Source organism: Armatimonadota bacterium, from assembly GCA_031081585.1.
In the GTDB taxonomy this organism is placed as follows: Bacteria; Sysuimicrobiota; Sysuimicrobiia; order Sysuimicrobiales; family Humicultoraceae; genus Geohabitans; species Geohabitans tengchongensis.
In genome coordinates this window covers 1-54,884 of sequence record JAVHLY010000017.1, presented here as the reverse complement: position 1 = coordinate 54,884, position 54,884 = coordinate 1, and the positions used below count along the sequence as shown (strand labels likewise).

Annotated in this window: 66 protein-coding genes and 2 pseudogenes (1 of these 68 running past the window's edge); 52 read left to right on the top strand and 16 right to left on the bottom strand. The window is 73.6% G+C overall.

Features of this window, described 5'->3' with window-relative positions:
- From RB146_08480 to RB146_08455, 6 genes are all read left to right on the top strand, one after another.
- A protein-coding gene (locus RB146_08480; GenBank protein MDQ7829017.1) for a YebC/PmpR family DNA-binding transcriptional regulator crosses the window boundary here: on the top strand, positions 1-729 show its 3' portion. It extends 18 nt beyond the left edge of the window; the window shows 729 of its 747 coding nt (coding positions 19-747); its start codon lies beyond the left edge, outside the window; its stop codon occupies positions 727-729.
- A gap of 230 nt (positions 730-959) precedes the next feature.
- A complete protein-coding gene (locus RB146_08475) occupies positions 960-1,532 on the top strand; it encodes a crossover junction endodeoxyribonuclease RuvC (GenBank protein MDQ7829016.1) in 573 nt (190 codons plus the stop codon).
- Positions 1,529-2,161 carry a Holliday junction branch migration protein RuvA gene (gene ruvA / locus RB146_08470; GenBank protein MDQ7829015.1) on the top strand — a complete coding sequence of 211 codons (633 nt, stop codon included), beginning with the start codon at positions 1,529-1,531 and terminating at the stop codon, positions 2,159-2,161. The genes RB146_08475 and ruvA overlap by 4 nt, the downstream gene beginning before the upstream one ends.
- Positions 2,162-2,239: 78 nt before the next feature.
- The gene (ruvB, locus tag RB146_08465) at positions 2,240-3,289 is read left to right on the top strand and encodes a Holliday junction branch migration DNA helicase RuvB (GenBank protein ID MDQ7829014.1); all 1,050 of its coding nucleotides are present in this window, start codon (positions 2,240-2,242) and stop codon (positions 3,287-3,289) included.
- Positions 3,283-3,504 (top strand): DUF2905 family protein, encoded by a 222-nt coding sequence (locus RB146_08460; protein MDQ7829013.1) that lies wholly within the window; start codon positions 3,283-3,285, stop codon positions 3,502-3,504. The genes ruvB and RB146_08460 overlap by 7 nt, the downstream gene beginning before the upstream one ends.
- A 1-nt stretch (position 3,505) precedes the next feature.
- Positions 3,506-4,660: a SpoIID/LytB domain-containing protein gene (locus tag RB146_08455; GenBank protein ID MDQ7829012.1), complete on the top strand. Its 1,155-nt coding sequence runs from the start codon at positions 3,506-3,508 to the stop codon at positions 4,658-4,660.
- On the opposite strand, the gene RB146_08450 is transcribed toward RB146_08455, so the two are convergent.
- Positions 4,657-5,328, bottom strand: a complete 672-nt coding sequence (locus RB146_08450) for a deaminase (protein ID MDQ7829011.1) — start codon at positions 5,326-5,328, stop codon at positions 4,657-4,659. The genes RB146_08455 and RB146_08450 overlap by 4 nt on opposite strands.
- Before the next feature lie 38 nt (positions 5,329-5,366).
- Here RB146_08450 and RB146_08445 point away from each other — a divergent pair.
- Positions 5,367-5,810 (top strand): annotated as a pseudogene (locus RB146_08445) (DUF488 domain-containing protein).
- 110 nt (positions 5,811-5,920) lie between these two features.
- Here the strand turns inward: RB146_08445 and RB146_08440 are convergent.
- The 3 genes from RB146_08440 to RB146_08430 form a co-directional block, all read right to left on the bottom strand.
- Positions 5,921-6,826: a DNA-3-methyladenine glycosylase 2 family protein gene (locus RB146_08440; protein ID MDQ7829010.1), complete on the bottom strand. Its 906-nt coding sequence runs from the start codon at positions 6,824-6,826 to the stop codon at positions 5,921-5,923.
- A gap of 83 nt (positions 6,827-6,909) precedes the next feature.
- Positions 6,910-8,190: a Glu/Leu/Phe/Val dehydrogenase gene (locus RB146_08435; GenBank protein MDQ7829009.1), complete on the bottom strand. Its 1,281-nt coding sequence runs from the start codon at positions 8,188-8,190 to the stop codon at positions 6,910-6,912.
- A gap of 48 nt (positions 8,191-8,238) precedes the next feature.
- Positions 8,239-8,706, bottom strand: a complete 468-nt coding sequence (locus RB146_08430; protein ID MDQ7829008.1) for a hypothetical protein — start codon at positions 8,704-8,706, stop codon at positions 8,239-8,241.
- Between the two features lie 144 nt (positions 8,707-8,850).
- On the opposite strand from RB146_08430, the gene yajC reads away from it, so the two are divergent.
- Together yajC and RB146_08420 are read left to right on the top strand one after the other, a co-directional pair.
- The gene (gene yajC / locus RB146_08425; GenBank protein ID MDQ7829007.1) at positions 8,851-9,156 is read left to right on the top strand and encodes a preprotein translocase subunit YajC; all 306 of its coding nucleotides are present in this window, start codon (positions 8,851-8,853) and stop codon (positions 9,154-9,156) included.
- 74 nt (positions 9,157-9,230) lie between these two features.
- Positions 9,231-9,923 carry an HD domain-containing protein gene (locus RB146_08420; protein MDQ7829006.1) on the top strand — a complete coding sequence of 231 codons (693 nt, stop codon included), beginning with the start codon at positions 9,231-9,233 and terminating at the stop codon, positions 9,921-9,923.
- A 15-nt stretch (positions 9,924-9,938) separates the two neighbouring features.
- Here RB146_08420 and RB146_08415 read toward each other — a convergent pair whose 3' ends face one another.
- From RB146_08415 to RB146_08380, 8 genes and pseudogenes are all read right to left on the bottom strand, one after another.
- Positions 9,939-10,760, bottom strand: coding sequence for a DUF2182 domain-containing protein (locus tag RB146_08415; protein MDQ7829005.1), 822 nt, complete (start codon positions 10,758-10,760; stop codon positions 9,939-9,941).
- A 7-nt stretch (positions 10,761-10,767) separates the two neighbouring features.
- Positions 10,768-11,370: a DUF1326 domain-containing protein gene (locus tag RB146_08410; protein MDQ7829004.1), complete on the bottom strand. Its 603-nt coding sequence runs from the start codon at positions 11,368-11,370 to the stop codon at positions 10,768-10,770.
- Positions 11,371-11,403: 33 nt separating this feature from the next.
- Positions 11,404-11,559 carry a hypothetical protein gene (locus RB146_08405; protein ID MDQ7829003.1) on the bottom strand — a complete coding sequence of 52 codons (156 nt, stop codon included), beginning with the start codon at positions 11,557-11,559 and terminating at the stop codon, positions 11,404-11,406.
- Between the two features lie 72 nt (positions 11,560-11,631).
- Complete coding sequence (locus RB146_08400; protein ID MDQ7829002.1) at positions 11,632-12,237, bottom strand: methyltransferase domain-containing protein; 606 nt, start codon at positions 12,235-12,237, stop codon at positions 11,632-11,634.
- A complete protein-coding gene (locus tag RB146_08395; protein MDQ7829001.1) occupies positions 12,238-12,474 on the bottom strand; it encodes a zf-HC2 domain-containing protein in 237 nt (78 codons plus the stop codon). It lies immediately after the preceding gene.
- A 22-nt stretch (positions 12,475-12,496) separates the two neighbouring features.
- A complete protein-coding gene (locus tag RB146_08390; protein ID MDQ7829000.1) occupies positions 12,497-12,976 on the bottom strand; it encodes an RNA polymerase sigma factor in 480 nt (159 codons plus the stop codon).
- A 131-nt stretch (positions 12,977-13,107) separates the two neighbouring features.
- Complete coding sequence (gene argH / locus RB146_08385; GenBank protein ID MDQ7828999.1) at positions 13,108-14,454, bottom strand: argininosuccinate lyase; 1,347 nt, start codon at positions 14,452-14,454, stop codon at positions 13,108-13,110.
- A 92-nt stretch (positions 14,455-14,546) separates the two neighbouring features.
- Positions 14,547-15,784: pseudogene (locus RB146_08380) on the bottom strand (argininosuccinate synthase).
- A 220-nt stretch (positions 15,785-16,004) separates the two neighbouring features.
- On the opposite strand from RB146_08380, the gene RB146_08375 reads away from it, so the two are divergent.
- From RB146_08375 to RB146_08185, 39 genes are all read left to right on the top strand, one after another.
- Complete coding sequence (locus tag RB146_08375; GenBank protein MDQ7828998.1) at positions 16,005-16,748, top strand: glycosyltransferase family 2 protein; 744 nt, start codon at positions 16,005-16,007, stop codon at positions 16,746-16,748.
- Positions 16,748-17,461: a bacillithiol biosynthesis deacetylase BshB1 gene (gene bshB1 / locus RB146_08370; GenBank protein MDQ7828997.1), complete on the top strand. Its 714-nt coding sequence runs from the start codon at positions 16,748-16,750 to the stop codon at positions 17,459-17,461. Before RB146_08375 ends, bshB1 begins: the two co-directional genes overlap by 1 nt.
- Positions 17,458-19,080 (top strand): hypothetical protein, encoded by a 1,623-nt coding sequence (locus RB146_08365; protein ID MDQ7828996.1) that lies wholly within the window; start codon positions 17,458-17,460, stop codon positions 19,078-19,080. Before bshB1 ends, RB146_08365 begins: the two co-directional genes overlap by 4 nt.
- Positions 19,081-19,127: 47 nt before the next feature.
- Positions 19,128-19,592, top strand: a complete 465-nt coding sequence (bcp, locus tag RB146_08360) for a thioredoxin-dependent thiol peroxidase (GenBank protein ID MDQ7828995.1) — start codon at positions 19,128-19,130, stop codon at positions 19,590-19,592.
- Between the two features lie 110 nt (positions 19,593-19,702).
- Positions 19,703-20,614 (top strand): c-type cytochrome, encoded by a 912-nt coding sequence (locus RB146_08355; protein MDQ7828994.1) that lies wholly within the window; start codon positions 19,703-19,705, stop codon positions 20,612-20,614.
- Positions 20,615-20,653: 39 nt separating this feature from the next.
- Positions 20,654-21,322 carry a Rieske 2Fe-2S domain-containing protein gene (locus RB146_08350; protein MDQ7828993.1) on the top strand — a complete coding sequence of 223 codons (669 nt, stop codon included), beginning with the start codon at positions 20,654-20,656 and terminating at the stop codon, positions 21,320-21,322.
- A gap of 1 nt (position 21,323) precedes the next feature.
- Positions 21,324-22,532: a cytochrome b N-terminal domain-containing protein gene (locus tag RB146_08345; protein ID MDQ7828992.1), complete on the top strand. Its 1,209-nt coding sequence runs from the start codon at positions 21,324-21,326 to the stop codon at positions 22,530-22,532.
- Positions 22,532-22,855: a hypothetical protein gene (locus tag RB146_08340; GenBank protein ID MDQ7828991.1), complete on the top strand. Its 324-nt coding sequence runs from the start codon at positions 22,532-22,534 to the stop codon at positions 22,853-22,855. The genes RB146_08345 and RB146_08340 overlap by 1 nt, the downstream gene beginning before the upstream one ends.
- The gene (locus tag RB146_08335; GenBank protein ID MDQ7828990.1) at positions 22,852-23,058 is read left to right on the top strand and encodes a hypothetical protein; all 207 of its coding nucleotides are present in this window, start codon (positions 22,852-22,854) and stop codon (positions 23,056-23,058) included. Before RB146_08340 ends, RB146_08335 begins: the two co-directional genes overlap by 4 nt.
- Positions 23,055-24,227 carry a cytochrome b N-terminal domain-containing protein gene (locus tag RB146_08330; GenBank protein ID MDQ7828989.1) on the top strand — a complete coding sequence of 391 codons (1,173 nt, stop codon included), beginning with the start codon at positions 23,055-23,057 and terminating at the stop codon, positions 24,225-24,227. Before RB146_08335 ends, RB146_08330 begins: the two co-directional genes overlap by 4 nt.
- A 35-nt stretch (positions 24,228-24,262) precedes the next feature.
- Positions 24,263-24,820: a hydrogenase iron-sulfur subunit gene (locus RB146_08325; protein ID MDQ7828988.1), complete on the top strand. Its 558-nt coding sequence runs from the start codon at positions 24,263-24,265 to the stop codon at positions 24,818-24,820.
- A gap of 293 nt (positions 24,821-25,113) precedes the next feature.
- Positions 25,114-25,569 carry a cupredoxin domain-containing protein gene (locus RB146_08320; GenBank protein ID MDQ7828987.1) on the top strand — a complete coding sequence of 152 codons (456 nt, stop codon included), beginning with the start codon at positions 25,114-25,116 and terminating at the stop codon, positions 25,567-25,569.
- Positions 25,570-25,690: 121 nt separating this feature from the next.
- Positions 25,691-26,758: a polyprenyl synthetase family protein gene (locus tag RB146_08315; protein MDQ7828986.1), complete on the top strand. Its 1,068-nt coding sequence runs from the start codon at positions 25,691-25,693 to the stop codon at positions 26,756-26,758.
- A 360-nt stretch (positions 26,759-27,118) separates the two neighbouring features.
- Complete coding sequence (locus RB146_08310) at positions 27,119-28,702, top strand: PIG-L family deacetylase (GenBank protein ID MDQ7828985.1); 1,584 nt, start codon at positions 27,119-27,121, stop codon at positions 28,700-28,702.
- Between the two features lie 69 nt (positions 28,703-28,771).
- The gene (locus RB146_08305; protein ID MDQ7828984.1) at positions 28,772-29,176 is read left to right on the top strand and encodes a phage holin family protein; all 405 of its coding nucleotides are present in this window, start codon (positions 28,772-28,774) and stop codon (positions 29,174-29,176) included.
- Positions 29,143-29,343 carry a hypothetical protein gene (locus RB146_08300; GenBank protein ID MDQ7828983.1) on the top strand — a complete coding sequence of 67 codons (201 nt, stop codon included), beginning with the start codon at positions 29,143-29,145 and terminating at the stop codon, positions 29,341-29,343. Before RB146_08305 ends, RB146_08300 begins: the two co-directional genes overlap by 34 nt.
- A gap of 87 nt (positions 29,344-29,430) precedes the next feature.
- Positions 29,431-29,628: a twin-arginine translocase TatA/TatE family subunit gene (tatA, locus tag RB146_08295; protein ID MDQ7828982.1), complete on the top strand. Its 198-nt coding sequence runs from the start codon at positions 29,431-29,433 to the stop codon at positions 29,626-29,628.
- Positions 29,629-29,715: 87 nt separating this feature from the next.
- Positions 29,716-30,447 carry a twin-arginine translocase subunit TatC gene (tatC, locus tag RB146_08290; protein ID MDQ7828981.1) on the top strand — a complete coding sequence of 244 codons (732 nt, stop codon included), beginning with the start codon at positions 29,716-29,718 and terminating at the stop codon, positions 30,445-30,447.
- 17 nt (positions 30,448-30,464) lie between these two features.
- The gene (locus RB146_08285) at positions 30,465-30,734 is read left to right on the top strand and encodes a DUF4321 domain-containing protein (protein MDQ7828980.1); all 270 of its coding nucleotides are present in this window, start codon (positions 30,465-30,467) and stop codon (positions 30,732-30,734) included.
- A gap of 72 nt (positions 30,735-30,806) precedes the next feature.
- A complete protein-coding gene (locus tag RB146_08280) occupies positions 30,807-31,469 on the top strand; it encodes a Maf family protein (protein ID MDQ7828979.1) in 663 nt (220 codons plus the stop codon).
- The gene (radC, locus tag RB146_08275; GenBank protein MDQ7828978.1) at positions 31,466-32,143 is read left to right on the top strand and encodes a DNA repair protein RadC; all 678 of its coding nucleotides are present in this window, start codon (positions 31,466-31,468) and stop codon (positions 32,141-32,143) included. The genes RB146_08280 and radC overlap by 4 nt, the downstream gene beginning before the upstream one ends.
- 79 nt (positions 32,144-32,222) lie before the next feature.
- Entirely contained in the window at positions 32,223-33,260 is a 1,038-nt protein-coding gene (locus tag RB146_08270; protein ID MDQ7828977.1) for a rod shape-determining protein, read from the top strand.
- 6 nt (positions 33,261-33,266) lie between these two features.
- Entirely contained in the window at positions 33,267-34,097 is an 831-nt protein-coding gene (mreC, locus tag RB146_08265) for a rod shape-determining protein MreC (GenBank protein MDQ7828976.1), read from the top strand.
- A gap of 7 nt (positions 34,098-34,104) precedes the next feature.
- Complete coding sequence (locus RB146_08260; protein MDQ7828975.1) at positions 34,105-34,722, top strand: hypothetical protein; 618 nt, start codon at positions 34,105-34,107, stop codon at positions 34,720-34,722.
- Positions 34,712-36,541, top strand: a complete 1,830-nt coding sequence (mrdA, locus tag RB146_08255; GenBank protein MDQ7828974.1) for a penicillin-binding protein 2 — start codon at positions 34,712-34,714, stop codon at positions 36,539-36,541. Before RB146_08260 ends, mrdA begins: the two co-directional genes overlap by 11 nt.
- Positions 36,538-37,716 (top strand): rod shape-determining protein RodA, encoded by a 1,179-nt coding sequence (gene rodA, locus RB146_08250; protein MDQ7828973.1) that lies wholly within the window; start codon positions 36,538-36,540, stop codon positions 37,714-37,716. Before mrdA ends, rodA begins: the two co-directional genes overlap by 4 nt.
- A gap of 15 nt (positions 37,717-37,731) precedes the next feature.
- Entirely contained in the window at positions 37,732-39,411 is a 1,680-nt protein-coding gene (locus RB146_08245; protein MDQ7828972.1) for an Rne/Rng family ribonuclease, read from the top strand.
- Positions 39,412-39,414: 3 nt separating this feature from the next.
- On the top strand, positions 39,415-40,362 hold the full coding sequence (locus RB146_08240; GenBank protein ID MDQ7828971.1) for a DMT family transporter: 948 nt from the start codon (positions 39,415-39,417) through the stop codon (positions 40,360-40,362).
- Positions 40,363-40,425: 63 nt separating this feature from the next.
- On the top strand, positions 40,426-40,740 hold the full coding sequence (rplU, locus tag RB146_08235; protein ID MDQ7828970.1) for a 50S ribosomal protein L21: 315 nt from the start codon (positions 40,426-40,428) through the stop codon (positions 40,738-40,740).
- A 101-nt stretch (positions 40,741-40,841) separates the two neighbouring features.
- Entirely contained in the window at positions 40,842-41,099 is a 258-nt protein-coding gene (gene rpmA / locus RB146_08230; GenBank protein ID MDQ7828969.1) for a 50S ribosomal protein L27, read from the top strand.
- A 104-nt stretch (positions 41,100-41,203) separates the two neighbouring features.
- Complete coding sequence (gene obgE / locus RB146_08225; protein MDQ7828968.1) at positions 41,204-42,316, top strand: GTPase ObgE; 1,113 nt, start codon at positions 41,204-41,206, stop codon at positions 42,314-42,316.
- A complete protein-coding gene (nadD, locus tag RB146_08220) occupies positions 42,313-42,972 on the top strand; it encodes a nicotinate-nucleotide adenylyltransferase (GenBank protein ID MDQ7828967.1) in 660 nt (219 codons plus the stop codon). Before obgE ends, nadD begins: the two co-directional genes overlap by 4 nt.
- The gene (rsfS, locus tag RB146_08215) at positions 42,969-43,337 is read left to right on the top strand and encodes a ribosome silencing factor (protein ID MDQ7828966.1); all 369 of its coding nucleotides are present in this window, start codon (positions 42,969-42,971) and stop codon (positions 43,335-43,337) included. Before nadD ends, rsfS begins: the two co-directional genes overlap by 4 nt.
- A 10-nt stretch (positions 43,338-43,347) precedes the next feature.
- A complete protein-coding gene (locus RB146_08210) occupies positions 43,348-43,785 on the top strand; it encodes a PaaI family thioesterase (GenBank protein MDQ7828965.1) in 438 nt (145 codons plus the stop codon).
- Positions 43,786-43,805: 20 nt separating this feature from the next.
- Complete coding sequence (gene smpB / locus RB146_08205; GenBank protein ID MDQ7828964.1) at positions 43,806-44,270, top strand: SsrA-binding protein SmpB; 465 nt, start codon at positions 43,806-43,808, stop codon at positions 44,268-44,270.
- Between the two features lie 20 nt (positions 44,271-44,290).
- Positions 44,291-45,205: an ABC transporter permease gene (locus tag RB146_08200; protein ID MDQ7828963.1), complete on the top strand. Its 915-nt coding sequence runs from the start codon at positions 44,291-44,293 to the stop codon at positions 45,203-45,205.
- A gap of 44 nt (positions 45,206-45,249) precedes the next feature.
- On the top strand, positions 45,250-46,080 hold the full coding sequence (locus tag RB146_08195) for an ABC transporter permease (GenBank protein MDQ7828962.1): 831 nt from the start codon (positions 45,250-45,252) through the stop codon (positions 46,078-46,080).
- A gap of 60 nt (positions 46,081-46,140) precedes the next feature.
- A complete protein-coding gene (locus RB146_08190) occupies positions 46,141-47,718 on the top strand; it encodes an ABC transporter substrate-binding protein (GenBank protein ID MDQ7828961.1) in 1,578 nt (525 codons plus the stop codon).
- The gene (locus tag RB146_08185; protein ID MDQ7828960.1) at positions 47,718-48,962 is read left to right on the top strand and encodes a M20/M25/M40 family metallo-hydrolase; all 1,245 of its coding nucleotides are present in this window, start codon (positions 47,718-47,720) and stop codon (positions 48,960-48,962) included. Before RB146_08190 ends, RB146_08185 begins: the two co-directional genes overlap by 1 nt.
- Positions 48,963-48,990: 28 nt before the next feature.
- Here RB146_08185 and RB146_08180 read toward each other — a convergent pair whose 3' ends face one another.
- Positions 48,991-49,311 (bottom strand): DUF421 domain-containing protein, encoded by a 321-nt coding sequence (locus tag RB146_08180; protein MDQ7828959.1) that lies wholly within the window; start codon positions 49,309-49,311, stop codon positions 48,991-48,993.
- A gap of 217 nt (positions 49,312-49,528) precedes the next feature.
- On the opposite strand from RB146_08180, the gene RB146_08175 reads away from it, so the two are divergent.
- The 4 genes from RB146_08175 to RB146_08160 are packed head-to-tail and all read left to right on the top strand — an operon-like array spanning position 49,529 to position 52,952.
- Positions 49,529-50,614: a substrate-binding domain-containing protein gene (locus tag RB146_08175; GenBank protein MDQ7828958.1), complete on the top strand. Its 1,086-nt coding sequence runs from the start codon at positions 49,529-49,531 to the stop codon at positions 50,612-50,614.
- Positions 50,611-51,414, top strand: coding sequence for a molybdate ABC transporter substrate-binding protein (modA, locus tag RB146_08170; GenBank protein MDQ7828957.1), 804 nt, complete (start codon positions 50,611-50,613; stop codon positions 51,412-51,414). The genes RB146_08175 and modA overlap by 4 nt, the downstream gene beginning before the upstream one ends.
- Positions 51,415-52,071, top strand: a complete 657-nt coding sequence (gene modB / locus RB146_08165; protein ID MDQ7828956.1) for a molybdate ABC transporter permease subunit — start codon at positions 51,415-51,417, stop codon at positions 52,069-52,071.
- A gap of 2 nt (positions 52,072-52,073) precedes the next feature.
- Positions 52,074-52,952, top strand: coding sequence for a sulfite exporter TauE/SafE family protein (locus RB146_08160; GenBank protein ID MDQ7828955.1), 879 nt, complete (start codon positions 52,074-52,076; stop codon positions 52,950-52,952).
- Between the two features lie 3 nt (positions 52,953-52,955).
- On the opposite strand, the gene RB146_08155 is transcribed toward RB146_08160, so the two are convergent.
- The 3 genes from RB146_08155 to RB146_08145 all read right to left on the bottom strand — a co-directional run.
- Entirely contained in the window at positions 52,956-53,960 is a 1,005-nt protein-coding gene (locus tag RB146_08155) for a BMP family protein (protein MDQ7828954.1), read from the bottom strand.
- Between the two features lie 26 nt (positions 53,961-53,986).
- The gene (locus RB146_08150) at positions 53,987-54,322 is read right to left on the bottom strand and encodes a hypothetical protein (GenBank protein MDQ7828953.1); all 336 of its coding nucleotides are present in this window, start codon (positions 54,320-54,322) and stop codon (positions 53,987-53,989) included.
- A partial coding sequence (locus RB146_08145) for a hypothetical protein (GenBank protein MDQ7828952.1) occupies positions 54,315-54,884 on the bottom strand: 570 nt, incomplete at its 5' end. The genes RB146_08150 and RB146_08145, both read right to left, overlap by 8 nt.

Here is a 54,884-nt window from a genome sequence, read left to right as displayed (position 1 = left end):
TGGCACAACATCCGCATCAAGAAGCAGAAGATGGACCAGGTCCGCGGCCGCCTCTTCAGCCGCCTGTCGCGGGAGATCACCGTGGCGGCCAAGGAGGGCGGCGGCAACCCCGAGGCCAACCTGCGGCTGCGCGCCGCCATCGAGCGGGCCCGTGACGCCGGCATGCCCAACGAGAACATCCAGCGGGCCATCCAGCGCGGCACGGGGGAGGGCGGGGGCGCGGCGCTGGAGGTGGTGGTGTACGAGGGGTACGGGCCGGGCGGCGTGGCCGTGCTGGTGGAGGCGCTCACCGACAACCGCAACCGCACCGCCAGCGAGATCCGCGCCATCTTCCGCGACCATGGGGGGCGGATGAGCGAGGTGGGCTCGGTGGCGTGGATGTTCGACCGGAAGGGGTCGATCGTCGTCGACCGGACGGCGGCCGACGAGGACGCGGTGATCACCGCAGCGCTGGAGGGCGGGGCGGAGGACGTCCGGACCACCGAGGACAGCTACGAGATCGTCACGGCCCCGGAGGACCTCTACCGGGTGAAGCAGGCCCTCGAGGCCCGCGCCATCCCGGTGACGACGGCGGAGATCAGCATGGTCCCGAAGAGCCTGGTCCACCTGGAGGGCCGGGAGGCCCAGCAGGTGCTGCGCCTGCTGGAGGCCCTGGAAGAGCACGACGACGTGCAGCGCGCCTACGCCAACTTCGACATCCCGGAGGAGATCCTGCAGCAGGTCGGCTAGCTGAACCCGTATACGGCCTCCCTCCTGCCGATGGGAGGGATTGACGAGCGCGATCGGCGTGGAGGGAGGCGGATGGCGGCCGCATCGACTGGTTCCTCGGCGGGATCCTGCTGGCCATCCTGGTGCCTGCCCTCATGCGCCTCTTCTTCCCCTGGGTCTGACGGGCCGGAATTCCCCTGGTCGGACGGGCCAAAAGGGGAGCGGTGACGCAACGGCGAACATCCGTGCGGATGACCGTCGTACTCGGCATCGATCCCGGTCTTCGCGCCACCGGCTACAGCATCATCCAGGGCGATCCCTCGGGCGTGCGGCTGGCCTCGGGGGGCGTCGTCCGAGCCGCCTCGTCCGACCTCGGCGGCACGCTCCGCGCCCTGCACCACGCGCTCCGCCGACTGCTGGCCGATTGCCGGCCCGACCTCGTGGCCCTGGAGGACCTCTTCGCCCACCCGGCCTTTCCCCGCGCCGCGCTGGCGGTGGCCCACGCCCGCGGGGTGGTGTGGCTGGCCGCGGAGGAGGCAGGGGTCGGCGTCCTCTCCCTGGCCCCGGCCGAGGTCAAGCGCGTGCTGACCGGCTCGGGCCGGGCCGCCAAGGGACAGATGGCGCGAGCGGTGAGCCGGCTGCTGGCCTGCACGGTGGACGACGCCCACGTGGCGGACGCGGCGGCGCTGGCCCTCACCGCCCTCTCCCGCCGCGGCGTGCCGTTGCAGCCTTCGTCGCGATCGCATTCGGCGGCGCCGTCGAGGTCGGTCGCGCGGGTCGCCGCCAGGACGGTTGCCGCCCCTGTGCCCCGAGGTGGCGGATGATCGCCTTCCTGCGCGGCCGGGTCCTGCGGCGCGCTGAGGACCGGGTCGTCGTCGAGGCGGGCGGTGTGGGGTACGAGGTCCACCTGCCGGCGGTGGTGGCGCGCGGGCTGCAGGCGGCCGGGGAGGGGGAAGAGGTGGCCCTCTTCATCTCGTACCACGTCACGCCCAACCAGCCGCGGCCGCTGCTGGTGGGGTTCCGCCGCGAGGTGGAGCAGGAGTTCTTCGAGCGCTTCATCACCGTGGACGGCGTGGGGCCGGCCAGGGCGGTCCGGGCCATCACCCACCCCGTGGCGGCCATCGCCGAGGCCATCGAGCGCAAGGACGTGGCCTTCCTGCGCCGCCTGCCGGGGATCGGGCAGCGCACGGCGGAGAAGATCGTCGCCGCCCTGCACGGCAAGATGGGGAAGTACGCCCTCCTGCAGGAGGCGGCCCCGGCAGAGGCGGCACCGCCCGCCGAGGACTTCCGGGCCGAGGTGGTGGAGGTCCTCACGCGCCAGCTGGGGCACCGGCCCGCCGAGGCGCGGCGGATGGTCGAGGAGGCGCTGCGGCGCAACCCGGCCATCGCCGACGCCGAGGCCCTCTTCCAGGAGGTCTACCGGGTGCGGCAGGCGGCGGAGGCCCCGGCGTGACGGGTCATGGGCGCGGAGCGGCCCGGGCCGGGAAGCGTGGCCGCCGGCCCGGGGAGCGCGGCCACCGGAGGGAGGACGATGGCGCCTGAGGGCGCGCGCGACCGGCGCGGTGCGGCGGCCGGCGGGGCGGTGGCGGCGGACGAGGAGGTCCTCATCCGCAGCCTGCGACCGCAGCGGCTCGACGAGTGCATCGGGCAGGCCCGGGTCATCGAGGGACTGCGCATCAGCCTGCAGGCCGCCCGCGAGCGCGGCGAGCCCGTGGACCACATCCTGCTGCACGGCCCCCCCGGGCTGGGGAAGACGACCATCGCCGGCGTGGTGGCCAACGAGATGGGCGGCCACTTCGTCCAGACCTCCGGCCCGGCCCTGGAGCGCGGCGGCGACCTCATGGGGATCCTGACGAACCTGGAGCGCGGGGACGTCCTCTTCATCGACGAGATCCACCGCCTGCCGCGGGCGGTGGAGGAACTCCTCTACCCGGCCATGGAGGACTTCTGCGTCCACTTCGTCATCGACAAGGGCGCGCACGCCCGCACGCTGCGCTACCGGCTGAAGCCCTTCACCCTGGTGGGCGCCACGACCCGCGCCGGGCTGCTCTCCTCGCCGCTGCGCGAGCGGTTCGGCATCGTCCACCACCTCGACTTCTTCCCGGTGGAGGACCTGGAGCGCGTCGTCCTGCGCTCGGCGGCCATCCTGGGGGTGGAGGTCACCCCCGATGGCGCCCACGAGATCGCCCGCCGCGCCCGCGGCACCCCCCGCATCGCCAACCGCCTGCTGCGGCGGGTGCGCGACTTCGCCCAGGTGCGGGGGGACGGGCGCATCACGGGGCCGCTGGCGCGGGAGGCGCTAGACTTTGAAGGGGTGGACGACGCCGGGCTCGACGAGCTGGACCGCCGCCTGCTGCGGGGGGTCATCGAGGTCTACCGGGGTGGCCCGGTAGGGATCGAGGCGCTGGCGGCGACGCTGAACGAGGAGGTGCAGACGCTGGAGGAGGTGGTGGAGCCCTTCCTGCTCACGCGCGGCTTCCTCTCGCGGACGCCGGCCGGCCGCCGGGCCACCCCCGCGGCCTACCGCCACCTCGGCCTGACCCCGCCGGAGGGGGGACGCGACCAGGGGCAGCTATGGTGAACGACCTCGCGCCCATCGGCCGGGTGCTCATCCTCCTGGGCGTGGTCCTGGTCGCGGTCGGCGTGCTGGTCACGGTGCTGGGGCGGATCCCGCGCCTGCCCGGGGACATCGTCATCCGACGGGACGGGTTCATCTTCTACTTCCCCATCGTCACGAGCCTGGTGCTCAGCCTGCTCCTCACCATCCTCCTGACGGTCGTGTTGAGCCGCCGCTGACATGGGCTCCCCGGCGCGCCTCGCCTTCCTGCTGGCGGCGCTGGCCGTCGCGCTCGCCGGCGGGCTCGTGCCAGCACGGCACACCCGCGCCTCCGCCGGACAGCTCGTACGGGTGGGGATCCTCCTGGCGCAGCCGTCGGTGACCGTCTCGACACCGGCGCCCGCCACCCTCGGCGATCCGGCGAGCCAGCAGGCGGAGGCCCTCCCGGCGGGGACCTACGAGTTCCGGCCGGTGCCGGGCGGCATCACCGCAGCCGGGCGGACCTATGGCCCCGTCGTCCGGCTCCAGCCGACCTCAGCCCCCCTGGCCGTCGGCTCGCGCGCCTACCGCGGCGTGATCGAGCTGCGGCGCGCCGGTCAGGGGATCACGGTGGTGAACGAGCTCGACGTCGAAGAGTACCTCTACGGCGTCCTGAAGATGGAGGTCGACCCACGGTGGCCGGCGGAGACGCTGAAGGCGCAGGCGGTGGCGGCGCGCACCCTGGCCTTCGCCTCCCTGGGGCGGTTCGCCGCCGAGGGGTACGACCTGCGGGCCACCACCGACTCGCAGGTCTACGGCGGGGTGAACGCCGAGGACCCGCGGGCCACGGCGGCGGTGGACGCCACCCGGGGAATGGTGGCCACATATGGCGGCAGGCCCATCTTCGCCGCCTACCACGCCGACTCGGGAGGGATGACCGAGGCCAGCGAGCTGGTGTGGGGCGTGGCCTATCCCTACCTGCGCTCGGTGCCGGATCCCTGGGTGGAGGGCTCCCCGGTAGGCCAGTGGCTCACCCGCGTCGACCTCCCGGAACTGGAGGCGCGGCTGCGCCGGGCCGGCCGGCCGGTGAGCGGCGTGACGGGGGTCGAGGTGGCCGCTCTCTCGCCGTCGGGGCGCGTCCTGGCCGTGCGCGTCACCGGCGGCCACGGGACGCTCGAGCTGAAAGGGACCGAGTTGCGGACGCTGGTGGGGGTGAGCGTCCTGCGCAGCACGCTCTTCACCCTGCGCCTCGTCCCCAACGACGAGGTGGCGGCCGCCGAGTTCCAGGGGCGCGGCTCGGGGCACGGCGTGGGGCTGAGCCAGTGGGGCGCGCGCGGCATGGGGCTGGCGGGACGCTCCTACGTGGAGATCCTGCAGCACTACTACCGGGGGGTGCAGGTGGAGCGACGCTCTTAGGGCGGAGGGGCGGGGACGGCGAGACGGGCGCGCGCGACCGTGACCATCTCGCCGAGCCAGGTCCAGACCCGCGCGGCCGCGATCCCCTGGTCGCGCCAGCGGCGCAGGTCGCCGGAGGCGAAGAGCTGCCAGCCCACCTCCACACCGACCGGCGTCACCTGACGGTACGCCTCCACGATGCGCCCCTCCCGGGTCGGGTGGCCGTGGAGGAAGGACTCCACCGTCGCCGCTACGATGGCTTCCTCCAGGTCGGGGTCCTCCGGTCCCTGGACGGCGATCCCCTTGCCGGCCAGGTAGGGCGTGAGCCGCAGCAGCGCCACCCCGCCGGCCCAGGGCTCGCGGCTGGCGTAGTGCAGGCGGCGGATGTGGGCCACGGCCAGGGCGCCGACGCACAGCGGGCAGGGTTCGCTCGTGGCGTAGAGCGTGCAGGCGCGCGGGTCGACGGCGGGGCTCAGGACGAGCAGCGCGTTCAACTCGGCATGGGCCAGGCGCACCCCGGCCAGGGGCAGCACGCCGGTGTGCGCGTCCCGGCGGCGGTTCCGCCCGCGGCTCTGGATGCGCCCCTCGCCGTCCACCACCACGGCCCCGGCGGGGACCGAGCCGGCGCAGTACGCCGCCCAGGCTTCCTCCAGGCACGCCTGCCAGGGGGCGGCCAGACGCTCCCACATGGCAAGTCTCGCCTCCTTCCCGCCTCCTCCCTGCCCAGGTGGTGAGCGCGACAGACCTTTCCGCCGCCCCGGGGAGCCCGGCGTGCCTGGGGCCCCGCACCGTGCACACGGTCGGCCACTCGACCCGCACGCTGGAGACCCTGCTCGCCCTCCTCGACGCCCACCGCATCGAGCACCTCGTCGACGTGCGGCGCTGGCCCTCCTCGCGCCGCTTCCCGCACTTCCACCGGGAGCCGCTGGCCGCGGCCCTGGCCGACCGCGGGATCGCCTACACCTGGCGCGAGGACCTCGGCGGCTACCGGCGGCCCGAGGCCGCCTCGCTCAACACCGGCTGGCGTGTCGGCGCGTTCCGCGCCTACGCCGACTTCATGCTCACGGAGGCCTTCGAGCGGATCATGGAAGAGCTGGAAGCGCTAGCCGCCGGCCGGCGGGTGGCCCTCATGTGCGCCGAGGCGGTGCCGTGGCGGTGCCACCGGCAGCTGCTGGCCGATGCCTTCCTCGTGCGCGGGTGGGGGGTGCGCCACATCCTCGAGGACCGCTGCGAGGCCCACCGCCTGCCGCCTTTTGCCCGCGTGGAGGGCCGGCGCCTCCTCTACCCGGGACCGCCGCCCGCCGCGCCACGGCTCTCTTCAGGTCCCGCGCCGGCCTCGGGTGCCTCCCCGCCATCGTCTGCGCCGCCGCCGAGCACCAGGCCCCGCCGCGCCAGGCCGTCCAGCAAGAGGTGGAAGTAGACCAGCCCCGCGTAGGGCTGCCAGGGGGCGAGCAGGCGCTGGACCTCGTCGCGGTCCGGCCGGTGCGGGAGGCCGAACCAGCGCTGCAGGCTGGCCTGTGCCCCCAGGTCGTCGGCCGGGAAGACGTGCAGCCGCCCCAGCCCGCGCAGGAGCACGTACTCGGCGCTCCACCGGCCGATGCCGCGCAGGGCCAGCAGCCGCCCCATCGCCGCCGCGTCGCTCAGGCGGCGCAGCCCTTCCAGGTCGAGCCCCGCCCGCACCGCGCGGGCCAGCTCGACGATGGCCTCCGCCTTCGCCCGGCTGAAGCCGAGGCGGTGGAGCGCCGCCGGGGGGACGCGCGCCAGGTCCTCGGGGGCCGGGAAGGCCCACCCGCCGCCCCGAGCGGGCCGGCGGCCGAAGGCCAGCGCCAGGCGGTTGAGGAGCGTGAGCCCCAGCGCGAGCGAGACCTGCTGGCAGGCGATGGCGTTCACGACCGCCTCGAAGACGCTGGGGAACTGGGGCGGCCGCAGGCCGCGGAAGCGGTGGGCCAGCGGCCCCAGGCGCGGGTCGAACGCGGCCATGCGGTAGAAGGGGGCCAGGTCCACCCGGAGCCCGAGCACGCGCTCGAGCCACCGGCGGATGGCCGGCGTGGCCGTCGCCGGCGTCCCGGCGGCCTCGACCAGGAGGCGTGGCGCCGCGGGCGGGCCGGTCTGGGTGACGCGCACCGTCACCGCCTGCCCGTCGAGGAGGAGGACGCGGCGGTAGGCATCCTCCTCCAGGCAGTCCACAGTGTAGAGGGGGCGGCGGCGCAGCAGCCAGACGGTCAGGTCGAGCCGGAAGGGCGGGGCGGGGCGGAGGCGCAGGACCAGGGCTACGGGTAGATGCCGCGGCGCATCAGTGCCGCGGCGACGCGCTGGACGCCCAGGACCAGAGCGGCGGTGCGCAGGCTGACCCGCTCCGCCTCCGCCAGCGCCCAGATGCGCTGGAAGCCGCGCACCATGATGGCCTCGAGGCGCCGGGTGATCTCCTCCTCCGACCAGAAGAAGGACTGCAGGTCCTGCACCCACTCGAAGTAGGAGACGACGACGCCGCCGGCGTTGGCCAGGATGTCCGGGACGACGGTCACGCCGCGGCGGGCCAGGATCTCGTCCGCCTCGGGCGTCGTCGGGCCGTTCGCCCCTTCCACGATCACCCGCGCGCGGATGCGCCCGGCGTTCTGCCAGGTGATCTGGCCCTCCAGCGCCGCCGGCACGAGGACGGTGCAGGGCAGCTCCAGCAGCTCGGCGTTCGTCACCGGCTCCGCTCCCGGGAAGGCGACGACGCTGCCCGTGGCGCGGACGTGGCGCTCCACGGCCGGGATGTCCAGCCCGCCCGGCTGGTAGATGCCGCCGTGCACGTCGCTCACCGCCACGACCCGGCACCCGGCCTCGTGGAGGAGGCGGGCCGCCACCGAGCCGACATTGCCGAAGCCCTGCACGACGACCGGTTCGCCCGCCAGCGGCAGCCGGAGGGCCCGCGCCGCCTCCCGCACGATGATGGACACCCCGCGTCCGGTGGCCTCGCGCCGGCCGGCCGAGCCGCCGATGGCCAGCGGCTTGCCGGTGACGACGGCGGGGACCGAGTAGCCGCGGTGCATGGAGTAGGTGTCCATCATCCAGGCCATGACCTGCTCGTTCGTCCCCACGTCCGGCGCCGGGATGTCGCTCTTCGGGCCCATGATGATGGCGATCTCGGTGGCGTACCGGCGGGTCAGGGCCTCCAGCTCGCGCGGGGAGAGGCGGTGGGGGTCGCAGGCCACGCCGCCCTTGGCCCCGCCGTAGGGGAGGTGCATCAGGGCGCACTTCCACGTCATCCACATGGCCAGCGCCCGCACCTCGTCCAGGTCCACCCGCGGGTTGTAGCGGATGCCCCCCTTCGTGGGACCGAGCACGGTGCTGTGCATGACGCGGTACCCGGTGAAGACGCGCACGGTGCCGTCGTCCATCTTCACCGGGAAGTGCACGGTGAACTCCCACTCGGGGACGCGCAGGTACTCCCGCAGGCCGCGCTTGAGGGCGAGGCGCTCGGCCGCCTGGTCGAACTGGCGCTGGGCCATCGCCCACGGGTTGTCGCTGACATGCGGTGCGGTCGGGGTGAGGACGTCGCGGTCCATGGCCGTCAGGACGCGGTCAGGTCGTGGGCGGCCCCGGTGCCCGGGGCGTCACTCCACCCGCGTCCAGCCGCGCCGCTCGGGCGTCCATTCGCTGAGGGGCCGCCCGAGGTAGTCCCGCTCCTCGACGCGGTAGCCGGCCGCCTCCAGCCGCCGTCGGGCCTCGCGGTAGTACCGGTAGTCCACCTGGATCGCGTTGCGGCGCAGCGGGTTGGGATAGCCGCTGATCCCGCCGAGGAGCTTCTTCAGGTTCTCCTGGTCCTCCGGCCCGCCGACGATGTCCACGGCCTGGTTCACGGTGCCGTAGGCCACCACGGTGCGCCCCTCGATCTTGTCCACGGGCCGCCCGCCCGGGTTCACGGAGGAGACGGGGACCTCCAGCGTCCGCGCCGCCGCGGCCTGGGGCGCCGCCGCGGCCTGCCCGGCCTGCGCAGCCGCCCGCTGCCGCTTGATCGCCTCCACCTTGGCGCGCGCGGCGGCGATCTTCTCCTCCCGGGAGAGCTCCCGTTCCTCGGCCATCCGTCCTCCTCCCCGCAGACGTGCTATGGTAGCGGTGCTATTGTAGCGGGCGCGTCGGCAGCCCGGCGAGGGGCCCGGGCGGTCGGGAGCGGTCGGGACGCCGTCCGCCGGCGGCGCTGCGGCGCCCGGAGAGGAGTCGTGTCGATGACCAGCCAGCAGCTGGCGGGGCTCATCCCGCTGCTCGTCTTCTTCGTGCTGATGTACCTGCTCTTCTGGCGGCCGCAGATGGTGCAGATGCGGCGGCGCCGGGAGATGCTGGCGGCGCTGCGGCCGGGCGACCGCGTCGTCACCATCGGCGGCCTGCACGCCACCATCCTCGAGGTGAAGGACGACGTCCTGGTGCTGGAGCTGGCCCCCAACGTGCGCGTGCGGGCCGACCGCGCCGCCGTCCAGAGCGTGCGCGGCCGGGTGGCGGCGATGCCGGAGCGCGCCGCCGGGGGGCGGCGGTGAGGGTGGCGCGGGCGCGGGCCCGCCGGCGGGTCGTCCCGCCGGCCCCGCCGGCGCCGGAGGAGGCGGCGGGGGCCCTGGTCGAGACCACCCCGCCGCCGCAGCGGCCGGGGGTCTCGCTGGAGGAGGTCAAGCGCGACCCCGAGGTGGCCGCCTACATCGAGAAGGCCAACGAGTACACCGGCGCCATCGGCTACACGGAGCACGGCTTCCGCCACGCCAACCTGACGGCCAACATCGCCTACAACATCCTCAAGCGACTGGGCTACGACGACCGCCAGGCCCAGCTCGCCGCCGTGGCCGGCTACCTGCACGACATCGGCAACCTGGTGGGTCGGGTGAACCACGAGCACACCGGGGCGGTGCTGGCCGGTGGGATCCTGGCCCGCCTGGGGATGGCCCCGGACGAGCGGGCGGTGGTCATGGGGGCCATCGGCAACCACGAGGAACCGCACGGCGAGCCGGTGAGCGCGGTGGGCGCCGCCGTCATCCTCTCCGACAAGTCGGACGTCCACCGCACCCGGGTGCGCAACCCCGACCCGACCACCTTTGACATCCACGACCGGGTGAACTACGCGGTGGAGCACTCCTTCCTGCGCGTGGACGAGAAGAGCCGCACCATCACCCTCGAACTGGTCATCGACACCGAGAGCTCGCCGGTGATGGAGTACTTCGAGATCTTCCTCACGCGCATGGTGATGTGCCGGCGGGCCGCCGAGTTCCTGGGGTGCTCCTTCAAGCTGACCATCAACGGGGTGAAGCTGCTCTAGCCGTCGCGCCGGCCACTACGCCCCGCGCACCAGGCGGCCCAGGGCCCAGAGCACCAGCAGCACGCCCACGGGACGGGTGAGGGCCCGTCCCCAGGGCGCGGCGCGTTCGGTGCCCATGACCGCGCCCAGCACCAGCATCCAGGTCAGGTGCCCCACCCCCACGGCGAACATCAGGAGCATCAGCGTCCAGCAACACCCCACGCAGAAGAGCCCGTGGTCCACCCCCAGCCGGAAGGCCTCGAGCGCGGGCCGCCGGCCGCGCCACCGTTCGGCTACGAACAGGTAGGGGGACCGGCAGGCCTGCAGGCAGCGGTCCTTCAAGCCGGTGAACTGGTAGAGCCCGGCGGCCAGCAGGACCGTGGGGAGGAGCAGCGCGGCCGCCGCCGCCCCGGCGCCCGCGCGGTCGACGACGACGTGGACCACCCGGTCGCCGGTGTAGGCCCCCAGGCCGAAGAGGCCCCACACGCCTAGGTACCCCGCACTCAGGGCGACGAGCAGCCCCCCGCGACGGCGGCGGTGGTGCACCATCCGCCGGAAGAGGGTGAGGAGCGGCAGGCTGGCGGGGAGCATCATCGCCACCGTCATGAGCACCCACCCGCCGACGAAGAGGCCGAGGCGGAGCGCCGGGGAGGATCCCGCTGGCGGAGGGAACACCTCCCCGGCGTCGCCGTGGCCCAGGAAGACCGCGTAGGGGGACCGCCCCCAGGCCGCCAGGGTCAGCCAGGCGAAGAGGACCACCGCGGCTACCGCCAGAGTGTACCAGCGGCGGTCGTCGGACGTGCGCAGCGCGTCGATCATAGACGGTGCGGACCCGTCGCCCAGCGGCCCGGTGCGCACGGGCGCCTCAGGCGGCGAAGCGGAACGAGCCCAGGACGGCGTTCCGGCCTTCGAAGGCCCAGGCGATCCCGTGGGCGGGGATCGTCGCCCGCAGCGAGGGCGCCGTGCCCACAAACGCCGGCGAGCCCGGGATCGTGCTGAAGACGCTGTCCACCAGCGTCGTCGGCCGCCCCTGCAGGTCGGTCAGGGGCTCCATCTCCCCGCTGATCTCGTCGCCCACGCGGACCGTCCCCCGGCCCTCGGCCATGTGGAAGTCGATGGGCACGTCCTGCACGCCCAGCACCTCGCCGATGAGCGGCGCCAGGTCGGCCAGCGGCCCACCGAGCCGGCCGGTGTGGGCTGCCAGGATCGCCTCCTTCTGCCGCGGCGTGGCCCGCCGGTCGACGTAGGCCACGACCTTCCACCCGCCCTGGAGGACGTTGCCGGGGATGTGGACCGCCAGGGCCAGGGTGAGGCCGGAGACGTCCACCCCGTCGATCTCCCCCCGGTCGTAGTGGTAGGCGATGAGCCCGTCGCACTGGCCCCCGTCGGGGTCGCGGCCGACCCAGCAGGGGCAGATGGCTGCGCACGAGCAGGCTTCCAGCAACTTGCCCTCGATGGCGTATCCCATGTCTCCCTCACCTCCCGGTGATGATGGTGGCGGTCAGGGAGCGGCGGGCTTCCGCGCCCGGAAGGTCACCGAGCGGGTCACCGTCGCCTGTCGCTCCGGCGGGATGAGCCGTCGCACCAGGTCTAGCAGGTCCGGAGTGAGCAGCGGGTAGGCGCCCCACTGCTCCGGCCCGAAGGGCCGCTCCTCCACCCGCTCGACCGCCTCGAAGCCGGCCTTGCGCAGTTTGGCGGCGAAGGTCCCCTCCGCCAGCGCTCCCGAGATTCACCCCGCCCAGGCGGCCGGGTGAGTCCGGATCTCCGGCGGCAGGTCCTCGTCCACCACGATGTCGGCGGCCACGAAGCGCCCGCCCGGGCGCAGGATCCGGAAGACCTCGGCGAAGACCCGCGACTTGCGCGGCGAGAGGTTCACGGTGCCGTTGGCGATGGCCACATCCGCCACGCCGTCGGGCAGGGGGATGGCCTCGAGCTCCCCCTGGACCCACTCCACGTTCGTCGCGCCCGCCGCCTGGGCGTGGCGCGCCGCCGCCTCGAGCATCTCCGGGAGGATGTCGAGCCCGATGGCCCGCCCCTGGGGCCCCACAGCCCGGGCCGCCAGGATCGTGTCGATCCCCCCGCCACAGCCCAGGTCCACCACCACCTCGCCCGGCCGGAGGTCGGCGTGGCGGATCGGGTTGCCGACCCCCAGCGCCTGGGCGACGGCGCCGGCGGGGAGCGCCGCCAGCTGCTCCGGATCGTAGAGGGCGGCGGCCGCTCCCGTCTCCTGGCCGATGATCTCCCGGTAGGCGGCACGGACCGACGCCTTGATGGCGTCCTGGCCCAGCAGGTCGCCCGACTCCACTGCGCCGAGGTGACGGTGCGGATCCGCCATCTACTCAACCTCCCCGATGCCCCTGACGAAGGCTTCCAGCCGCTGGCGCGTCGCCTCGTCCACCGCCGAGTCTCCGGAGGCACGCAGACGCTCGCGCAGGTGTTGGGCGAAGCGCAGCTCGCCGCAGCAGTGGAGGCACAGCCCCAGGTGCTCCTCCAGCTCCGCCTCCTCCACCCGCCCGAGATGGCGGTCTAGGTACGCCCACAGGCGGGCCACCGCTTCGCGACACGTGATCATGTCCGACCGTCCCGGTGCGTGATCATCCCCGAGCCTCCCGGTGCAGCAGTCCGTTGGTGGTGGCGAACTGCCAGAGCTCGCGTTCCAGCCGCCGGCGGCCCCTCGAGAGCATGGACAGCACGGTGCCCAGGGGGACGCGCATGCTCTCGGCCACCTCGCGGGCCTTGAAGCCGTACACGTACGCCAGGATCAGGGCGGTGCGGTACCCGGGCGGGAGCGCGGCCAGCACGGCGATGACCTTCTCGCTGTCGAAGAGGTCGAGGAAGTCCAAGTGCAACCGGTCGTAGTAGGCCCGGGTGGTGATGCGGGTGAGCCACAGCCGGCCCCGCTCGTGGTGACGCAGCCGGGGGAAGCCGCGGAAGGCCCGCAGCAGCGCGTCCTGGACGAGGTCCTCGGCCCCCTCGCGCTGGCCGAGCAGCCTGACCGCCAGGCCGTACAGGTAGCCGAGATGGGGGAGGACGAACGCTTCGAAGTCGCGCTCGACGGCAGCAGGCCGACTCACCGGTTCCACCCTCATCGCGTCCCTACTAAGAGACGCACCGACGGGCCCGTTCTATTGCAGGGGGACGGTGGGATCCTCGTCGGCTGCGGGGGAGGCCGTGGTTGCCCTCCCCGGGGCAGCGGCGGCCGGGCTCAGGCCAGGGCGGCCAGCGCGCCCTCGAAGCGCTCCCGCTCCTCCCCGACCCGCGCCCGCTCCGCCTGCCATCGGGCCCGGGCGCCCTCCAGGCCCAGGTTGCCCGGGGCCCCCTCGGAGGAGCGCCGGGCCAGGGCCGCGGCCAGGTCGGCGGGCCGCTCCACCGGTACGACGCCTGTGGCCACCTGGCGGTAGGCGTCCCGGAAGGGGACCCCCGCGGCGACGAGCTGCAGCGCTGCGTCCGTGGCGAAGAGCTCCGGCGTGCAGGCGGCGGCCAGCCGCTCCGGGTCGGGGGTGGTGTGGGCCACCGTGAGGGCCATGACGCGCAGGCAGGCCGTCACGGTGTCGAGCCCCTCCATGAGCGGGCGCTTCGTCTCCTGCAGGTCGCCGTTGTAGCCCGAGGGGCAGCCGGCGACGATGGTCCCCACCTGCGCCTGCAGGCCGATCACCCAGCGGCAGCGCGCCCGCACCAGCTCCACGGCGTCCAGGTTGCGCTTCTGGGGCATGATCGAGGAGCCCGTGGCCAGCTCCTCGGCCACGCGGAAGAAGCCGAACTCGCTGGTGGTGAAGAGCAGCAGGTCCTCGGCCAGCTTCGCCAGGTCCACGGCCACCTGGGCCGCGGCCTGCAGCGCCGCCAGCTCGAACTTCCCCCGGCTGTTCTGCACGTAGAGGACGTTGGGCTGCACCCGGGCGAAGCCCAGCAACTGCGCCGTGTAGGCGCGGTCGAGAGGGAGGGGGACCCCGTAGCCGGCCGCCGAGCCGAGCGGGGACTGGTCGTTCAGCCGGTAGGCGGTCTCGCACAGCGTCAGGTCGTCCAGCAGGGCCTCGACGAAGGCGCCGGCCCACAGCCCCACCGAGGAGAGCATGGCCCGCTGCAGGTGGGTGTAGCCGGGCATGGGCAGGTCGCGGTGGCGGGCGGCGAAGTCGAGGAGCGCCTCGGCGCAGGCCAGGACCGCCTCCTGCAGGTCGAGGAGCGCCCGCTTGGTGTACAGCCGCAGGTCGACCAGCACTTGGTCGTTGCGGGAGCGCCCGGTGTGGAGCTTCTTGCCCAGGTCGCCCAGGCGCTCCACCAGCAGCCCTTCCACCTTCGTGTGGATGTCCTCGTCCTGCACCGTCAGGGTGAGGCGTCCCTGGCGCGCCTCGGCCAGCAGCTCACGCAGCGCCGCCTCCAGGCGCGCCACCTCCTCGGCGGTGAGGATGCCGATGCGGCCGAGCATGCGGGCGTGGGCGATGGAGCCCAGCAGGTCGGCCCAGGCCAGGCGCTGGTCCAGCCAGACGTCGTCCCCCACCTCGAAGCGCTCGATCGCCTCGTGCAGCCGGTAGCCCTTCTCCCAGAGCTTGCTCACGCCACCGCCTCCTCGGGCCGTCGCGGTCCCCCCGGCCTCCCGCCGTCGTCGTTGACGGCGCCGGGGCGCCGTCGGCGCCGGTCACCGGGACCTCACCCTGGCGTTCGGGCCCGGCGCAGGGCCAGCACCTGGTAGGGCAGGCCGCGGATCTGCGCCGCCGGGCCGCACAGGCGCTGGTCGAAGCCGCCCGAGGCGATCGAGCGCAGCTGGGGGGCAAAGAGCGCCTGGGGGGAGGTGCGCCCCGTGATCTCCACGCTGCCCTTATACAGCCGCAGCGTCACCATCCCCTCCACGACCTCCTGGGAGCGGGCGATGAAGGCGTCCAGGTCCTCGCGCAGCGGGTGGAACCAGTCCCCGTGGTAGACCAGCGCCGCCCAGGCCTGGTCCACCCCGCGCTTGAACTGCACCTCCTCCTTGGTCAGGGTGAGCTGCTCCAGGTCCCGGTGGGCCCGCAGGATGACGGTCGCCGCCGGCGCCTCGTAGACCTCCCGCGACTTGAGGCCCATGATGCCGTCCTCCAGGATGTCGATGCGCCCGACGCCGCACTGCCCGGCCCGGACGTTGAGCGCCTCCACCAGGTCGGCCAGCGCCAGCGGCTCGCCGTCGAGCGCCACGGGGACGCCCCGGGCGAACGTCAGGGTGACGGTGACGGGCCGGTCCGGGGCGCGCTGGGGGGGACGTACCACCGCCAGACCGCGTCCGGGATCTCGGTCTCCAGGCCCAGGCCGCCGCTGGCGATGGAGCGGCACCACAGGGTCTTGTCGTCCCCGCCGGGGATGGGCTCGTCCACGGGGATCCCGAAGTGGGCGCACAGCGCCTGCTCCTCGGTGCGGGTCAGGTCGAGGTCGCGCACGGGGACGAGGACGGGCAGGCCGGGGGCGAACAGCGTGAAGACGTTGTGCATGCGGTACTGGTCGTTGCCCTTGCCGCTGGACCCCTCGGCCAGCGCGTCGCACCCCAGGGCCAGTGCCTGCTCCGCCACGATGCGGGCGATGAGCTGGCGGGTCATGGCCGTGGCCACCGGGTAGCCCAGGTAGTCGGCGTTGGCCCGGATGGCCGGGGCCAGCCAGTCTCGGGCGAACGCCTCGCGCGCGTCGACGACGTGCGGGGTGATCCCCAGCCCGGCGGCCTTGCGGGCGGCGGCGGCCAGCTCCTCGGCGCCCTGGCCGACGTCCACGGTGATGGGGACGACCTCCTCGACACGGTAGACCTCGCGCAGGAGGGCGACGCACAGCGAGGAGTCCAACCCGCCGGAGTAGGCCAGGGCGACCCGCCGCACCCCCGGTGGGCGCACGGCCGTCAGCTTCCACAGCGGTGGACTCGTCGTCATGCGCTGCCCCTCCCGTCGCACGCTGATGTGAATCATCATGCACGATATCGAATAAATATGCAAGCCCGCCGCGAGCCCGGCCACGCAGGTGCGGTCCCCGGATCCGCTCCGCCTCGCCCCGCACCGACGGGCTCGAGCCCGCCCACAGCGCGGCGGGTTCCGGGACTGGCAGCACGGCGGGTCCGGGGGCTGGAGCGCGTGCGCTATACTGGCTGGAGGCATGGAGAACCGCGCGCTCGTGGTCGTCCCGCTCTACAACGAAGAGGCCACCCTGCGGGAGGTGCTGTCGGAGGTGCGCAGTGCCGTCCCCGCCGCCGACGTCCTGGTGGTGGACGACGGCTCCACCGACTGCTCGCCGGCGATCCTGGCCGAGGCCGCCGCCCGTGACCCGCAGGTGCGCGTGCTGACCCACCCGGACAACCTGGGGTACGGGCAGGCGCTCATCGACGGCTTCACCTGGGCTGTCCAGCGCGGCTACCGCCGGGTGGTCACCATCGACTGCGATGCCCAGCACGAGCCCGCCCGCATCCCCGCCTTCCTGGCGGCGCTCGCCGACGCCGACATCGTCTCGGGCAGCCGCTACCTCGACCCGGCGCTGCGAGGCGACCCGCCGCCCCCTGACCGCCTGGCCCTCAACCGCGAGACGACGGCGCTCCTGCGGCGCCTCACCGGGTACCCCCTCACCGACGCCTGGTGCGGGTTCAAGGCCTACCGGGGCGAGGCGCTGGCGCGGCTGCGGCTGGACGAGCCGGGCTACGGCCTCCCCCTCCAGGTGTGGATCCAGGCCTGGCGGCTGAGGCTGCGCGTGGTGGAGCTGCCGGTCGCCCGGGTCTACAAGAACCCGGCGCGGCGCTTCTGGGGCGGGCTCGACGATCCCGAGACGCGGCGGCGCTACTACCGCTCGGTGCTGGAGCGGGAGCTGGCGCGGGCCGGGCTCTCCCTGGCGCTCGCCTCGGCCGAGTGATGCGCATCCTGGCCATCGGGCCCCACCCCGACGACGTGGAGATCGGCATGGGCGGGACGGTGGCCGCCCTGGTCCGCCAGGGCCACAGCGTGGTCCTCTGCGACCTCACCAACGGCGAACCCACGCCGCGCGGCAGCCCGGAGCGCCGGGCGGTGGAGGCCGCCGAGGCGGCCCGGGTGCTGGGGGTGGAGTGGCGCATCACCCTGCCGCTGCCCAACCGTGAGGTCGCCGACACCGTGGAGGCCCGTCGCCAGGTCGCCGAGGTCATCCGGGAGGTGCGCCCCGACGTGCTCTTCGTCCCGTACTGGGTGGACGCCCACCCCGACCACGTCGCCGGGGCGGCGCTGGGCGAAGCCGCCCGCTTCTACGCCAAGCTCACCCGGACGACCATGCGCGGCGACCCCACCTACCCGTCCCGGGTCGTCCACTTCATCACCTCCCACTACCGCCTGCACGTGACGCCCACGTTCCTCTTCGACATCAGCGCCACGATGGAGCAGAAGCTGCGGGCCGTTGCCGCCTACCCCTCCCAGTTCGCCGACGAGGAGGGCGGCATGCCGATCCTGGAGATGCTGCGCGAGGTGGCCCGCTACTGGGGCCACCTCATCGGGTGTCGCTACGCCGAGCCCTTCGTCACCCGGGAGCCCGTGGGGCTGTCCAGCCTGGAGGGCTTCGTCCTCGGCGCGCGATTGGACACCAAGTCCCGCCTGTGAACGGCGCGCCCGACCGGGTCCTCGTCCCCGACCAGGAGCTGGAGGTTCCCGCCGCCTCCGGCGAGGTGCTCCTCCGGCCGTCCGGGGACCTCCGGGCGGTGGCGCGGGCCAACGCCGCGCGCCTGGACGCCGCCCGGCTGGCGCCGCTGGACCTGGACCTGGGCCCGCTCCGCCGCGAGGCCCGCACGGAGGCCCTCCTGCTGGCGCGGCGGTACACGGCCGCGCTCGGCCTCGCCGTCCCCGGGGGGACCGACGCGGAGGCACCGGACCTCCTCTTCGTCACCGGCCACCAGCCGGTCTTCCCCCACCCGGGGATCTGGGTGAAGTACCTCCTCCTCGATCGCCTGGCCCGACCCGGCGCCCCCGGGCTGGTGGTCGTCGTGGACAGCGACGCCATGGACGACCTCGCCGTGGAGGTCCCGGCGCTCGCCGTCGAGACCGCACCCGGCCTGCCCCGCCTGGTGGAGCGGCGCCGCGAGGTCCTCCGGCACGGCAGCCCGGACCGGCCCTACGAGGGGCAACCCCCACCGGACGAGGCGGAGTGGGCCGGCTTCCTGGAGCGGGTCGGTCGCCACCTGGCTACCCTCCCCGACCCCGAGCTGCACCGCCGCTGGGCCGCCTTCACGGCGCTGGGCCGGCCGCAGGCGGACTCCCTGGCGGCCTTCCTCACCGTGCTGCGCCGGCGCTACGAGGGACCGCGCCGATTGCTGGACCTGCCGGTCTCACTGCTGGCCGGCACCGCCGCCTTCAGGCGGTTCGTCCTGGCCGTGGCCCGGGACGCCCGCCGCTTCGCCGAGATTCACAACCGCCACCTGGAGGCCTACCGGGCCCGCCACCGCATCCGCACCACTGCGCAGCCCTTCTCAAACCTGGAGGTGGCGGGCGACCGGGTGGAGCTGCCCTTCTGGTGTCTGGTGGAGGGCCGCCGGGCCCGTCTCGTGGCCGACCTGGCCCGGCGCCGGTGGGGGCCGGACGGTGAAGCGCTGGTGCCCATCCCGTCCGGGCCGCACGCGCCGGAGTTCGACGCGCTGCCCGTCCGCCCCCGGGCGCTCACCCTCACCGCCTTCGTCCGGCTCTGCCTGGCCGACCTCTTCGTGCACGGGGTGAGCGGGGGGCGCTACGATCGGGTGACGGACGCGGTGGTGCAGGCGTACTTCGCGGTGGCGCCCCCGACCTACGCGGTGGCGAGCGCCACCCTGCACCTGCCGCTTCGAGGGGCGACGGATCCGGCGGCGGCGCGGCAGGCGGTGCAGCGGGCCCTCCAGGACGCGCGGCACAACCCGGAGCGCCTCCTGGCCGCCCCCACCCCGGCGCAGCGGGCCCTCATCGAGGAGAAGTGGCGGCTGATCGCCCGGCTGCGCGAGTCCCCGCTTACCCGACGGGAACGGCGGGCGGCCACGCAGGCGATCCGGCGGATCAACGCGCAGCTGGCCGAGGGGACGCGGGCGCACGCGGCGGTGCTGGAGGCGGCGCTGGCCCGGCTCGAGGCGCCGGGGGCCCAGGACGCGGTGACCTACCGCGGCTACCCGTTCTTCCTCTTCCCGGTGGAGGAGGTCGACGCCCTGGTGGACCGGATGGTCGAGAGCAGCGAACGTGGGCCGGGCGGGCGAGAGCCGTGAATCGGGTCGAGCGGAGTCAGGGCGAGGGTGAGGAGGTGAGCAAGGCGATGGCCGCGCTGAGCGTGGGCATGGAGGCTCCCGACTTCACGCTGCCGGACGCGGAGGGGCGTCCGGTGCGGTTGCGCGACTTCCGCGGGCGTACCGTCGTTCTGTACTTCTACCCCAAGGACGACACCCCGGGCTGCACCGTCGAGGCGTGCGGCTTCCGCGACGCCTACGACCGCTACGTGGAGGCCGGGGCGGTGGTGATCGGCATCAGCCCCGACGACGTCGCCTCCCACGCGCGCTTCGCCCGCAAGTACGGGCTCCCCTTCCTGCTGCTCGCCGATCCCGATCACCGGGTGGCGGAGGCGTACGGGGTGTGGAAGGAGAAGCACCAGTACGGCCGGACCTTCTGGGGGATCGAGCGGACCACCTTCGTCATCGACGAGGAGGGGAGGATCAGCCGGGTGTTCGAGCGCGTGCGGCCGCAGGGCCACAGCGACGAGGTGCTGGAGGCGCTGCGCCGGTGAGCGGCCCGGTGCCGGTGAGCAGCCGGGCAGCGGTGAGCGGCCCGGCGCCGGCGAGGGGACCGGGCCGGACCGGGCGCGCCCCCAGGTGGGGCTCGTGCGGGCGGGCCGCCGTGACCCTGGCCGCGGTCCTGCTCCTCGCCGCCTGCCAGCCCACGGTGCGCCTCCAGACCCCGCCGCTCCCGGAGGTCCCGCTGGAGGCGCACCCCATCGTCCCTGTCGTCCCCTCGGCGGAGGCGGGGCGGGTGGTCTTCGAGCGCAACTGCGCCTTCTGCCACGGGACGGCCGGACGGGGAGACGGGCCAGCGGCGCGGGGACTGCGGGCCCCGCGGAAGAACCCCTTCACCGACACGATGCGCCTGCTGGGGATCCGGGTGCGCGGCGAGGACCTCCCCTCGCGCCCGGCCAACTTCACCAACCTCGTGCAGATGCGGCTGAACAGCCCGGCCGCGATGTACGAGACCGTCACCCTGGGGCGGCCGCACACGGCGATGCCCGCCTTCGGCCCCGATCCGGCCTACGGCGCCAACGACGGGTTGCCCGACCGCCGGGACGGGACGAAGCGCTTCCTCCCGGACGCCGACCGGTGGCACGTGGTCTTCTACGAGTGGACCTTCGCCACCTCGCCCCAGCAGATCGCCCGCGGCCAGGCCCTCTACCAGGCACGCCCCTTCGACCTGGAGGTGGCCGGGGCGGGGCGCGGCCCGGTGACGTGCGCGGGGTGCCACGGCCCCAACGGCGACGGGCGGGGCGGGCGGCTCAGCGGGCTGATGGCCCGCACCCGGTGGGGGTGGATGCTGGGGCGCGGTCCCGGGATCTTCACCGACCGGGACTTCATGGTGAAGCGCAAGCCCACCGAGCTCTTCGCCGGCATCACCGACCGTCACCCCTTCGTCCGGATCCCCGGCCGGCCGCAGGTGCCGGCCTACAAGCGCCTCCTGCGCGAGGACGAGCTCTGGGCCCTGGTCGACTACCTGTGGACCTTCGTCTACCGCTACGCCCCGCCAGCCGCGGGCGCGCCTTGATTCACCCGTAGCGGCATCGCTACACTGCATCGGGGAGCGATGGTGGAGCGTCCGGAGCGGCTCGCACGCCGCGGCTTCTTGCGCCTGGTGACCGCCGTGCCCATCGTGGCCGCGGCGGCGGCCTTCCTCTCGCCGCTGCTGCGCCTGCTCAAGCCCAACACGCGCCCCTTTGAAGTGCTCTACGAGCCCACGGTCCACGACGTCCCGGTGGGGGAGGTGACCGTGGCCGCCACCCTGGACGAGGTGGCCCGGCCGTGGGACTTCAAGTACTTCGTCTTCACCCAGCGCTACCCGCAGTACACCCCGGAGGGGCTGCGGGCGGCCAACGTCCCCGCCGTGGTCATCCGGCTCCCCTACAAGATCCGGCTGCCCTGGGACTGGGCCCGGACCATCGGCAAGACCCCGCAGCTGCAGGAGAGCGACATCATCGTCTTCTCGCGCATCTGCCCGCACCTCGGGTGCATCTACAACTACGTGCCGAACTGGCAGGAGGTCACCGCCGGGTACGGCGGCTACGTGCCGCCCCCGCCGCGCCGTCACGCGCTGATGGCTTGCCCGTGCCACCTCTCCATCTACGACCCCGCGGACCCGCAGCAGCCCGGGCGTGTGCTCTCCGGGCCGGCCCCGCGGCCGCCGCGTACCTTCCTCTACGAGATCCGGGGCCACCAGATCGTCGTGACGGACGTGGAGCCGGGGGGCATTGCCTGAGATGGGCCTGGTCGCCGACTGGCTCCGCGAGCGCAAGGAGCACCTGGACCTCTTCGACGAGACCCGCACCGCCCAGCAGGGCAACCCCCTCTACCTGCTGGGCCCGATGATCTACTTCTTCTGGCTCGTCACCGTCATCAGCGGGGTCATCCTGATGCTCTGGTACGAGCCCACCACCACCGGGGCCTACGACTCGGTGCGGCGGATTCAGGAGGAGATCCCGCTGGGGTGGCTGGTGCGCGGCGTCCACAAGTACGCCGCCGACGGGATCTTCCTCGGGATCATCCTGCGCATCTACCGCATGTACTTCGCCGGGGAGTACAAGCGCCCGGGGGAGCTGGGGTGGATGCTCTTCTTCCTGGGGCTCGTGCTCATGATGATCTCCGGCGTCACCGGCTACCTCCTCATCTGGAACCAGCGCTCCTTCTGGGCCGCCAAGACCATCCTCACCGTGCCGGTCTACCTGGACGAGCTCACGGCCCCGCTCTCCCGGTGGCTGGGCTACAACCTGAACTTCGGCTCGATGATCGCCTACGTCTTCCTCGGCGGGTCGGCCATCGGGCAGGCTACCATCACGCGCTTCTACGCCCTCCACTTCGGCATCTCGCTGGTCCTGCTGGTGCTCATCGAGTTCTACTTCTACCGCACCCGGCGGAAGCGGCTGAACATGTCGCTCTTCCCCATGGCGCTCTTCCTGGCCATGCTGGTCTTCATCAGCCACCCGGACGTCCTGCCCGCCGAGCTGGGGCGGCGCGCCGACCCGAACCGCACGCCGCTGCCGATCCTCTCGGACTGGTACTTCCTGGCGCTCTACCAGTACGTGAAGTACACTCCGCCGCTGTGGGCGGGGCTGGGGCCGGGGCTGCTCATCGGTATCGGCATGCTCGTGCCCTTCCTCGACCGCAGCCGCTCGCGCCACCCGCTGGACCGGCCCTTCTTCCTGGTCCTGGGGATCTGGGCGCTCTTCCTCTTCCTGGCCTTCACGACGCTGATCCTGTGGAACATCGCCGTCATCGAGCGCGAGCCGCCGCTCGTGCTGCTCACCACCGCCATCGTCATGGGGCTGGGCTTCCTCTGGCACCTGCTGCGACGGCGCCGGCAGCTGCGGGCCGCCGCCGTCCCGCCGGCCGCCCGCCCCACGACGCGGGCGCCTGAGCGCCCGGCACCCGCGCCCTCGGTCCTGGCCGGACAGTCGGGGGAGCCCGCCTGATGCGCCTGCGTCGCGCGCCGGCCGGGGGCGCGGCCCGCCTGGGCCGCCTGGCGGGGAGCCTCGTCACCTGGGGAGCCTTCGCCGTGGCCGTCTACTCCTTCTCGGAGCTGTGGGGGGCGCTGCGCGGCGCCTGGGAAGGTCACCCCACCCTGCCGCCGGGACCGTTCCTCCTGCTGGTCGGCCTCTTCCTGGCCAGCCTGGGCTACCTGGCGGTGGCGCTCTACGCCGCCGAGGCACGGGCCGGGCGGGTGCGCCGCCGCATCGGCCTATTCGACCGCCTGCTGACCTGGTTGGGCGGAGCGCCGGAGGTCTCGGGCCGGTGAACCGACCGGTCTACCTGAGGGGCATTGTGGTCCTGGCCGGGGCGAGCGTCGGGCTGGCCGGGCTCATCCTCCTGGCCGAGTGGCGCGACGTGGAGCGGCTCGGCATCGCCGCCCTCGGCCTCATCCTCATGGGCTACGGCCTGATCGTCCTGCTCATGCGCAAGGCGGGGCTCATCGGGCCGCGGAAGGCGGAGGGGCGATGAGGACGACCCCCTACCGGCGGCTGGTGGCCTGGTTCCTCCGCCAGACCCTCCGGCTGGACGTGGCCATCAACCGCCTCTACCCGACCGACTTCAACCCGCTCTACTACACGGGGGGGCTGGCGAACTTCTTCCTGATCGTCCTGGTCGTCTCCGGCATCCTGCTCCTCTTCTACTACGTGGCCGACCTGGAGGGGGCGCACCGCTCCGTCGCCTTCATCACCGAGCAGGTCCCCTACGGCGACCTCCTGCGCGGCGTCCACCGCTACGCTGGCGACGCCTTCATCCTGGCCGCCCTCCTCCACCTGCTGCGCAACTGGTTCACGGAGCGCTACCTGTACGCGCGGGACAACCCCTGGATCTCGGGGATGTTCCTCCTCCTCCTGGGGTGGTTCATCGGCGTGAACGGCTACCAGCTGGTCTGGGACGACCGGGCCCAGGCCGTCACCGTCCTCTTGGTGCGGATGCTGCAGGCGGTGCCGCTGGTGGGGGAGACGCTGGTGCGGCTCCTCCTCGGCGATGTGGGCGTCACCCGGGCGACCCTGCCGCGGCTGCTCTTCCTGCACGTCGGGACGGCGTCGTTCCTCTACATCCTCCTGTGGTGGCACTACGTGCGGGTGCGCCACCCCAAGGTCTGGCCGCCCGCCACCTGGGTGCTCACGCTGCTGGGCGTCCTCGTCCTCCTCTCCGCACTCATCCCGCCGGCGGCGGGGCAGCCGGCGCTGCCGGGGCAGGGGACGACCGCCGTCCCCCTCGACCTCTTCTTCCTCCTCCCGTTCTGGCTGGCCGGGTTCGTCCCGCCGGGGCTGGTGCTGGCCGGCCTGCTCCTCCTCTTCCTGCTCGGCTTCGTCATCCCCTACGTGGGGGAGGAGCCGCGGACCGACCCGGTCCGCCACGCCGGGGTGGCCCAGGTGGTGGACGGCAACTGCACCGGCTGCGAGCTCTGCTACTACGACTGCCCGTACAATGCCATCGTCATGGTCCCCTCGCCCTACCCGGGGGTGACCAAGGCGGCGGCCAACCGCAAGCTGCTGGCGGTGGTGATCGACTCGCGCTGCGTGGAGTGTGGGATCTGCATCGGCGCCTGCCCCTTCGAGGCGCTCGAGCTGCCGAAGGTCCTGGAGGCCGACGTGCGCCGGCGCATGGCCGAGGCCGTGGCGGTGACGGCCTGACGCCGGCGGGGGGAGCGGCCGCGGGAGGAGGAGTGGTGGACCAGGAGACGCTGACCGCTGAGGCTCGACCCCGCACCGGCGCGCAAGGGCCCGTGGTGGTGGGCTTCGTGTGCGTCTGGTCGGTCGGGCTGGACGGGCTCGTCGACGAGCGGGGGTGCCTGCGCGCCTTCCCGTCGGTGCAGGTGATCTCCGTGCCCTGCTCGGGGTTCGTCCGGCCGAACTGGCTGGAGGAGGCGCTGCGCCTGGGTGCGGCCGGCGCCTTCGTCACCGGCTGCCCCTACGGCGACTGCCTCAACCGCGAGGGGAACTACCTGATGCGGGACCGGGTTGAACAGCTGGAGCGCCGGCTGCAGCGCCGCCGGGTGGAGCCGGCGCGCGTGGCCATGCTGGCCCACGGGCTCCACGACCAGACGGGGTTCCTGGAGGCGGTGGGGGCCTTCCTGCGCCGGCTGGAGGCGCTGGGCCCGGCCGTGCCGGCGGCGCGCCCGGGAGGGGCGGGGGCTGCGCCGGCTGTGCGGCCGCGTCCGGGCGGGGCCGCGCCGCCCGCCCGCCCCGCCACGGCGTCGGAGCGAGCCGAGGAGGAGACGCCGTGATCACCGTCCGCCGGCTGCCGCTGCGCGTGGTGGTGCTGTACATCCTCTTCTACATCGCCTTCTTCCTGCTGCTGCTCTTCGTGGCGTCGTTCGGCCTGATCGCCGAAGCCTGAGGGGCTGGCGCGGAGGCTCGGAGGCCGGGGGAGGCCAGGCGCGGGTGCGGGGCCGCGGCGGGCACCGCCCGGCAGGGAATGCGGGATACTGGAGACGAGCACGGTGTCAGCGCGTCGCGCGCCGTCACGACGGGACGGGCGCGAGGCGCTGTCCATCAGGACGAGACGAGGAGGGAGCGCATGGAGCGAAGGGTCGGAGTCATGGTCGTGCTGCTGGTCGCCGTGCTGGTCCTGGGGGCCTGTGGACGGCGCGGTGGAGCCCCGACGGGTCAGGCCACCCCTCCCCCCGAGGCGACGGCGCCGGGGGCCACGCCCGGGGCCGGGGCGACGGTGACGGTAGAGGAGAAGGAGTTCGCCTTCTCCCCCGCTCCGATCACCGTGCCAGCCGCCGGACCGGTGACCTTCCGCATCGAGAACAAGGGGTCCGTCGAGCACAACTTCCTGGTGTGCCAGGGTCCGCCTCAGGAAGGGCAGCCGGGCTGCCCCCAGGGGACCCACGTCGACCTCGAGGCCATCCCGCCGGGAGAGAGCGAGACGGTGACCGTGACCCTTCCGGCGGGGACCTACAAGGTCGTCTGCACGGTGCCCGGGCACGAGGAAGCCGGGATGATGACGACCCTGCGCGTCGGCCAGTGACGGTGGACCGGTCAGTGGACCGGGGGCAGCCGACGCCGTCGCGGAGGGCCGGCAGCCCGTCGTGAGCATGGGGGCCGCGGCGCTGCCGCGGCCCCTGCCATCATCTCAGAGGACTGGGGGCGTGGAGACGTTCGAAGCCCGGGGTCTGCACGAGGTGCCTGCCGACCAGAACGCGGCGTCCGCCGACCAGGCGGTCGCGCTGGACCGGCTCTACGCGCCCGTTCGGCCGGACCTGGAGCGGCTCGACGACCTCCTGCGCGCCGAACTGGTGGAAGAGGACCCGTTCATCGGCGAGCTGGTGGCCTACGTGCTGGCCACCCGCGGCAAGCTGCTCCGCCCGGCCCTGGCCTGTCTGGCCGCCCGGGCGGTGGGCGATGCCGACCACGGGCAGGACCGGCTCTACGTGGCCGCCACTGTCGAGCTCATCCACATCGCCTCGCTGATCCACGACGACATCATCGACCAGGCCGACCGCCGGCGCGGCAACCCCAGCGTGAACGTGCAGTGGGGCAACCAGATCGCCGTGCTGCTGGGGGACCTCCTCTTCGCGCGGGCCTTCGACCTGATCAGCCGGGTGCGCCACCCCGCCGTGGCCCCGGCGGTGGCCGAGGCCGCCGTGCGCATGAGCCAGGCCGAGATCAAGCAGCTCAAGTACAGCGGCGAGCCGCACGCTCGCGAGGAGGTCTACCTGGAGATCATCGAGGGGAAGACAGCGGCGCTGCTGGCCGCGGCCTGCCGCGCCGGGGCCCTGGCCGGCGGCGCGACGGCCGGGCAGGCCGACGCCCTGGGCGCGTTCGGGCTGCGCTTCGGCATGGCCTTTCAGATCACCGACGACACGCTGGACGTGGCGGGGGCCCCGGAGGCCCTTGGCAAGCCCATCGGCTCCGACATCGAGGGCGGGCGCGTGACGCTGCCGGTCATCCACGCGCTCCGGAGCGCCTCGGAGGCGGACCGCATGGCGCTGGAGCGGCTCCTGCGCGCCTCGGCGGATGGCGAGGGTCGCGCGGGGTCCGGGCAGGCCGCCGCGGCCCGGGCCATCCTCGACCGGTACGAGGCCATCCCCTACGCGCTCGGGCTGGCCCGGCGCTATGCCGCCGCCGCGGGGGAGGCGCTGTCGGCCCTGCCGCCCTCGGAGGCCAGGGAGAGCCTGCGGGGGCTGGCGGAGTTCGTCGTCGTCCGCGCGCGATGACCGCGTCCGGCGGCGCCCTGCTCGCCACGGTGGTGGCCACCACGCGCACCGACCCCGCCGCCTGGTAGGAAGCGGAGAGGCTACGGCTGGCCACCAGCACCCCGCCCACCCGTTGCGGGACCAGGCTGCGCAGCGAGCCGGTATACCCCCTGCGCGGGCCGCGTCTCGCGGACGTACAGCTCCGGCGCGACCTCCACCACCGCTGCCGCCCACCCTGCCGCGGCCTGCGGCCTCGGACGCAGCGAACCGGGGTCCGAGGCGACCTGACCGGTGAGCGCAGCGAGGCGGGGGACGGGGGGAGGGGGGGCCGCGGCAGAGAATCCTCCCTGTGCCGCGGGGGCAAGGCGCGGCCGTTCCCACATGAGGGTCTCGTGCATCATCCCGGCCTACAACGAGGCCGCGACGATCTCCGCGGTCGTCCGCGCGGCGCGGGCCTGTCCCGAGGTGGACGAGGTGATCGTCGTGTCGGACGGCTCCACGGACGAGACCGCCCGGCGGGCGGCGGACGCGGGCGCCGACCGGGTGATCGTCCTGCGCCGCAACCAGGGCAAGGGGAACGCCGTGGCCCGCGCCGCCCGGGAGGCGCGCGGCGAGGTCCTCCTGCTGCTGGACGCCGACCTCCGCGGCTTGCGCCCCGCCCACCTCACCCGCCTGCTCGCCCCGGTGCTGCACGGCCAGGCCGACATGACCGTGGCGCTCTTCACGGAGGACCGCCTCCACCGCTGGCTCAGCCGGCTCTCCGGCCAGCGCGCCCTGCGCCGTCACCTGCTGCGGCCCGAGGTCCTCAGCGGGACGGGCTTCGGGCTGGAGGTCGCGCTCGACCGGTGGGCGCGGCGCGCGGGCGCCCGGATGGTGCGGGTGCGCATGAGCGGGGTGACGCACCGGCGCAAGCGCGACAAGTACGGGACGATGAAGGGGCTGCGCCTGCAGGTGCGGGCTTCCTCCGACCTGCTGCGCCAGGCCCGCAAGGCCGTGCCGCGGCCCGACCCGCGGCGGTGGATCACGCGCCGGAGGTCGCCGCCTATGGCGCCGTTGCTGCTCGTGGTGCTGATCGCCCTGGCCCTGGCCACACCGCTGCTGGCCTCCCGTCCGCCCCGCGCGGCGGCCGGGCGCTTCCCGACGCTGGAGCCGGCCGGGCCCCAGGACCGCATCCTCGCCGTCGTGGCCCACCCCGACGACGAGGTGCTGGGGGCGGGAGGCTTCCTGCACGAGGCGCACCGTGCCGGGGCACAGGTCACCGTGCTGGTCCTCACGCTGGGAGACGCCAACCGGGTGAGCGCGGCGGTGCGCGGGCGCCGCGTCCGTCCCACGCCCCAGGACTTCCGGGCCGTGGGGACGCAGCGCCAGGTCGAGACGCGGCGCGCTCTCCAGACGCTGGGCCTGCCGCCCGATGCCGCCCGCTTCCTGGGCTTCCCCGACCGGGCGCTCGCCCTCGTGGCCGATGGGGTGGGTGCGGCGGACGCGCCGGCCGTCCGGTCGCGCTACACCGCCCTCGACCGCGCCGCCTACCCGGCGGTGCTGGAGCCGGAGGCGCCGTACACCGCGGCCGCGCTCGACCGTCTGGTGGCCCGCGTGGTCCGGGAGGTCCGGCCCACGCTGGTGGTGACGCACGCGCCGCTCGACCGCCACCCCGACCACCGCGCCGCCTTTGCCCTGGCCGTCCGCCACCGGGGCACGGCCCCCGTGATCACCTTCGTCGTCCACGTGCCGGGCTTTCCCCGGCCGCTGTGGGCCTTGCCCGGACAGCCGCTCCTGCCGCCGTCCGGAGAGGTCCTGCCGGCGGGCTGGACGTGGGCCCAGTTTCCCCTCGGCGCCGAGGCGCGCCGCCGCAAGGCGGCGGCGCTGCGGGTATACCAGAGCCAGCGGGTCTCGCCCTACCTCCGGCTGCTGCTGGCCGGCTTCGTCCGCAGCACGGAGCTCTTCGCGCTACCGCCGGCGGAGTGATCGTCCCCGGCCCGCGGGCGGAGTGAGGAGTGATCGTCCCCCGCCCGCGGGCGGAGCGAAAGGAGCGGGATGATGGCGCAGCGGACACCGACCGAGGCTGAAGGGGCGGGGGAGGTGGCGCGCCGGCTGGCGACGAACCTCGCCGCCTTCCTCCAGACCTACGGGGCCCTGGCGGGGGAGGAAGCGCGCGCGAAGGCGCGCGACCTGGCCGTGGGGGCCGTGCTGCTCGGCGGCGCGGCCGTCGGCATGGTGATCGGCCTGGTGTTGGCGGTGACCACGGTGGTGCTGGCGCTGGCCACCGTGCTGCCGGCCTGGCTGGCGGCGCTTGTCGTCGCCGCCGCGGTGGTCGGGGGCGCCGCCATCCTGGTCCTGGTCGCGCTGCGGCGCCTGCGCCGGCCGCGGCTGCAGCAGGTAGTGCAGGCCTTCAGGGAGGACGTCCGGTGGCTGAGGAGCGAGCTCTTCGGGAGAGGCTAGCCGAGCTGCGCACGGCCATCCGCCGCGACGCCACCGAGCTGCGGGGACGCTGGGAGGCGTGGCGCGGCCGGGTGCGGCGCGACTGGCGCGAGGTCGGGCGCTCGGGCCGCGAAGTGGTCGACGTCCTCGCCCTCGTCCTGCGGCGGCTGGGGCGGGACGGCTCCTGACGGCGGACCGCAGCGGGGCCGGACGGCCCGGGCGGCCAGGGCGCCACGGCCCTGGCCGGCTGATATACTGACGGCGGAGGTGCCACCATGCCCTTCGTCGGGAACGTTGGGATGCCCGAGCTCCTGGTGATCTTCCTCATCCTGCTCCTCCTCTTCGGGGCGAGCCGGCTGGCCGGCATCGGCCAGGCGCTGGGGCGGACGATCCGGGAGTTCAAGCGGGAGCTGCGCGACGTCGAGGACGACCTGCGCGACGAGCCGCGTTCCCAGCGGGCCAAGGAGACCTAGCCGGGGCCGGGCGCGGTCGCCCTCGGGGCAGCGGCGTCCGCCGCACCTGTTGCGCATCCCGTCCCCCTCATGGCCGAAGACCGGCCGATGACCATCGTCGAGCACCTGGAGGAGCTGCGCCGGCGGCTCCTCATCGGGCTGGCCGCGCTCGCCGTGGCCAGCGTGCTGAGCTTCCTCTTCGTCGAGCCCCTGCTGACCTGGCTCCTGCGGCCGGTGGTGGCCGCCGGGAGCCGCGTCGTCTTCCTGGCCCCCACCGAGGCGTTCTTCGTGCGCGTGAAGGTGGCCCTGCTCGCCGGGGTCTTCCTCAGCCTGCCGGTGATGCTCTACCAGCTGTGGCTCTTCGTCTCGGTCGGCCTGACGGAGACGGAGCGGCGCTACGCCCTGTGGCTGATCCCGCCGGCGATGGCCCTCTTCGTGGCCGGGGCGGCCTTCGCGCTCATAGTCGTCGTCCCGGTGGGGGTGCGCTTCCTCCTGGGTTACCAGGTGCAGGGGGTGCTGGAGCCAATGATCAGCATCGGCGCGTACACCTCGTTCCTCACCTGGTTCGTGCTGGCGTTCGGACTGGTCTTCGAGATGCCCATCGTCATCGTCTTCCTGACGAAGATCGGGCTCGTCACCCCGCAGGCGCTGGCCGCCTGGCGCCGCTACGCCCTCGGTGCCATCCTGGTGGCCGCAGCCCCGCTCAGTCCGGGCGGAGACATCTTCTCCATGCTCATGCTGGCGGTCCCGGCCTACCTGCTCTACGAAGTCTCCATCTGGATCGCCCGCCTGGTGGCCTCCCGCCCGGCGGCGGCGGTCGAGCAGGTCGAGGGCCGCTGAGCCCGAAGCCTTCGTCCATGGCCCGCGGCCGCCGTGCGCGGAACCCCTGGGGGATCCTGGTGCTGGTGATCCTCCTCGGCGGGCTGCTCGGCAGCGTGATCGCCGAGGCGCTGGTGGCCTACCCGGCCCTGGCCTTCCTGGGACGGGACATCCGGGCGGGCATCGACCCGCCCTTCACCGTGGACCTGCGGCTGCTGACCGTGACCTTCGGGGCCACGGTGCGCCTGAACCTGGCCATGGTGGCCGGCGTCTTCCTGGCGGTCTGGCTCTTCCGCCTGATCGTGTGACCCCGCGCCCGCCTCCAGGCCGCCCGCTGAGGGACCCCCGGTGAAACCCTGCCTCCTGCCGATCTAATCGACGTGAGCGCCGTGACCTCCTCGCCGCTGGTCCTCGCCTCCTCCTCGCCGCGCCGGGCGGAACTCCTGCGCCTGCTCGGCCTGGCCTTCACCGTCCACCCCGTGGGGGACGAGGCGGCCTCCCCGGCGGCCGAGGCGCCCGATGCCCCGGTCGGGCCTGCGGAGGCAGGCGGCCGCGAGGCCGGATCCTGCCGCGACGCCCCGGGCGCCGCCGCCCTCCGTGCCCGCCGGCTGGCCAGGGCCAAGGCCGAGGCTGCCGCGCCGCACTATCCGGGGGCCGTGGTCATCGGCGCGGACACCATCGTCGTGGTGGACGGCCGGGCGCTGGGAAAACCGCGCGATGCGGCGGAAGCGGCCGCCATGCTGCGGCAGCTCGGCGGCCGGACCCACCACGTGGCCACGGGGATCGCCGTGGTGCGCGCCGACCGGGACCTGCGCCTGGACGCCGTCACCCTCACGGCGGTCACGTTCCGCCCGCTCTCGGAGGACGAGATCGCCGCCTACGTGGCCACGGGGGAGCCCTTCGACAAGGCGGGCGGCTACGGCATCCAGGGGCGGGCGGCCATCTTCGTCGAGCGCATCGAGGGGGACTACTACGGGGTGGTGGGGCTCCCGCTGGCGCCGCTGGCGCTCCTCCTCCGCCGGGCCGGAGTGCGCGTGCTGTGACGCTGGCACCGCTCGCCCTTCCGCCGGCCGCGCGCCCCCGGGAGCGCCTCCGCCGCGCCGGGGCGGCGGCGCTCGCTCCCACCGAGCTCCTGGCCCTCCTGCTCGGGACCGGCGGTCCCGGGCGGCGGGCCGTCAGGGTGGCGGAAGGCCTCCTGGCCACCTTCGAGTCCCTCGGCCGCCTCAGCCGGGCAGGCGTGGAGGAGCTCGAGCAGGTGCCCGGGGTGGGACCGGCCAAGGCCGCGGCGCTGGTGGCTGCCTTCGAGCTGGGGCGCCGGGCGGCGGTTCCGGAGGAGGCCCGGCCGGTCGTCCGCTCCGCCGCCGATGCCGCCCGGTGGCTGGTCCCGGTCATGGGGGCGCTGGAGCGGGAGCACTTCCGGGTGCTGGTCCTCAACACCCGCCACGAGGTCCTGGCGGCGGTGGACGTGGCCGTGGGCGGGCTGAACGCCGCCGCCGTCCACCCCCGGGACGTCTTCACCGAGGCGGTGCGGCGGCGGGCCGCCGCGGTGATCCTGGCCCACAACCACCCCTCGGGCCACCCCGACCCCAGCCCGGACGACCTGGCCCTCACCCGGCGGTTGTGCGACGCCGGGCGGATCGTGGGCGTCGATGTCCTGGACCACCTGGTAATCGGGCATGGGAGATACGTCAGTTTGCGGGAACGGGGCGTCCTTTAGCCATCGGTCTTCGGCAAGAAATCGGCAAGACGCGGAGAACTTTGAAGCAGGCGGGGGCCCCGGTGGGAGGGCTGGCGGGATGTTCTCGTGGTTGATGGGACGGGTGGTGCGGGACATGGGCGTGGACCTGGGCACCGCCAACACCCTGGTCTACGTCCGGCACGAGGGGATCGTGCTGCGGGAGCCCTCCGTCGTGGCCCGCAGCGTCGAGGACGGGCAGATCCTGGCGGTGGGGGAGGAGGCCAAGCGCATGCTGGGCCGCACCCCCGGGCACATCACCGCCACCCGGCCGCTGCGCGACGGCGTCATCGCCGACTTCGAGACCACCTCGGCGATGCTGGCGTACTTCATCAAGAAGGGGATGCGCAACCGGGGGCTCTTCCGTCCCCGGGTGATCGTGGGCATCCCCTCCGGCGTCACCGAGGTGGAGAAGCGGGCGGTGACCGACGCGACGCTGCAGGCCGGTGCGCGCGAGGCCTACCTGATCGAGGAGCCCATGGCGGCGGCCATCGGGGCCGGGCTGCCGGTCTCCGAGCCGGTGGGCAGCATGGTGGTGGACATCGGCGGCGGGACCACCGAGGTGGCGGTCATCGCGCTGGGGGGGATTGTCACCTCGCGCTCCATCCGCATCGGCGGCGACGAGATGGACGAGGCCATCATCCAGTACGTGCGCCGCGCCTACAACCTGCTCATCGGCGAGCGCACCGCGGAGGAGATCAAGATCGCCATCGGGTCGGCCTACCCGCTCAACCACGCCGACGAGGTGGTGGAGGTGCGCGGCCGCGACCTCCTCTCCGGGCTGCCGCGCACCGTGCGCCTCACCGCCACCGAGGTGCGGGAGGCGATGGCGGAGCCGATCCAGGCCATCGTCGAGGCGGTGAAGCAGACGCTGGAGCGCACGCCGCCCGAGCTGGCCGCCGACATCGTCGACCGCGGCATCGTGCTCAGCGGCGGCGGCGCGCTGCTGCGGGGGATGGACCGGCTGCTGGCCGAGGAGACCGGTATGCCCGTCACCCTGACCGACGACCCCCTCTCCGACGTGGCGCTGGGGACGGGGCGGGCGCTGGAGGAGATCGAGACCCTCCGCAAGGTCCTGATCACGCCGAAGAAGAGCTGAGCCGCCATGGGGGAGCGGCGGCGCGCGGTTCTCTTCATCGCGCTGCTGGTGGCGGCGCTGGCGCTGCTCACCGGCCAGGTGCGGGGGCAGGAGCGCCGCGCCGTGGGCGTGGTGGGCCGCTCGCTGCTCACCCTGATGGCGCCGGTGCAGACCTCCATGGCCCGGGTGGCCGACGCCGTGGCCCGGGCCTGGGCCCTCTACACCGAGATCGGCCGGCTGCGCGTGGAGAACGCCCGGCTGCGCGAGGAGGTGGAGCGCCTCAGCCAGGAGGCGGCCCGGCTGCGCGAGACGGCCGCGGCGGCGCAGCGCCTGGAGGCGCTGCTGGCCTTCCGCGCCCAGACGCCGTACCGGGTAGTCGCGGCGCGGGTGGTGGGGCGCGACCCGGCCCGGTGGTTCGCCACCATCGTCGTCGACCGGGGCAGTCGCGACGGGGTGACGCGCAACGCGCCGGTGGTGAGCGGGCAGGGCGCGGTGGGGCGGGTGATCGAGACGACGCCGTTCACCGCGCGGGTCCTGCTCCTCACCGACCCGCGCAGCGCCGTCGGCGTCGTGCTCCAGGAGTCGCGCCAGGTAGCCGTGGTGGAGGGGACGGGGGAGCAGGTGCTCCACCTGAAGTACCTCTCCCGGGCCCGCGCGGTGCGGGTGGGCGAGCGGGTGATCACCTCGGGGCAGGGAGGCGTCTTCCCCAAGGGGCTGCTGGTGGGGCAGGTGGAGGCGGTGCGGGACGTCCCCGGCGGCGCCTTCCGGGAGGGGCGCGTGCGCGCCGCCCCCGACCTCAGCCGGGTGGAGGAGGTGCTGATCCTCCTCCCTGAGCCGGGGCCCGCCCCGGCCCGCTGAGCCGCCCGTGGCCGCGGCGGTTGCCGTCCTCGTGGTGGCCACGGTCCTGGTGCACGCCGTCTGGCTGGTCCGGCTCCCGGTGGCGGGACAGGTAGCCGACCCGGCGCTCCCCCTGGTCCTGGCTGTGGCCTTCCGCCGCCCGGCGTGGGGGCCGGTCGTGGGGGCGGCCACGGGCTTCCTGCAGGACCTCCTCTTCGGCGGGAGCCTGGGGCTGTTCACGCTGGCGAAGCTGCTGGTGGCGCAGGGGGCGGCGCTGCTGGCGCGCGGCGTGGTCATCGACCAGCCGCTCCTCCCCTGGGTGGTGACCGCCGCGGCCACGGTCGTCCACCAGGTGACGGTGGTGCTGGTCCTGCGGGTCGGGGGCCTCCTGCCGCTCGGCCCCACGCTGGGAGGGCCGCTCCTGGTCCAGGTCGGCCTCAACCTGGCCGCGGCCGTCCCGGCCTTCGCACTGGTCTACCGCATCCTCCGACCGCCGCTGCCCCCGATGCGCCGGCGGCTGGTCGCCCAGACGACGTCGGGTGCCTGGGGCCGGGACCCCAGGGCGGCTGGCCGTGTGGAGGACCGGCGTCCCACCGACCCCGGGGGCGCCGTCCGCCGGGCTGGAGGTCGTGTCGATGGCCGTTAGGCGGCCGCCGGAGGTGGACGAGGATGCGGGGCTGCGCCTGGTGGCCTTGGGCGTGGTGACGGTCCTCCTCTTCGTCGTGCTCCTGGGGCGGCTGTGGCAGCTGCAGATCATCCACGGCCAGGAGTACCTCCAGCAGTCCGAGGAGAACCGCCTGCGCGACCTGCGCATCCCCGCGCCCCGCGGCGTGCTCTACGACCGGCGCGGCCGCGCGCTGGTGAGCAACCGCGCCGCCTTCACCATCTCGGTCCTCTCCATGGAGCTGCGCGATCCCGACCGCGTCCTGCCGCGTCTGGCGCAGATCCTGGGGATGTCGGAGGCGGAGATCCGCGAGCGCCTCCGCCAGGGGCGCAGCCGGCCCTTCGAGCCCGTGCGCCTGCGCCGCGACGCGCCGCCGGCCGTCGTGGCCATGGTGGAGGAGAACCGCCTCGACCTGCCGGGGGTGATCGTCGAGGTCGAGCCGGTGCGCCACTACCTCGGCGGCGGGCTGGCCGCGCACGCCATCGGCTACCTGGGCGAGATCAGCCAGGCCGAGCTGGCGCAGCCGGCCTGGCGCGGCTACCGCATGGGCGACCTGATCGGCAAGGCGGGCGTGGAGCGCGTCTACGACCGCATCCTGCGCGGGCGGGACGGGCGCCTGCGAGTCGAGGTGGACTCGCGCGGCCGGGCGCTCAGGGTGCTGCGCCGCGAGCCCTGGATCCCCGGGCGGTCGATGGTGCTGACCATCGACCGGGACGTCCAGGAGGCCGCCGAGGCGGGCCTGGCCCAGGAGGGCAAGCCCGGCGCGGTGGTGGCGCTGGACGTGGCCACCGGCGAGGTGCTGGCGCTGGCCAGCTTTCCCGCCTTCGACCCCAACCTCTTCGCCGCCGGGATCTCGGCGCGGGACTGGCAGCGGATCAGCCGCGACCCCGCGCACCCGCTGCTGAACCGGGCCGTGGACACCGCCTACGAGCCCGGCTCGGTCTTCAAGGTGGTGACGGCGGCGGCGGCGCTGGCCCGCGGCACCGCCACGCGGGCGACGCGCATCCGCTGCCCGGGCGCCTTCCGCCTGGGCGGGTGGGTCTGGCGCGACCTGCGCGCCCACGGCACCGTGGACTTCACCACCGGGGTGGCCCTCTCGTGCAACGTCTTCTTCTACACGCTGGGCCACCGCACCGGCGGAGAGGCGATGAGCCAGATGGCCCGGGCGCTGGGCCTGGGGGAACGGACGGAGATCGACCTCCCCTCCGAGACGGCGGGGCTCATCCCCGACGACGCCTGGAAGCGCCGCCACGTGGGCGAGCCCTGGTTCCCCGGCGACAGCGTGAACATGAGCATCGGCCAGGGGTGGGTGAACGTCACGGCGGTCCAGGTGGCGCGCATGATGGCGGCCATCGCCAACGGCGGCACGCTGGTGCGGCCCCACCTGGCGCGCGAGGTCCTGGGGAGCGACGGCACGGCCGTCCAGCGCTTCCGCCCGGCACCGGCGGGCCGCGTGGAGATGGCCCCGGAGGCCCTGGCCACCCTGCGCGACAGCCTCCGGGCCGTGGTGGAGCGGGGGACGGGGCGGCGGGTGCGTCTGCCGAGCGTGAGCGCCGCCGGCAAGACCGGGAGCGCCGAGAACCCGCGCGGCAAGCCCCACGCCTGGTTTGCCGTCTACGCGCCGGCCGACCGGCCCACAGTCGCCGTGGCCGTGGTGATCGAGCACGGCTTCCGGGGCGGCCTGGCCGCGGCCCCCATCGCCCGGCGCGTCCTGGCGGCGGCGCTGCGCATCCCGCTCCCCGACGAGGAAGCCGCGCCCGCTCCCCGCCTCCCCGCAGGCGCGCGAGGGGGCCGGCCATGACGCCGGGCGGGCCGCGCGCGGGGGCCGAGGGGCGCGGGGCGCCCCGGGCCGTGAGCACCCTGGCGCTCGCCCCGCCGGTGCGCGACGGTCCCCGGTGGCGGGACCTCGACCTGGTCCTGGTGGCCACGACCGCCGCGCTCATCGCCTTCGGTTTCGTCGTCCTGGCCAGCGCCACGGCGGGGGCCGGAGACCCCCGCACCTACCTGCGGGCCCGGGCCCTCCACCTGGGCCTGGGCGTCGTGGCCCTGGCGCTGACCGCCCGGGTCGGCTACCACCGCCTGTGCGCGCTGTGGCGGTGGCTCTACCTCCTCACCCTGGCCCTGCTGGTGGCGGTGATGGTGGTGGGCGACGTGCGCCTGGGCGCCCAGCGCTGGATCAACCTGGGCCCGCTCGGCGCCTTCCAGCCCTCGGAGCTGGCCAAGGTGACGCTCATCCTCACGCTCGCCCGCCACCTGGACGGCCGCAGACCGCCGGAGACCCTCTGGGGCGTCGCCCCCTACCTGCTCCACGTGGGCATCCTCGTGCTGTTGATCGTCCAGCAGCCCGACATGGGCACCGGGATGGTGCTGGTGGCCATCGCCGCCGGCATGCTCTTCCTGGCGGGCGTACGGCTGCGCGTGCTGGCCGGGCTGGCCGGGTTGGGGCTCATGGGGTTCCCCTTCCTGTGGAGCTTCCTCCACGACTACCAGCGCCGGCGCCTGCTGGTCTTCCTCAACCCGGACATCGACCCGCTGGGCGCCGGCTACGCCCTCAACCAGGCCAAGATCGCCGTGGGCTCGGGGCAGCTGTGGGGCAAGGGGCTCTTCGCCGGGACCCAGAACCTGCTGCGCTTCATCCCGGAGCAGCACACGGACTTCATCTTCACGGTCGTGGGAGAGGAGCTGGGCTTCGTCGGCGCGGCCGTGCTGCTGGCGCTCTTCCTGGTGTGGCTGTGGCGCGCCCTGGCCATCGCCGCCGCCGCCCCGGACCGCCTGGGGCGCCTCGTGGCCGGCGGCGTGGCGGTGATGGTGCTCTTCCACGTCGTCGTGAACGTGGGGATGACGGTGGGGTTGATGCCCATCACCGGGATCCCCCTGCCCTTCCTGAGCTACGGGGGGAGCGCCCTGCTCAGCCTGTGCACCGCCACCGGGCTGCTGCTCAACATCGGCATGGGCCGCCGCCGCCTCCTGCGGTAACCTTTCGGATGGACCATGGCCAAGGAGATCCTCGCCAGCGTCGAGCCGTCCGAGACCCGGGTCGCCGTCCTGGAGGACGGGACCCTGGTCAACCTCTTCATCGAGCGGGGGGAGCCGCTCGCCGGCAACATCTACAAGGGGCGGGTGGCCAACGTGCTCCCCGGCATGGAGGCCGCCTTCGTCGACATCGGCCTGGAGCGCAACGCCTTCCTCCACGTCACCGACCTGCGCAGCACGCCGCTCGCCGGGGAGGAGCTGGAGGAAGGGTTCGGGCGCGGGGCCATCGCCGAGCGCCTGCGCGTAGGCCAGGAGCTCCTGGTGCAGGTCACCAAGGAGCCGATGGGGTCCAAGGGAGCACGGGTGACCACCTACGTGGCGTTGCCGGCGCGCTACCTGGTGTTGATGCCCACGGTGAACTACGTGGGGGTCAGCCGCAAGATCAGCCAGGAGGGCGAGCGCAAGCGGCTGCGCCAGCTGGCCGAGCAGGTGAAGCCCGAGGGGATGGGCCTGATCGTCCGCACCGCCGCCGAGGGGGCCGGCGAGCAGGAGCTGCGCGACGATGTCGCCTTCCTCCTCGCCGTCTGGCGGCGCGTGACCGAGCGGGCGCAGGCGAGCAAGGCCCCGGCGCTAGTCTACCAGGACCTGCGCCTGATCCGTCGCGTCGTCCGCGACCTCTTCACCGAGGAGGTCAGCCGCTTCCTCATCGACTCCCCCGAGGAGTACCAGCGCGTCCAGGACCTCCTCGCCTCCATCGCCCCGGGGCTGCGCGGGCGGGTGGCGCTGTACCGGGGCGAGGAGCCGCTCTTCGAGGCCATGGGCGTGGAGAAGGAGATCGACCGGGCGCTGCGGCGGAAGGTCTGGCTGCGCAGCGGGGGCTACATCGTCATCGACCGCACCGAGGCGCTCACCGTCATCGACGTGAACACGGGCAAGTACGTGGGCAAGACCGACCTGGCCACGACCATCCTCAACACCAACCTGGAGGCGGTGGGGGAGATCGTGCGCCAGATCGTCCTGCGGGACATCGGCGGGATCATCCTGGTGGACTTCATCGACATGGAGGACCCCCAGCACCGCGAGCGCGTCTTCCGCGCCCTCACCGAGGCGGTGCAGGTGGACCGGGCCAAGACCCACATCATCGACCTCACCGCCCTCGGGCTCGTCGAGATCACGCGCAAGCGCGTCTACCAGGACCTGGAGGAGATCATGCGCATGCCCTGCCCCTACTGCGAGGGGCGGGGGCGCGTGTTCAGCCCCGAGACGATGAGCCGCCGCGTGCGCCGGGAGGTGTGCCGGCTGGCCCGCACCGGCCGGGCCGGCGCCTACCTGGTCGAGGTCCACCCGCAGGTGGAGGCGCTCCTCTTCAAAGAGGGGGACGCCTGGCTGCGCCAGCTGGAGCGCAGCAGCGGCAAGCGGCTGGTGGTGCGCGGGCGGGAGGGGATCCACCTGGAGCGGGTGACGGTGGTCGAGGCCGCCGACGTGGAGGAGCTGGAGCTCGGCCGCGAACCGGCGGCGGCCGGGGGGCGGTCGCGGGCCATCGTCTGGCTCGACCGGGAGGCCGGGGAGGCGGTCGACATCGGGGAGGACGACGAGACCTACGAGGTGGCCCTCACCCTGGCTGCGCAGCCGAACCGCCGCCGCGACGGGCTCGTGGGCCGCCTGGCCCGCCTGCTGGGCCGGCGCCGGGCTCCGTAGGAGGTGGGAGACCGCCACCGGGACCTGCTGGCGGGGATCGTCTGCGTCAACCTCGCCACGCTCACCTGGGCCGGCAACCACATCCTGGGGCGGTGGCTGCGCGGCAGTGCCGGGCCGTTCACCATCTCCGCCATCCGCTTCGCCGTCGCCGGGGCAGTCTTCGCCCTGCTCCTGGCGCAGCGCCCCGCCGCCGACCGGCGCCTTGGCCCGGACGCCCGCCGCCTGTTGCTCATGGCCCTCGTGGGCGTCGTGCTCTTCTCCCCGACGCTCTACGCGGGGCTGCGCCTCACCACCGCCGTGAACGCCGCGCTCATCAACGGGTTGGGCCCCGTCATCACCGTGGTGCTGGCTGCCGCCGTCCTGGGCGAGCGCCTCACCGTGGCGCGGGTAGGCGGGGCGGTGGTGGGGCTGGCGGGCGTGGCGGCGATCGTCCTGGGTGGCCGGGGGGCCACTGGAGGAGGGAGCCTCGCGGGGGACCTCATCGTGCTGGCGGCCGTCCTGTGCTGGTCGGTCTACTCCCTCCTCGGCCGCGCCACGCTGCGCTCCCGCTCTCCGCTGGCGGCCACCGCCCTCCCCGTCCTGCTGGCCCTGCCGGTCCTGGCGGCGGGTGCCTGGTGGGAGGCCGGGCGCATCCCGCTGCGGCTCACCCCGCCGGCCGCCATGGCGCTCCTCGGGATCGGGCTCCTCCCTTCGCTCGTCGGCTTCCTGGCCTGGAACGCCGGCGTGCAGCGACTGGGGTCGGGCGGGGCCATGGTCTTCCTCAACACGCTGCCGCTGTACGGGGGCGCTCGTCCTGCGCGAACCCCTCGGCCTGCACCACCTCCTCGGGGGGCTCTTGATCGTGGTCGGGAGCCTCTGGTCGGTCCGCTCGCCGTCGTGAGTACCCGCCCGGACTCCGGACGATGTGCGGCGGTTCCGCCGTTTGACGGCGCGGGGAATGGCTGGATATAGTGAAGTGTTCGCGCCATCTGGCGGGCGAAACCGCCGGAAACCGGATGTCCCGGGAGGTTGACCGTGTACGCAGTCATCGAGACCGGTGGGCGGCAGGTGCGGGTCGAGCCGGGCCAGACCGTGCGCCTGGCGCGCCTGGCGGCGGCGCCGGGCACGGAGGTGACCCTGGACCGCGTCCTGCTGGTCTCGGACGACGGCGAGGTGCGCGTCGGGACCCCCGTGGTGGAGGGCGCCCGGGTGGTGGCACGGGTGCTGCGGCAGGGGCGTGCGCGCAAGATCCGGGTCTTCAAGTTCAAGGCGAAGGCGCACTACCGCCGCCGCCAAGGACACCGGCAGCCCTTCACGGAGGTTCGCATCGAGCGCATCGAGACCCCGTGATCGGCCGGCGCCGCGCCCGGCGCCCTGCCGGCGGGTGCGGGGCTGTGCACGATTGGACCGGAGCGAAACCGGCAGCACACGTCTGACCGAGGAGGACGAAGATGGCACACAAGAAAGCCGGCGGGTCGTCGCGGAACGGGCGGGACAGCCAGAGCAAGCGCCTGGGCGTCAAGGCCTTCGCCGGGCAGCGCGTGAGCGCCGGCGCGGTCCTCGTGCGCCAGCGGGGCACGCGCGTCTGGCCGGGCCGCAACGTCGGCATGGGCCGGGACTTCACCCTTTTCGCCCTCATCGACGGGGTGGTGGCCTTCGAGCGGCGCGGGCGGGACGGCAAGCAGGTCTCCATCGACCCGCTGCACTAGCCCCCGGGGCGGGCCAGCGCGACTGGCAGGTAGAGCCCGGGTCTGTGGACTCGGGCTCATTTGCTGAGTGCCCGCGGGAGCGGGCGGCGGAGCATCGAGCCTCCATGTTCATCGACCGGGCGCGGATCTTCGTCAAGGCCGGGGACGGCGGCAACGGCGCGGTGGCGTTCCGCCGGGAGAAGTTCGTCCCCAAAGGCGGGCCGAGCGGCGGTGACGGGGGCCGCGGGGGGGACGTGGTGGTGGTGGCCGACCCCGGCGTCCACACCCTCCTCGACGTCCAGTACCGGCCGCACGTCCGGGCGCAGCGCGGCGGGCACGGGGAGGGAGGGGAGCGCCACGGCCGCGACGGCGCCGACGCGGTGGTGCGCGTCCCGCTGGGGACGGTGGTGCGCGACGCGGCGACGGGGCAGGTGCTGGCCGACCTGACCACGCCCGGGCAGCGCGTCGTCGTGGCCCGCGGGGGACGGGGCGGGCGGGGCAATGCCCGCTTCGCCACCCCCACCGAGCGGGCACCGCGCCACGCCGAGCGCGGGGCCCCCGGTGAGGAGCGCTGGATCGACCTAGAGCTGCGCCTCATCGCCGACGTCGGCCTGGTCGGGGTGCCCAACGCCGGCAAGTCCACCCTGCTGGCCCGGGTCTCCGCCGCCCGCCCCAAGGTGGCGGACTATCCCTTCACCACCACGACGCCGCACCTGGGGGTGGTGCGGGTGCCCGACGGGCGCTCCTTTGTGATGGCGGACATCCCGGGGCTCATCGAGGGCGCGCACCTGGGCAGCGGGCTCGGGATCGACTTCCTGCGCCACATCGCCCGCACCCGGGTGCTCGTCCACCTCCTCGACCTGGCCGCCCCGCGCGACCCGCTGGCGGACTTCCGGATGGTGAACGAGGAGCTGCGCCTCTACGACCCGGCCCTGCTGCGCCGGCCGATGCTGGTGGCGCTGAACAAGATCGACATCCCTGAGGCCCGCGCCCGCGCAGCCCCCCTGGCGGACGTGCTGCGGGCCGAGGGGTACGCGGTGTACGCGATCGCCGGGGCCACCGGCGAAGGGGTGGACGCCCTGCTGCAGGCCGCCGCCGACGCCCTCGACCGGGCGCAGGCGGCCAGCCCCTCGGGGGCGGGGGTGGGGGCGGAGCGGGCCGCAGAAGCCCCCGCACCGCCCGCGGACGCCGCGCAGAGGACCCCTTCGCCCGCGGGGCGAACAGCGGAGGAGGCGTGATGGGGCAGCGACGTGTCGGCATCATGGGCGGGACGTTCGACCCGATCCACAACGGGCACCTCGTCACCGCCGAGGAAGCGCGGGTCCAGTTCGGGCTCGCCGAGGTCATCTTCGTCCCCAACCGTCACCCGCCGCACAAGGAGCCGCGCGAGGTCACCGCGCCCGAGCACCGCTACCTGATGACCTTCCTGGCCACGGTGACCAACCCAGCCTTCACCGTCTCCCGGGTGGAGATCGACCGCGAGGGGCCCTCCTACACCATCGACACCATCGAGGAGTTCCGCCGGCGCCTCCCCGGTGACCGCCTCTACTACATCACGGGAGCCGACGCCATCCTGCAGGTCCTCCGCGGGGAGTGGGAGGACGCGGAGCGGCTGCTGGGGCTGTGCGACTTCATCGCCGCCACCCGTCCCGGGGTGACGCTGGAGGGGGAACTGCCGCGAGCGCGCCTGGCGCGGGAGCGCAGCCTCGACAACATCCACGTCATGGAGATCCCCGCCCTGGCGATCTCCTCCACCGACATCCGCCGGCGGGTGGCCGAGGGGCGGCCGATCAAGTACCTGGTCCCGGAGCCGGTGGAGAACTACATCGTCAAGCACGGGCTCTACCGGCGGGAGCCGGCGACCACGCGGCCGGGACGGCTCTCCGGCGGATGACGGCGGCGAGCCGCGCCCGGGCCGCTACCGCGGCGGAGGCGGCGGAGGCGAAGGGGGCAGCGGACCTGGTGGTGCTCGACCTGCGCGGACAGACGCTCGTGACCGACTACTTCGTCATCGGCACGGCCACGAGCCGCGTGCACCTGCGGGCCCTGCGCGAGGGCATCGAGGAGGCCATGGCCGCCGCCCGCGTCCCCCTGCTGGGACGGGAAGGGGACGAGGCCTCCCAGTGGGTCCTCCTCGACTACGGCGACGTGATCGTCCACCTCTTCACCGACCAGACCCGCAACTACTACAAACTCGAGCGCATGTGGTCGCGGGCGACGGTGGTCGACGTGCGCGGCGAGGGCTCGCGACCGGCCTGACCCTGCGGCGATGGGCGAGCGGGCGGAACCGCAGCGCGTGGAGGCCCGGCAGTGCTTCATCTGCGGGCCGGACAACCCCATCGGCCTGCGCCTGCGCTTCCACGAGGACGGGGCGGGCATCGCCGCGGACTTCGTCCCCTCCGAGGCCTTTGTCGGCTACAACGGGCTCGTCCACGGCGGGGTGGTGGCCGCCGTGATGGACGACGCCATGGCCAACGTCTGGGCCCACCGGGGGCAGCCCGCCGTGACGGTGCACCTGTCGGTGAAGTTCCGCCGGCCGGTGCGGCCCGGCCAGCGCCTGCGCGTCTTCGCCGTGGCGCTGAGCGCCCGGCGCGGGGCCAGCCAGCGGGTGCGGGCGGTGGTGTCGCACGGTGACCAGGTGGTGGCCGAGGGCGAGGGGATCGTGCTGGTGGGTGAGCGGGCCCGCCTGGGGGCGAACGCGCCGTGACGCCCCGCGCGGGGGGCGCCATCCCCAACGTCGAGCGCATGGTGGCCGTGAACCGCCGCGCCCACCACGACTACCATATTGAGGAGACCCTGGAGGGGGGCCTCGTCCTCACCGGCACCGAGGTGAAGGCGCTGCGCGCCGGCCGGGCCAGCCTGCAGGAGGCCTTCGCGAAGGTGGAGGGCGGCGAGGTGTGGATCCACCGCATGCACATCCCGCCCTACGAAGCCGGGAACATCTTCAACCACGACCCGCTGCGCCCGCGCAAGGTGCTGCTGCACCGGCGGGAGATCGAGCGCCTGCGCGCACGGGTGGAGCAGCGCGGCTACACGCTGATCCCGTTGCGGTTGTACTTCACCCGCGGTCTGGCCAAGGTGGAGCTGGGCGTGGCACGGGGGAAGCGCGCCTACGACAAGCGCGAGGCCATCGCCGCCCGCGAGGCCGCCCGGCAGATCGCCAGGGCCCTCAAAGCGCGCCGCCGGCGCTAACGCCGCTCTGCCTGGCACCCGTGTGGACTTTCCTCCTCATCCGCTCCGCACGCGCGGCTGCTGTTCTGCTCGGCCTGTCGATTGTCGTCTTCATGAGTGTGCGGCTCATCCCGGGAGACCCGGCCCTCGTCTTTGCGGGAGACTACGCCAGTCCGGCCGTAGTCGCGCAGGTGCGGGAGCGCTTCGGGCTCGACCGTCCCTGGGTGGTGCAGTACGTCGTGTTCGTGCGCCGTGCCCTGGCGGGCGACCTGGGCGCCTCTGTCCGGACCGGCCAGCCGGTCATAGCCGAGATCGCTCCCCGCTACGCCCGGACGATCGTGCTCGCAGCCGCCGCCACCCTCATCAGCTTACTGGTGGGCCTGCCGCTAGGGGTCCTGGCGGCTGTGCGCCGGGGTGGATGGGTCGACCGGGCGTCGATTGCCCTGGCTCTGCTGGGCGTCTCGGCGCCCACATTCGTCGTGGCTGTCCTCCTGCAGTACGTGCTGGCGGTGCGGCTGGGCTGGCTCCCTGTGACGGGCGGAGGGAGCCTGCGACACCTCGTCCTGCCGGCCGTCAGCCTGGGGGTCTTCCCGATCGCGGCGATCGCCCGCCTCGTCCGTGCCGGGCTCCTTGAGGTGCTGGGTGAGGACTACATCCGTACCGCGCGCGCTAAGGGGCTCCCTGAGGCGGTGGTGTTGGTCCGCCATGCCCTGCGACCCGCCCTCATCCCTACTGCCACGGTCGTCGCGGTGCAATTCGGGACGATGCTTGGGGCAGCGGTCTTCGCGGAAGCGGTCTTTGCCTGGCCCGGACTGGGGCGCTACCTGGTGCAGGCGGTGAGTGCCCGGGACTACCCCGTGGTCCAGGCGGCGGTGCTCGCCCTGGGGGCGACCTACATCCTGGCGAACCTGGCGGTTGACCTCCTCTACCGATGGCTGGATCCCCGGATCGCATGACGAAATCATCGGGTCGCCTCAGGCGACCCGGCCTGTGGCGCGCGTTGGCCCGTGACCGGGGCGGACTCGTCGGCCTGCTGCTCTGTACCGCTATCGTTGTCGTAGCGGTCGTCGGGCCCTGGGTGGTGCGGAGTGACCCGCTCCGGGTGAACCTCGAACGCGCCTTCGCGTCTCCGGGTACCTTCGGCTTGTTCGGTGCCGACCACCTGGGCCGTGACCTGGCTGCCCGCTTGGTCTGGGGCGCACGGACATCGCTGCTAAGTGGAGCGGGCGCGCTGGCGATCGGGCTCGCCGTGGGCGTTCCCACAGGGCTGGTGGCCGGCTACCGGCGGGGGACAGTGGACGAGGTTGTCATGGCGCTTCTGGAGGTGCTCATGGCTTTTCCCGGCATCCTACTGGCCATCCTGGCCGTGGCAGTGCTGGGGGCGAGCCGCACGACGGTCGTCGTCGCCGTCGGCCTAGTGTCAGCCCCGCTCCTGGCGCGTGTCGTGCGCGGGACGACGCTGGCTCTGCGTGAGGCGGAGTACGTCCTGGCGGCGCGCGCCCTCGGCGTCGGAGAACGGCGAATCCTCTGGCGCCACATCCTGCCGGGTTGCCTCTCGCCGTTGATCGTCCTCTCCGTCTTGCGCCTGGGCACGGCGATCGTGACCGTTGCCGGTCTTGGCTTCCTGGGGCTGGGAGGCGATCCGGCGGTTCCCGAGTGGGGGGCGATGTTGAGCGAGGGGTTGGGTTATCTCCGCCGCGCCCCCCACCTCGCCTTGCTACCCGGCGTGGCCATCCTGCTCACCGTGCTCAGCGTCAACCTCTTCGGCGATGCCCTCAACGACGCGCTCAATCCCCGGCTCCGCCTGCGCGCAGGCCCACCGCCGTGGTAGCCTGAGTGGTGTGTTGTGCCGGACGGCTGGACGCTCGACAACAGGCGACAGGAGGGACGGATGACTCGACGGTCCTGGCTGCTCCTCGCGGTCTTGCTCCTGGCTCCGCTCACGCCCGCCCGGTCGGCTCCGTCTGCGGGGACGCTGACGTGGGCGCTGCACGTTCCCATCGACCGGCTGGACCCGCCAGCCTCCTTTTCGCTCGCCACCGGGATGGTCGTGGGGCGGAACCTCTTCGACCGCCTCGTCGAGCACGACGAGCGGTTGAACATCGTCCCCGGATTGGCCACCTCTTGGTCGACATCACGGGACGGCCGGACCTGGACCTTCCGCCTGCGCCGCGGTGTCCGGTTCCACGACGGCACACCGTTCACCGCCGATGCAGTCGTCTTCAACGTCCAGCGGGCGTTGGACCCGCAGCTGCGCCTGCCGGCCGGGGCCTTTGCATGGGCGGGGGTACGCGCGGCCCGCAAGGTGGACGACTTCACGGTCGAGCTCGTCACCGACGAACCGCTCGCCCCGCTCCTCAACAACATCGCCGACAGCGGGCTCGGGGCGATCGTCAGCCCCCGCGCCGTGCAGGCGGCCCGGGATCCCCGGGAATTCGTGCCGGTCGGCACCGGCCCGTTCAAGTTCGTCCGCTGGACCCCGGATGGGGAGATCGTCATGGAAGCCAACCGGGACTACTGGGGCGGGCCACCGCGCCTGGAGCGGGTTGTGGTGCGCATCTCTCCCGTCCCAGCCACCCGCGTGAGCCAGCTCGAGGCGGGAGAAGCCGACCTGATCACGCAGGTGCCGCTCGCGGAGGTGGGACGGCTGCGGGGAGTTCGTGGGATCGAAGTCGGCATTCGTCCATCGACCTCCTGGACCTACATCGCCCTCAACAACCTCAAGCCGCCCTTCACCGACGTGCGCGTCCGCCGGGCCTTCAACTACGCCGTGAACAAGCGGTTGATCGTGGACCGGATCCTCTTCGGGGTGGGAGAGGTGGCGGACTCGCCCATCGGGTCGGCCTACCGGGACCACCACAGCGCCCGGGTCTACGAGTACGAGCCGGCCACGGCTCGCCGCCTCTTCGAGGAGGCGGGGTGGCGGCCGGGGCCCGACGGGTTCCGCCAGAAGGACGGGGCGCGCCTGGCGGCGACCCTGTGGGTGCCCGTCGGTCGGTTTGCCGAGGGGACGGCGATAGCGCAGGCCGTGGCGTCGTTCCTGCGCGGGGTGGGCGCCGACGTGCGGGTGGAAGAGATCGAGTTCGCCACCTATCTTGCCGAGGCGCGGCGGGGACCGGGGGAGAGCCGCATCGAGATGGTCATGGCCGGGTGGGGGACCGCCGACCCCGACACCGGGATGCGGCTGGTGCTGCACTCCAGCCAGTGGCCGCCGGCGGGGAACAACCTGGCGTTCTACCGGAACCTCGAGCTGGACGCGCTCCTCGAGCGGGCCCGGACGACGCTGGATCCCCAGGCCCGCCGGGCGCTGTACCAGCGCGCCCAGACTCTGGTGATGAACGACGCGCCCTGGCTCTTCCTCCACGAACGCCGTGAGGCCGTGGCCTGGCGCTCGGCCGTCCGGGGGGTGCGCTTCATCCCCAGTTCCGCCGGGCTGATTGACATCCGCCAGGTTTCGGTCGCGCGGTGATGGGCGCGCTGGACGCCGATCCCCTCGTTGCGGCGGTCGACCCGGCGCGGGTGATCCAGCTCACTCGGGACATGGTGCGCATCCCGAGCTTCTGCCGGGAGGAGCGGGCAGTGGCGGATTGGGCGGCCGACACCATGGCCGCGATGGGGTTCGACGAGGTCCGCCAGCGCGAGGTGGAACCGGGACGGCCCAATGTCTACGGGGTGATCCACGGGACTGAGCCCGACGTCCCCAGCCTCCTCTTCAACGGGCACCTGGACCACAACATGGTCGCGGATGGGTGGACGCGGGACCCGTTCGGGGCGGACCTCGACGACGGCTGGATCTATGGGATCGGTGTGGCCAACATGAAGGCGGGCAACATGGCCATGCTGGCCGCTGTGGAGGCGGTCCGCCGCGCCCGCGTCCGTCCCCGGGGGACCCTGCGGGTGGCCTTGGTGGTGGGCGAGCTCCAGGGCGGGCTGGGGACGCGGGCGGCCATCGCCGACGGCATCCGGGCCGACCGCTTCGTGATCGCCGAGCCCACCGAGCTGGGGCTGCTGACGATGCATGCCGGGGTAGTGCAGGTGCGCATCGTCGTCCACGGGGAGATGCGACACTTCACCACCCTGCGCGGCCGCAAGGTCCACGCCATCGAGAAAGCGGTGGCGGTCCTGCAGGCGCTCGGCCCCAGCTACGAGCCCATCCCGCCCGGCGGGTGGCTCACCTTCACGCTGAAACCCGAGTACGCGGGACTCCCCCAGCTCAACGTGGGCGTCATCCGTGGGGGGATCACGCCGCAGGTGCTCACCTGGCGTCCCTCCCTCGTCCCCGACTACTGTGAGCTGATCGTTGACATCCGTATCGTGCCCGGGCAGACCCCGGAGACGGTGCAGGCCGACCTGGAACGCCTGCTCGAGCGCCTGCAGGCTGCGGACCCAGACCTGCGGGCGGAGGTCGCTCCTGTCCCCGACCACGGGTACTTCCCGCCTTTCGAAGTCCCTGTGGACAGTCCCATCGTCCAGGATCTGGCCCACGCTCACGAGGAGGTGTTCGGCACTCCGCCCCGCATCGGGGCACTCGTTCCGCAGAAGTACGCGGGGGCCGACTCTGCGCACCTGCGTGAGGCGGGGATGGTGGGCCTGCTCTACGGGCCCGGCGGGAAGTACCTGAGTGTCCCCGACGAGCGGGTGGAGGCGGACCACGTCGTGAAGGCCAGCCAGGTCTTCGCCCGGCTCATCAGCCGGACGTGGGGGCTGGCCTGACCCGCCTGACCCGTTCCCCGGTTGGGCGTCAGACCGTGTGGCGCCGGGGGATGATGGAGATCTCCCCGTTGCGCTCCAGGATGGCGAACTTGATCTCCTCCAGCCGCTCCAGCCCGTGACGGGAGCGCGCCGCCTGGAGCACGTCCTGCACGTCCACGCGCTCGCGCTCCATGCGGTCCTGGAGGGGCCGGCCGTGCTCGACGATGACGAGCGGAATCCCCTCCAGCAGCTTGTCCACCCGCGGCGAGTGCTGCTTCCACAGCGACAGGCCGATGTCCGCGCTCAGCAGGGTGAGGATCACCAGGTAGGCGTGGGTGGCGGAGGCGTCCTGCCCCAGCAACGCCTGCAAGGGTCGGAGTCAGGTGAGGCGTTACGTCCCGCACGTCGAAGGCGGAGAGGTACAGTCACTTTTCCCAGGAGGCGCGGGCCGCTGGTGTCGATCGACCCGTCGGACCGGCCCGCCGGGGGGAGGGAGTCGATCCTGCGCGACCTGCTGTCGTAAATCCTTGACATAGCTCTGTATCCTTGCCTACCCTGTCGCCGTGGGGCGTCGGGTGCCCGCAGAGGTGGAAAGCCGCGTGCGGGCGGCGCGGGAGGCGCGCGGGCTCTCCCAGGCGGAGCTGGCGCGTCGTGCGGGCCTTTCCCGGCAGGCCCTGTCGGCCATCGAAGCCGGCCGCTACCTCCCCAACACCGCGGTGGCCTTGCGGCTGGCGCAGGGCCTGGGCTGCGCCGTGGAGGACCTGTTCGCTTTCCCCACCTCCCCCACGGTCAGGGCCCGGCTGGCCGAGGACAGCCCCGCTGTCCGGGTCAGGCTGGGCCGGGTGCGGGAGAGGCTGGTGGCCTGGCCTCTGTGGGGTCCGGTGGCGCCGCTGCCGGCCGACGGCACCGTGGCGCATCGTCGGGGACGGGCGGCCACCGTGGCCCTGCTCCCCGGGCGGGTGACCCCGGAGCACACCCTGTTCCTGGCCGGCTGCGACCCGGCCCTGCGGATCGCAGGGACCCTGGCGGAGGCCGCCGGCCGGGTCCGGGTTCACTGGATCCCCACGGGCAGCGCCCGGGCCCTGGAGGCGCTCAGGGACGGGCTCGTGCACGTGGCGGGGACCCACCTGCATCCGCCCGAGGACCCGGAAGGCACCCGGACCATCCGCGCGGCCCTGGGTCGGACGCCGGCCGTGGTGGTGTCCGTGGCCCGGTGGGTGGAGGGCATGATGCTCAGGCCGGGCGTGCGGGTGCGCCGGCCCGAGGACCTGCTCGCTAGGGGGGTGCGCGTGGTGAACCGGGAGCGGGGTTCGGGCAGCCGGCTGGTGTTCGACCGCTGGCTTGCCGGCGCGGGCGTACCCGTCGACCGCGTGGACGGCTACCGCCGCGAGGTGTCGAGCCACCTGGTGGTGGCGGAGGCGGTGGGCGGAGGGCTCGCGGATGCCGGCCCCGGGGTGCTGCCGGTGGCGCGGCTATACGGTCTGGACTTTCTGCCGCTCGCGGAGCAGCGCTACGACCTGGTGGTCCCCCAGGACCTCGTGGACGCCGAGCCCGTCCGGGTCTTGATGGACGTGGTGGCGGGCCGTCGGTTCCGTCAGGAGCTGGCGGCCATCGGGGGCTACGACGCGGCGTGCGCCGGGGCCGTACGGAAGCTGGAGGGCTCCGCGGGGTGAGGCGGGGCCTGGGTTTCCTCCTGGGGTTGGTCCTGGCGCCGGGGCTGGTCCTGGCGGCGGTCAGCCGGCCTCCTGCGACCGCCCAGCCCGCACAGGGGCTGCTGGTGGCTGCTGCCGCAGACCTCCGGTACGCCTTCGAGGAGCTGGCCGGCGTCTGGCGCGGCCGCAGGGCGATCCCCGTGACGTTCTCCTTCGGGTCGTCGGGCCAGCTCGCCCAGCAGGTAGAGCACGGGGCGCCCTTCGACGTCTTCTTCTCCGCCAACGAGGCGTTCGTCCGACGGCTCGCCGAGCAGGGGCACATCCTGCGGGACACGGTCCAGCTGTACGCGATGGGACGCATCGTCCTGTGGGTGCGGCGCGCCAGCGACCTCGACGTGGACCGGGGGATGCACCTCCTCCTGGATCCCCGGGTGCGGTACGTCGCCATCGCCAACCCCGAGCACGCGCCCTACGGGGAGGCCGCCCGTCAGGCGCTCGTGCGGTCCGGCCTGTACGACCAGGTACGGCCGAAGCTGGTCTACGGGGAGAACATCGGCCTCACCCTGCAACTGGTGCAGTCCGGGAACGCGGACGTGGGGGTGGTGGCCCTGTCGCTGGCGCTGGCCCCCCCGGTCTCCCGCGAGGGCCGGTTCTGGTTGGTCCCGCAGGGGCTGCACGACCCCATCCGACAGGCCGCAGGCGTGGCGGCCCGGTCCGCTCGCCGGCCGCAGGCCCGTGCGTTCCTCGCCTTCGTGAACGGACCGGAGGGGCGGCCGGTGATGCGGCGGTACGGCTTCATGCTGCCGGGAGAGGGGCCGTAGCTGGACCCCGCACCTCTGTGGATCTCCCTCAAGGTGGCGTCCCTGGCCACGCTGGTGGCGGGCGTGGCCGGGGTGGGGCTGGCGTACGTGATCGCCACGGCGAGGTTTCCGGGTCGTGGGCTGGTGGAAGCACTGACGTCGCTGCCGCTCACGCTGCCACCCACGGTCCTGGGATACTACCTCCTGGTGTTGCTGGGCCGGCGCAGCCCCCTCGGGATGTGGGTGGAGGCTACGGTCGGGGTGCCGCTCGTGTTCACCTGGCAGGGCGCGGTGGTGGCCGCCGCGGTCCCCTCGCTGCCCCTGGTGGTGCGCACCGTGCGCGCGGCATTCACAGAGGTGTCCCCCGATGTTCTGGAGGCCGCGCGGATGGACGGAGCGGGCTGGCTGCACCAGTTCGTCTACGTCCTGCTGCCTCTGGCCCGCAGGGGAATCCTGGCGGGCGTGTCGTTGGGCTTCGCGCGGGCCCTGGGTGATTTTGGCACCACGCTGATGGTGGCCGGCAATATCCCGGGCCGCACCCAAACCCTGCCCATCGCCCTGTACGACGCGGTTCAGGCGGGCCGAGGGGATGCCGCAGGAGCTCTCGCGCTGCTCCTGGGCGCGGTGGCGGTGGCGGTACTGGTGACGGTGGGCCGGCTCGGTGAGCGGATGGTCTGAACTTGCAGGCTCCGCCCTCGCACACCCCACCTCCCGGGCCCACGCGACGGTCACACCGGCGCGGGCTGGCCTTCGGGGTCGGACTCTCCGTAGGTGTTCTGGGAGGACTTCTCGGACTGGGGGGTGCGGAGTTCCGTCTGCCAGCCCTGGTTGTCCTGTTCGGCTACGGGCTGCGGCAGGCCATCCCGCTCAATCTGGCCACGAGCCTCATCACGCTCGCCGTCTCCCTGGCGGCGCGCAGCCGAACCCTCTCGCTGGTTCCGGTGATCCCCTACGCGGCCGCTGTCGGGGCGCTCTTGGTCGGGTCCCTCGCAGGCGCCCTGACCGGCCCGCGGATCGCGCAACGCCTCAGCAACGAGCGGTTGCGGAGGCTGGTGGTGGCGTTGCTGGTGCTCATGGGAGGGCTGCTGGTGGCGGAGTCGTTCGTCCCGGGGGTGCTGCCCGCGCTTTTGCCGCAGGAAGCGGTCGTGTGGGTGTGCGCCGGAGTGGGGCTGGGGCTCGGCATCGGGTTGGTGAGCAGCCTCCTGGGGGTGGCCGGTGGAGAGCTCCTCATCCCCACCCTGGTGTTCGGGTACGGAGTTGACGTGAAGAGTGCAGGAACCGCCAGCGTCCTGATCGCCCTGCCTTCGGTAGCGGCGGGCGTTGCCCGGTGGGCTCGGGTGGGGGGACTGTCGGATCGGGCGGCCGTCCGGGGCACCGTGGTCCCCATGGGCCTCGGGTCCGTGCTGGGCGCCTTCGCCGGCAGCGCGCTCGCCCGCGTGGTCCCCGCGGAGCTGGTCAAACTCCTGTTGGGCCTGTTACTCGTGACCTCGGCCCTGCGCGCGTTCCGCCGCGCACACGGCGAGTCGGTGCGTGTCCAGGGCAAGGCGCCGGCGGGCTAGCTGCTAGCGCCGGGGCTCGACGATGCGGTCGGCGATCTCCTCGATCCGCTCCTCCCGGCGCACCACGGCCTGGAAGACCTGCATCACCCGCCGGGCCACCTCGGGCGGGACGTTGCGCGGCGGCAGGAGGCTCATCCCCGCCCCCGGGCGCATCTCGTAGTACCCGCCGGTCTTCCCGCGGAGGATCTGTCGGGTGATGTCCACGTAGGGCTTGGCGAAGTTGAACAGCAGCGAGGTCGTGAAGTGCTGGGGCGCGAAGCTGCGCTTGTCGGTGTAGAAGGTCGTCAGCAGCACGGGACGGCGGGCGGCCCGGGCCGCCTCGATGATGCCCACCGTGCCCAGGTTCACGCTGACGATGATGAAGTCCGCCCCCGCGGCGATCTGCGACTCCGCGGCCTGGCGGGCCTTGACCGGATCGTTCTGGTCGCCGACGAAGACGTAGAGCACCTCGGCCCGCGGGTTGTACTTCTGGAAGGCCTGGAAGATGGCGTTGAGCGAGCCGATGAAGTCGGGTAGCCGGATCCCGGCGATGTAGCCGACCTTGTTGGTGGCGGTGGCCTGGGCGGCCAGCACGCCGAGCACGTAGAAGCCCTCGTAGAACTTGCGGCCGATGTTCCAGACGTTGGGCGGCAGCCCGGGGACCTGGCCCGCCGATTCGGCGATGAAGACGGCGTCCGGGAACTGGGTGGCCAGCTTCTGGACGATGGTCAGGTACTGCCCGCCGTGGAAGGCCACGATCCGGTAGCCGGCCGCCAGGTACTCGCGGGCCACCCGCTCGGCGTCGGCCACGGCCACCTGCTCGGAGTGGGCGGTCTGCACGCCCGTCGTGGTCTCCACCTCTTTGAGGGCCTGGTAGCCGACGGCGTTGAAGTCCGCGTCGTGGATCGTCCCCGGCAGGATCATGGCCAGGCGCGGACGGGTGGGCGCACCGGCCACCGGCACGCCCGCCGGCAGGGCCACCGGCAGCGTCGCGATGAGCACGAGCAGCACCCAGGCTCGGTGTCGCATCCTCAGCCTCCCTTCGTGTCCCACGGTCAGGGCATCGGCGACGCGTCGCACGGCCGCACGGTAAGCGCCACGCCCCGACGGGCCAGCTCGTCGAGGACGGCGTCGAGGCTCTGGTCCCCCTCGCTCCGCACGGCGATCACCGCGTGACGGTTCCGCACCATCTCCTCGACGGTGTCGCAGATCGCCTGGACCCAGGTGGCCACGGACGGCCGGCCGTCCAGGAGGTCGAGCTGCGGGACGATGGTCAGCCCGTAGCCCGCCGCCACCCACCCGTCCACGGCCTTCCGACACCGCTGCAGCGTCGTGCTGCCGAGGAGGAGCGTCCGGCGCGACCGCCGGTCGAACGCCTCCGCGTCACGCATCGAGGGACCGCTTGACCTCCTCGATGGCGGCGGCGAGCGAGGTCGGGTACGGGCCGGTGGCGGGCACGCGGTAGGGCGGGTAGATCGCCGCCGGAGCCACGTCGGACATCTTCACCGGGATTCCCCGGGCCGCCAGCGCCTGCTCCAGCTCCTCGACGAAGACCCCCTTGCCGGGGACCGCCGGCGGGTCCAGCGACACCTCGAACGGCTTGCCGCCCCAGGCCGGATCCGACTGCGTCATGCGCAGCCCGCAGGTGGGGCTGAGCCCCATGCCCACGAAGTAGAGCCGCGCGCCCTGCCGGTGGTAGGCCTCGGCCAGGTCGCAGACCGCCTCGGCCAGGCGGCGGCAGTGCCGTCGGTAGCCCACGCTGTCGTAGAGCTCCCTGGTGAACCACCAGCGCCGGAGCCCCACGTACGTCGTCTCGGGGCAGGGGATCTGGACGACCTCGAACCCGCGGTCCATCAGGAAGTGGTAGAGGTCCTCGATGGGCCCGCGGTGGACGGCGATGCCGGGCGCCCGGACGTTCATGTTGAGGACGCTGTGCATCAGGAAGGCGACCTT

Coding starts and splice junctions, on each gene's coding strand:
- RB146_08210 (MDQ7828965.1), top strand. CDS start 43,348: ATGGGCGAGCGGGCGGAACCGCAGCGCGTGGAGGCCCGGCAGTGCTTC.
- tatA (MDQ7828982.1), top strand. CDS start 29,431: ATGCCCTTCGTCGGGAACGTTGGGATGCCCGAGCTCCTGGTGATCTTC.
- RB146_08395 (MDQ7829001.1), bottom strand. CDS start 12,474: ATGATCACGTGTCGCGAAGCGGTGGCCCGCCTGTGGGCGTACCTAGAC.
- obgE (MDQ7828968.1), top strand. CDS start 41,204: ATGTTCATCGACCGGGCGCGGATCTTCGTCAAGGCCGGGGACGGCGGC.
- RB146_08190 (MDQ7828961.1), top strand. CDS start 46,141: ATGACTCGACGGTCCTGGCTGCTCCTCGCGGTCTTGCTCCTGGCTCCG.
- mreC (MDQ7828976.1), top strand. CDS start 33,267: ATGGGGGAGCGGCGGCGCGCGGTTCTCTTCATCGCGCTGCTGGTGGCG.
- bcp (MDQ7828995.1), top strand. CDS start 19,128: ATGGCCGCGCTGAGCGTGGGCATGGAGGCTCCCGACTTCACGCTGCCG.
- tatC (MDQ7828981.1), top strand. CDS start 29,716: ATGACCATCGTCGAGCACCTGGAGGAGCTGCGCCGGCGGCTCCTCATC.
- rpmA (MDQ7828969.1), top strand. CDS start 40,842: ATGGCACACAAGAAAGCCGGCGGGTCGTCGCGGAACGGGCGGGACAGC.
- RB146_08345 (MDQ7828992.1), top strand. CDS start 21,324: ATGGGCCTGGTCGCCGACTGGCTCCGCGAGCGCAAGGAGCACCTGGAC.
- RB146_08330 (MDQ7828989.1), top strand. CDS start 23,055: ATGAGGACGACCCCCTACCGGCGGCTGGTGGCCTGGTTCCTCCGCCAG.
- RB146_08340 (MDQ7828991.1), top strand. CDS start 22,532: ATGCGCCTGCGTCGCGCGCCGGCCGGGGGCGCGGCCCGCCTGGGCCGC.
- RB146_08375 (MDQ7828998.1), top strand. CDS start 16,005: ATGGAGAACCGCGCGCTCGTGGTCGTCCCGCTCTACAACGAAGAGGCC.
- RB146_08305 (MDQ7828984.1), top strand. CDS start 28,772: ATGATGGCGCAGCGGACACCGACCGAGGCTGAAGGGGCGGGGGAGGTG.
- yajC (MDQ7829007.1), top strand. CDS start 8,851: ATGACCAGCCAGCAGCTGGCGGGGCTCATCCCGCTGCTCGTCTTCTTC.
- RB146_08155 (MDQ7828954.1), bottom strand. CDS start 53,960: ATGCGACACCGAGCCTGGGTGCTGCTCGTGCTCATCGCGACGCTGCCG.
- RB146_08245 (MDQ7828972.1), top strand. CDS start 37,732: ATGGCCAAGGAGATCCTCGCCAGCGTCGAGCCGTCCGAGACCCGGGTC.
- RB146_08435 (MDQ7829009.1), bottom strand. CDS start 8,190: ATGGACCGCGACGTCCTCACCCCGACCGCACCGCATGTCAGCGACAAC.
- RB146_08400 (MDQ7829002.1), bottom strand. CDS start 12,237: ATGGCGGATCCGCACCGTCACCTCGGCGCAGTGGAGTCGGGCGACCTG.
- RB146_08320 (MDQ7828987.1), top strand. CDS start 25,114: ATGGAGCGAAGGGTCGGAGTCATGGTCGTGCTGCTGGTCGCCGTGCTG.
- RB146_08430 (MDQ7829008.1), bottom strand. CDS start 8,706: ATGGCCGAGGAACGGGAGCTCTCCCGGGAGGAGAAGATCGCCGCCGCG.
- RB146_08270 (MDQ7828977.1), top strand. CDS start 32,223: ATGTTCTCGTGGTTGATGGGACGGGTGGTGCGGGACATGGGCGTGGAC.
- bshB1 (MDQ7828997.1), top strand. CDS start 16,748: ATGCGCATCCTGGCCATCGGGCCCCACCCCGACGACGTGGAGATCGGC.
- mrdA (MDQ7828974.1), top strand. CDS start 34,712: ATGGCCGTTAGGCGGCCGCCGGAGGTGGACGAGGATGCGGGGCTGCGC.
- ruvB (MDQ7829014.1), top strand. CDS start 2,240: ATGGCGCCTGAGGGCGCGCGCGACCGGCGCGGTGCGGCGGCCGGCGGG.
- RB146_08455 (MDQ7829012.1), top strand. CDS start 3,506: ATGGGCTCCCCGGCGCGCCTCGCCTTCCTGCTGGCGGCGCTGGCCGTC.
- RB146_08460 (MDQ7829013.1), top strand. CDS start 3,283: ATGGTGAACGACCTCGCGCCCATCGGCCGGGTGCTCATCCTCCTGGGC.
- RB146_08285 (MDQ7828980.1), top strand. CDS start 30,465: ATGGCCCGCGGCCGCCGTGCGCGGAACCCCTGGGGGATCCTGGTGCTG.
- RB146_08185 (MDQ7828960.1), top strand. CDS start 47,718: ATGGGCGCGCTGGACGCCGATCCCCTCGTTGCGGCGGTCGACCCGGCG.
- RB146_08475 (MDQ7829016.1), top strand. CDS start 960: ATGACCGTCGTACTCGGCATCGATCCCGGTCTTCGCGCCACCGGCTAC.
- RB146_08150 (MDQ7828953.1), bottom strand. CDS start 54,322: ATGCGTGACGCGGAGGCGTTCGACCGGCGGTCGCGCCGGACGCTCCTC.
- RB146_08310 (MDQ7828985.1), top strand. CDS start 27,119: ATGAGGGTCTCGTGCATCATCCCGGCCTACAACGAGGCCGCGACGATC.
- RB146_08350 (MDQ7828993.1), top strand. CDS start 20,654: ATGGTGGAGCGTCCGGAGCGGCTCGCACGCCGCGGCTTCTTGCGCCTG.
- rodA (MDQ7828973.1), top strand. CDS start 36,538: ATGACGCCGGGCGGGCCGCGCGCGGGGGCCGAGGGGCGCGGGGCGCCC.
- ruvA (MDQ7829015.1), top strand. CDS start 1,529: ATGATCGCCTTCCTGCGCGGCCGGGTCCTGCGGCGCGCTGAGGACCGG.
- rsfS (MDQ7828966.1), top strand. CDS start 42,969: ATGACGGCGGCGAGCCGCGCCCGGGCCGCTACCGCGGCGGAGGCGGCG.
- RB146_08410 (MDQ7829004.1), bottom strand. CDS start 11,370: ATGGGATACGCCATCGAGGGCAAGTTGCTGGAAGCCTGCTCGTGCGCA.
- RB146_08450 (MDQ7829011.1), bottom strand. CDS start 5,328: ATGTGGGAGCGTCTGGCCGCCCCCTGGCAGGCGTGCCTGGAGGAAGCC.